Genomic DNA, 55805 nt, shown 5'->3' with positions numbered 1-55805 from the left:
CAACACTATTACCAGTCCTGCCCAACGCGTAAATGTCGGCTTGGACTCCCAGAGTCCGATTATGACGGTGTAGCCGAGTAGAAAGGCTAGGGTAATTGCGCCCATGAGGCACAGGAGGAAGATGCGCTGGAATGTCCGTGAGGCGCGCAGGTCGTCCTCAATTTCGTCAAACTCCTTGACGAGCCTCCGGTACTCTTCCTGTCGTTCCCTTTCTTCTTCCTCCGATAGTGCAGGTGTGCCGTTCGAATCCCCGGTCGGGGTGCTCCCCCGGCTGGCTCCTGAACCCTGCCCGCTGACCACAGCCACCCCCGTAAGCTATTCCGGTACTCGATCTCGGGAGGCTACGAACTGCCCGTAGTGGCCCACAATGGTGCGCTGGCGTGGCCGAGGCTGGGCTTAATCTTTGATTCTCTTGTGATGTAAGTTATCCGTCTGGCACTTGCTTTTCAGTCATGTCAAGTAGAAATTCCCTCAAGCCCTTGCTGCTCGGGAGTGCCGACTCCGGGCTTGCAGGCTGAAAGGTTCACCGCCAGCACAGCTGACGGACCAGCCGCACCGGCGAATGCATGACGGCCGGCGCCAACCGCAATGCCTCTGCCCCAGCTAGTTGGCGGATCGGCCGATACGGGGGAGCCGCCACCGGTGTCTTCCGTGATCGTGGACCCGTGGGGATCCTCGCAAGGCCCGCGTCGGTGTGCCGGGGACGGTCGGGCACGCGTGCATCAATCGGGGTCGCCGGGTGGCACGGGCGTTCGGGTGGTCGTGATGTGCGCAGGTGGGGAGGGGCCGCGGACCGGCCTCGAACGCGTCGCGGGCGCGCGGAATCCGGGTGAGTGGGGTAGGGGTGCATCAACTCCGCGAGGGCCCCGGATCCAGTGCCACCATGTGCCGACGGGCGCTTGCCGGCGCCCGGTTGGAGCAGCAGTCCGTGACGGTGCCGGGCGGCGAGACCCCGGGCACTTCGAGATCCAGAGGTACCTCATGCACACACATCGGCGTCTGACCCCTCCCGCTTCCGCTCCGGGACCGTCGGCCCGGCCGGACGGCCGCCGGACCGTCGTCGTCCTCGTGGTCCTGGTCCTGGGCGTCGTGCTGGCGCTCACCGGAACGCCCGTCGTCACCGTCGCGGAGGTCCTGGCGGCCTGCGGCCTGATCGGCGCCCGCCGGCTCCGCCGCGCCCCGCTCGCGGCCGCGGGACTGTGACCGGGGTGGATCATGGCACGCCCGGAACAGCCGGTCTCCACCGCCAACCCGGGACTGGTGAAGCTCGCGGAGTGGCTGCGCGCACAGCGCCGGGCCGCCGGCCTCACCCACCGGGAGATGGCGCAAAGGTCCGGTCACGCCTTCTCCGCCACCACGTACTCCCGTGCCACCAGCGGCGACCGGATCCCCCGGCTGCCGGTGGTGGAGGCGTACGCGCGGACCTGCGGGGCCCCGGTCGGCCAGGCGCGGCGGCTGTGGCAGGCCGCCCGGTACGCCGAGCACCGGCGGCGGAACCCCCGGGCGGGCGTGCCGAGGCCGGACCGCGTGTATGACCGCGCCGGGCTGAACCACGCGCTGCAGGAGCTCTATTACAAGGCCGGTGCGATCCCCGTCGACGAGATGGAGCGCAGGGCCGGCGCGCACGGGGAGCTGCCGCACAGCACGGTGCTCCGGATGCTGTCCGGCAGGTCCATGCTCGACCTCGCCCAGCTCGTGGCCTTCCTGCGGGTCTGCGACGTGACCGACGGCGTCGAGTGGGGGCGGTGGCAGGGCGCCTGGCACCGCGCCTGCCGCCACCAGGAGGTGGAACGCATGGCGGCCGGCCTGACGCGGATGCACGAGGCCTCGGCACGCAGCCGCCGCAGCGCCCGGGACCGGAGCGGGCCCGCCGCCGACACCGGCGCCGCGTCCCGGAACCTCCGTTATCCATCGGTGGGACTCGCCATGCGACGGAAGGGGCGTACGGAGGGGGCGGCGCCGCCCGAGGCCGCGTCGCCCCGCCCCTGAACGGCGGACGGCCGCACGACCGATCCGCTCACGGCTCACGGCTCACGGCTCACGACTCATGGCTCATGGCTCACGACTCACGGCTTGGGGACGATCGCCTCCCGCAGCGGCGTCGTCGCGCGTACCCGGTACTCCTGGATCGACCAGCCGTTGCCGTCCGGGTCCTTGAAGTACAGGAACGTGCCGCCGTCCTGCGGCGCGTGCCGGACCGGTCCGGAGACGTCCAGGCCGCGGGCGGTCAGTTCGGCGTGCGCGGCCTCGGCGTCGGCCACGCACAGCTGCAGGCCCTGGTAGGAGCCGGGGGGCGGCTTCGGTCCCGCCATCGTCTCCCAGAGCGCGTCGGCGAGGGCGATGGAACAGCCCGACCCCGGCGGGGTCAGCTGGACGATCCGCATGCCCGGCATGACCTCGGTGTCGATGTCTACGTGGAAACCCAGCTTGTCGCGGTAGAACTCCATCGACCGGTCGATGTCGCTGACCGGAAGCGGGATCACTTCGAGTGTGTATTCCATGCGCCGCAGTACACCAGGCGCCCACACCCCCTGTCAGCGCTCCCGACAGGGGTGTCCCGCCCCGCGGGCGCCGGGTCCGCCGGTCAGGCCGTAGGCTCGGGCCGAGGAGTGATCGAACGGAGGATCGGCATGACGGTGCCGCAAGGACGACGGAGCAGTACGTTCACCCGGCTGCTGCGGCACGGCTTCACCGACCCGTCCGCCGCGGAGCGGCTCCTCGACGACCCCGCGCTCAGCGCCGTGCGCAACGACCCGCTGCTCCTGGACGCGCTCGGCGCCACCGCCGACCCCGACCTGGCGCTGCTGGGCCTCGTCCGGCTCGTCGAGGGGCAGGAGGACGACCTCAGCCGCCGCGAGCTGCTCGACACGCTGGTCACGGCGAAGCCCCTGCGCGACCGGCTCCTCGGTGTCCTCGGCGCCTCCGAGGCCCTCGCCGACCACCTGGCCCGCCACCCCCGCGACTGGCGGGCCCTCGTCACCTACGAATCGGCCGACCTGCACCCGGGCGTCGCGGAGTTCGAGCAGGGGCTCGCCGACGCCGCCGACCCGGTCCAGCTGCGGGTCGCCTACCGCCGCTGCCTGCTCTCCATCGCCGCGCGCGACGTGTGCGGCACGACGGACGTCGCCGAGGCCGCGGCCGAGCTCGCCGACCTCGCCACGGCGACGCTGCGGGCGGCGCTCGCCATGGCGCGCGCCGAGGCCCCCGGCGACGCCGCGCAGTGCAGGCTCGCGGTCATCGCGATGGGCAAGTGCGGCGGCCACGAGCTCAATTACGTCTCCGACGTCGACGTCATCTTCGTCGGCGAGGCCGTCGAAGGCGCCGACGAGGACAAGGCCCTGCGGGCCGCCACCCGGCTCGCCTCGCACATGATGCGGATCTGCGCGGAGACGAACGTCGAGGGCACCATCTGGCCCGTCGACGCCAACCTCCGCCCCGAGGGCAGGAACGGCCCCCTGGTGCGCACGCTCTCCAGCCACCTCGCGTACTACCAGCGCTGGGCGAAGACCTGGGAGTTCCAGGCGCTGCTCAAGGCCCGCCCCGTCGCGGGCGACCTCGCGCTCGGCGAGGAGTACGTCGCCACGCTCGCCCCGCTCGTCTGGCACGCCGCCGAGCGCGAGAACTTCGTGCCCGACGTGCAGAAGATGCGCCGCAGGGTCGTCGAGAACATCCCGGCGGGCGAGGTCGACCGGGAGCTCAAGCTCGGACCCGGCGGACTGCGCGACGTCGAATTCGCCGTGCAGATGCTGCAGTTGGTGCACGGGCGCAGCGACCCCTCGATCCGGAGCGGCTCGACCCTCGAAGCCCTGCAGGCGCTCGGCGCGGGCGGTTACGTGGGGCGCGTGGACGCAGCCCAGCTCGACGACGCGTACCGCTTCCTGCGCTCCCTCGAACACCGCATCCAGCTCCACAAGCTGCGCCGCACCCACCTCGTGCCGGAGGGCGACGCGGATCTGCGGCGCATCGGCCGCTCCCTGGGGATGCGCACCGAGCCGATCACCGAGCTCGGCCGGGCGTGGAAGCGGCACACCTCCGTGGTGCGCCGCCTGCACGAGAAGCTCTTCTACCGGCCGCTGCTCGACGCCGTCGCCCAACTCGCGCCCGGCGAGGCACGGTTGAGCACGGAGGCGGCGCGCGAGCGGCTCGTCGCGCTCGGCTACGCGGACCCGAGCGCCGCGCTCAGGCATCTGGAGGCGCTGGCGTCCGGGGTCTCCCGCAAGGCGGCGATCCAGCGCACGCTGCTGCCGGTGCTGCTCGGCTGGTTCGCGGACTCCGCCGACCCGGACGCGGGCCTCCTGGGCTTCCGCAAGGTGTCCGACGCGCTCGGCAAGACCCCCTGGTACCTGCGGCTGCTCAGGGACGAGGGGGCCGCGGCCGAGAACCTCGCCCGCGTCCTCTCCGCCGGCCGGCTCGCCCCCGACCTGCTGCTCCGCGCCCCCGAGGCAGTCGCCCTGCTCGGTGACGCCCGCGGTCTGGAGCCCCGCGGCCGTGCCGCGCTGGAGCAGGAGGTCATGGCCGCGGTGCGCCGCGCGGACGGCCCCGAGCAGGCCGTGACGGCGGCCCGCGGCGTGCGCCGCCGCGAGCTGTTCCGTACCGCCGCGGGCGACATCATCGGCTCCTACGGCACGGAGGAGAGCCCCGCCGAGGCCGACCCGGGCGCCCTCGTCGACCGGGTGGGCGACGCGGTCTCGGACCTGACGGCGGCGACGATCGCGGGCACGCTGCGCGCCGTCGTCCGCGCCGGCTGGGGCGACACGCTCCCCACCCGCTTCGCGGTCATCGGCATGGGCCGCTTCGGCGGTCACGAGATCGGCTACGGCTCGGACGCGGACGTCCTGTTCGTGCACGAGCCGCGCGAGGGCGCCGACGAGCAGGAGGCCGCCAAGGCGGCGGCCAAGGTCGTCGCCGAGATGAGCAGGCTGCTCCAACTGCCCTCCGCCGACCCGCCGTTGCTCATCGACACCGACCTGCGCCCGGAGGGCAGGAGCGGCCCCCTGGTGCGCACCCTCGGCTCGTACGAGGCGTACTACCGCCGCTGGTCCCTCGTCTGGGAGTCCCAGGCGCTGCTGCGGGCCGAACCGGTCGCGGGCGACGAGGAGCTCGGCCGCGCCTTCATCGACCTCATCGACCCCCTGCGCTATCCGGCGGAAGGCCTCGGGGACGACGCGATCCGCGAGATCCGCCGCCTCAAGGCCCGCATGGAGGCCGAGCGGATGCCGCGCGGCGCGGACCCCACGCTGCACGCCAAGCTCGGCCGCGGTGGCCTCTCCGACGTCGAGTGGACCGTCCAGCTCCTGCAGCTGGAGCACGGCTGGGCCGAGCCGGGGCTGCGCACGACCCGCACCCGCGAGGCGCTGGCGGCGGCCCGCGCGGCGGAGCTGATCCCGACGGAGGACGCGGCGATCCTCGACGAGGCCTGGGTCCTTGCCACGCGCGTCCGCAACGCGGTGATGCTGGTCCGCGGCCGTGCGGGCGACACGTTCCCCTCCGACGGGCGTGAACTGGCTGCCGTCGGACGGTACTTGGGGTACGACGCCGGACACGTCGGCGACATGCTGGACGACTACCGGCGGATCACGCGCCGGGCGCGGGCGGTCGTGGAGGAGCGGTTCTACGGGGCCTGAGGGAGGGCGGCGGTGCCCCATCGGGCACCACACCCTGCCCTCGCGCACCTGGCCCGGCCTAGCCCGCGTGACGTATCCAGGAAGAGTACGAATCCCTCTGCCTGGAGCTGCCTGGAGGCCCCATGCGCGCCCGCGACACCGCCCGACCCGCCGACGGGGAGAGGGCGGGCCGCACCCCGGCCAGGCCCACCGCGGCCCCGGCGCACGCGGGGGGCATGTCCGCGCGGGACCTGCTCGCGCTGCAGCGCACCGCGGGCAACGCCGCCGTCACCGAGGCCGTGCAGCGCTCCGCCGTCCACGACGTGCTGCGCGGCGGCGGCCGGCCCCTCGACGCCGCCACCCGCACCGACATGGAGGCCCGCCTCGGCGCGGACTTCTCCGACGTGCGCATCCACGACGACAGCGCGGCGAAGGACTCCGCGGCCGAGGTCGGCGCCCGCGCCTACACCTCCGGCAACCACGTCGTCATCGGCGACGGCGGCGCCGACCGCCACACCCTCGCCCACGAGCTGACCCACGTCATCCAGCAGCGCCAGGGTCCCGTCGCCGGCACCGACCACGGCGACGGGCTGAAGGTCTCGGACCCGTCCGACCGGTTCGAGCGCGAGGCGGAGGCCACTGCCCACCGGGTCCTCTCCGGGCCCGCGCCCGAGGTCCACGCGGAGGCCGGGCCGGTGCAGCGCGCCACCGCGACAGCGCACGCGCCGGTCCAGCGCGCGACCGCGGTCCAGCGCGTCAACGACACCCAGGCGGCGCCCCGGGTCGACTGGAACCAGCTCCTGGACATCATCGTCGGCCGGGACCGCACGCTCGCCGGATTCCAGTTCGGCCGGGAGTGCCGCAACAACGGCGGCAACAACCTCATCTCACGGCCCGTCCCGGTGGAGGTGCACGACGGCGGTACGACGGCCAGGCTGGCCGTCCACCTCAACGTGATGCTGACCAGCGGCGGCGAGGTCAGGAACCGCTCCACGGGCGAGTCCTCGGCGACGATCAAGGGCGCGCTCTTCCACCTGACGGCCCGGCCCGCGGCCGGCCAGGAGAACATCGACGAGAACGGCGCCTCCCAGCTCACCGCGGAGGAATCCATTCACGTGGGGCGCAACAACGCCAAGGGGTGGAACAACCGGTCCGACAACACCGCCCGGCTCGCGCGCGCCGTCGGCGTCTCGGCACCGGCGCTGCTCGCCGCGCTGGAGGCCAAGTACCCGCTCGCCGGCCTCCAGGGGCTGATCGACCGCTTCAAGAAGGACGTGGGCCGCGCCGTGGTCCACGGTCTGGCCCCCGAGGTCGTCCACGTGGTCTGGGACGGCGACGAGTCGTTCAACTAGCCCGTCCCCGCAGGGTTCTCGCGTGCGCCAGAAAGCCGTCAAGGGCCAGTTCGAAGGCGCGCTCCGCCCGCCCCCGCGGCACCGCGGCGAGCGCCTCGGCCAGGCGGGGCGTGGCCGTCTCGTCCGACAGCACCCACATCGTCCGCGGCGCCGCGAGGTCGAGCGCCGAGCCGAGGACGAGGTTCTCCAGGCCGGTGATCACCGGCATCACGTCGGGCAGGGCGAAGCCTGCGGAGAGCAGCAGCGTCACCGCGCGCTCGTACTGGTCGAGGACGCGCGGGGCGCGCACCGGTGAGGTCGTCAGGAGCGGGATGGCCTTCGGGTGGGCGGCGAAGGCCGCCCGGTAGGAACGGGCCCAGGCAAGCAGCGCCTCGTCCCACGCGCCCCGCTCCAGCGTCCCCGAGTCGATCGACTCGGAGACGCGCTCGCGCAGCAGCTCGACGATGCCGTCCCGGCCGTCCACATGGTGGTACACCGAGCCGGTCTGCACGCCGAGCCGGCGTGCGATCTGCGGAACGCTGAAGTCGCCGCTCTCGTCGACGAGTTCGAGCGCGGTCGTCGTGATGCGCGTCCTGTCCAGCAGTGCCGTGCGCGGCCGTCCCATGGTCTTGTTCCCTCCGTGTGGGTGTCGGAGTCTTCCCGAACCGCCCGGGGTGAGGCTACATTGCCGAAACCGAAAGCCTTTAGGTTTTCGGCCCCTCCGCACGTCCTCCGCACGTCCTTCCCGTGCTCCGCCCGCATGCCTCGCGCCCAGCTCCCATGCCCCGCTCCCCGCCCTGCCCCCTGCCGCAGAAGGGCCGCCTCCATGGCCGTCACGCTCCGCACCGGCTCCCTCGGCACCGCCGACATCGCCTTCTTCGTGGTCTCCGCCGCGGCCCCGCTCACCGTCATGGCGGGCGTCGCCCCCATCGCCATCTCCCTGGGCGGCATCGGCGCCCCCGTCGGCTACCTCCTCGCCGGCCTCACCCTCGCCGTCTTCGCCGTCGGCTTCACCACCATGAGCCGCCATGTCCGCAGCGGCGGCGCCTTCTACGCGTACATCACCCGGGGCCTCGGCCGCCCGGCGGGCATCGCCGCCGCGCTCCTCGCCATGCTCGGCTACAACGGCATGGAGATCGGCGTCTACGGCCTGCTCGGCAGCGCCACCCAGGACACCGCGCACGCCCTCTTCGGCGCCGACATCCCCTGGCTCCCGGTCTCCCTCGCCGGCCTGCTGCTCATCTGGTACGGCGGTTTCCGGTCCATCGACTTCGGCGCCCGGCTCCTCGGCGTCCTCCTCCTCGCCGAGACCGGCATCCTCGTCCTGCTCGCCGCCGGCGTCCTCGCCGAGGGCGGCGCCGACGGACTCGGGGTGCGCGGCCTCGCGCCCCACCACGTCCTCGTACCCGGCACCGCCGCCGTACTGGCCTTCGCCTTCGCCGCGTTCACCGGATTCGAGTCCACCGTCATCTACCGCCGCGAGGCCCGCGACCCCGACCGCACCGTGCCCCGCGCCACCTACATCGCCGTCGCCTTCCTCGGCCTCTTCTACGCCTTCGTCGTCTGGACCGTCATCCAGGCCTTCGGCGAGACCAAGGTCGTCGCGGCGGCCGGCGACGACCCCGCCGGGCTCTTCTTCGCCGCCATCACCACCTACGTCGGCCCCTGGGCCGCCGACCTCATGCACGTCCTCATCGTCACCAGCGTCCTCGCCTCCCTGCTCGCCTTCCACAACGCCATCAACCGCTACGGCCTCTCCCTCGCCGAAGAGGGCGTCCTGCCCGCGGCGTTCGGCCGCGTCCACCCGCGCCACCGCTCGCCGCACCTCGCGGGCGCCGCGCAGACCGCGCTCGGCGCGGCGGTCGTGCTCGCCTTCGCCGCCGCCGGCGCGGACCCATACCAACAGCTGCTCCTATGGGTCAACACCCCCGGAATGATCGGCCTGTTGGCGCTCCAGCTGCTCGCCGCGGTCGCCGTCCCCTGCTACTTCCGCCGGATCAGCCACCAGGAGGGCGCACTGCGCACCGTCGTCGCGCCGCTCGCCGCGACCGTGCTGCTCACCGCCGCCCTCGTCCTTGTCGTCACCCACCTCGACCTGTTCACCGGCGCATCGCCGCTCGTGAACACCGTCCTCGCCGCGATCGTCCCCGCGGTCCTCCTCCTCGGTCTCGCGCTCGCACGGCGCCTGCGCACGAGCAGACCCGAGGTGTACGAGAACTTCGCCGCGGAACCGGAACCGGAACCGGAACCGGAACCAGACCCGGCCCCGGCGCTCCCGTCCTCGTCCACCGGACGGGCCTGAACCCCCGCCCCGGCGGACCGGCCCCCTCGCCCCCCCACCCGAACGGAGTCCCCCCATGCCCGCAGCCGACCTCGTCCTCACCGGCGCCGACATCCGCACCCTCGACCCCGGCCGGCCCCGCGCCCGCGCCCTCGCCGTCCGTGACGGCCTGATCGTCGCCGTGGGCGACCACGCCGACGTACGCGAGCTGCGCGGACCCGGCACCGAGCTGATCGACCTCGCCGGCGCCACCCTCACCCCGGGCCTCGTCGACGCGCACAGCCACCCGGTGTGGGGCCTGGAGATGGCCACCGGCACCGACCTCTCCGCCGTCGGCGACCTGGACGCCCTGCGGGCCGCCCTGCGCGGCGCCGAACGGACCGACGGATGGGTCCTGGCCTGGGGGCTCGACCACAACGCGTTCGGCGGGCGGCCCGTCGACCGGGCGCTCGTCGAGGACGCGCTGGACGGCGCGCCCGCCTTCATCCGCCTCTACGACGGGCACTCCGCCCTGGTCAGCGGGGCCGCGCTGCGCGCCGCCGGGGTCGAGGGGCCGCGCGAGTTCCCCCAGCGGTCCACCGTCGTGTGCGACGCCGACGGGCGCCCCACCGGCCACCTCGTCGAACACGCCGCCATGGACCTCGTCCAGGCCGTGGCGCCCCGGCCCTCGTACGCCGAGCGCCGCGCCCGCCTGGTCCGGCTGCTCTCCGACATGGCGGCCACCGGCCTGACCGGCGCCCACGTCATGGACCTCGGCGACGGGGACGTACCGCGGCTGCTCGCCTCGGTCGAGGAGGAGGGCGACCTGCCGATGCGGCTGCGGCTCGCGCCCTGGTGCATGCCCGGCGTCGGGTCCGAAGGGATCGACGCGATCATCGCCCTGCAGGCCGAGGCGGGCCGCCTGTGGCGGGTCGGCGGCGCCAAGTTCTTCATGGACGGCACCGTCGAGGGCGGCACGGCCTGGCTGGAACACGCGGACTGCCACGGCCAGGGCACGGACGCCTTCTGGCCGGACCCCGCGGCGTACGCGGACGCCGTGCGGCTGCTGCACGCCGCGGGGGTGCGCACGGCGACCCACGCCATCGGCGACGCGGCCGTGCGGCATGTGCTGGACACCGTGGCCTCCCTGGGCCCGGACGGCCGCCTCGCGCACCGGATCGAGCACATCGAGACCGTGCCGGACGACACGATCCCGCGCTTCGCCGAGCTGGGCGTCATCGCCTCGATGCAGCCGCCGCACACCGCCTACACGCGGGCCGACCACAGCGACGAGTGGTCGAAGCGGCTGGGCGCGGAGCGGGCCGCGCGGGCGTGGCGGATGCGGGACCTCAGGGACGCCGGCGCCGTCGTGGCCCTCGGCTCGGACTGGCCGATCGCCCCCTACGACGCCCGCCAGGTGCTGGCCACCGCCCGCGTCCCCCGGGGCGCGGCGGGCCCGGCGCAGGGCCTGACGGGGCTCATGGCGCTGGAGGGCTGCACGTCGCACGCGGCCGTGGCGGCGGGGGAGAGCCGGGTGGCGGGACGGATCGCGCCGGGGTTCCGGGCCGACCTCACCGCCTTCGGCCTCGATCCGGTGACCGCGGCCCCGGACGAGGTGGCGCAGGCACCGGTGCGGCTGACGGTGACCGGCGGACACATCACGTACCGCGACGCCTGAATCCGGCGGACACGCCCTACGGCGTGTCCGGGACCTCGCGCGGCAGCGCGTACGGCAGCGCGCCGTACCAGAGCCGGACCACCAGGAAGCCGAAGGCCAGGCAGATCATGCCGCCGACCGCGTCCAGCCAGAAGTGGTTGGCCGTGGCCACGATCACGACGAGCGTCGCCGTGGGGTAGAGCAGGCCGAGCACCCGCACCCACGGCACCGACGCCAGCGCGAAGATCGTGAGGCCGCACCAGAGCGACCAGCCGATGTGCATCGACGGCATCGCCGCGTACTGGTTCGACATGTTCTTCAGGTCGCCGGAGGCCATGGAGCCCCACGTGTGGTGGACGACCACGGTGTCGATGAAGGTGGAGCCGTTCATCAGGCGCGGGGGCGCCAGCGGATACAGGTAGTAGCCGACCAGGGCCACCGCCGTCGTCGCGAACAGGGCCAGGCGCGTGGCCGCGTACCGGCCGGGATGGCTACGGAAAAGCCACACCAGGACGCCGAGCGTCACCACGAAATGCAGCGTGGCGTAGTAGTAGTTCATGCCGACGATGAGCCATGTCACGGAGTCCACGGCGTGGTTGACGCTCCGCTCGACCGCTATCCCCAGGTCGTGTTCGAGGCGCCAGATCCAGTCCGCGTTGCTCAGCGCCTGGGACTTCTGTTCCGGCACGGCGTTGCGGATCAGCGAGTACGTCCAGTAACTCACCGCGATCAGCAGGATCTCGAACCAGAGCCGGGGGCGGCGCGGGGTTCGGAAACGGTCGAGACGACGTGCGGAATTCCGCCCACTGCGGTCGTCCTGCTCGCCCGCACTGGGTGATGAAGCGGGCCTCTGCCGGCCCTCAAGTGTCGTCACGGTCGTCTCACCCATAGGGACAGAGTCTGCCAGATCCCCACCCTTCGACCGATCATCCCCTGGTCGGGTTCGGCCCGCATTCTCTACGCCAGAGGAACGAGACCGCGATCCGGGTGTGGCCCTAGGGGCGCCTGGGCAAGAAACCGGTTGAACCGCGAACCGCTCAGGCCGACCACCAGACCGCGGAATCCGCCGGAAGCACCACCCGCGCGGCGTCGGCGCCATCCGCAAGGTCGGTGCTGGCGAGCAGCGGCGTGCCGGGGGCGGGCAGCGGCACGGGCGCTCCGGTGAGGTTCACCGTACAGACGAACGCGCCGCCGGGGGCCGTACGGCTAAAGGCGAGCACGCCCTCGGGGGACGGCAGCCACGCGATGTCCCGGCCCGCGCCGAGGGCCGGGTGGGCCCGCCGCACGGCGAGCGCCCGCCGGTAGAACTCCAGCGTCGACGCCGGGTCACCGGTCTGCGCCGCCACCGACAGGCTCCGCCAGGAGTCCGGCTGCGGCAGCCAGCTCGGTCCGCCTTCCTCGGGCCCGAAACCGAACGGCGGCCGCAGCCCGGACCAGGGCAGCGGCACCCGGCAGCCGTCACGGGTGCCGTCCTGCCCGGTGCCGCGGAAGAACGCCGGGTCCTGGCGCACCTCGTCCGGCAGGTCGGTGACCTCGGGGAGGCCGAGCTCCTCGCCCTGGTAGAGGTAGGCGGAACCGGGCAGCGCCAGCATCAGCAGCGTGGCGGCCCGGGCCCGGCGCAGGCCGCGGGCCCCGTCGCCGTCGGCGAGGCGCGTGGCGTGCCGTACGACGTCGTGGTTGGAGAGCACCCAGGTGGCGGGCGCGTCCACGGCGTTCATCGCCGCCAGGGAGCGGTCGATGACGGCGCGCAGCGCGGCCGCGTCCCACTCCGTCGTCAGATACTCGAAGTTGAAGGCCTGGTGCAGCTCGTCGCGGCGCAGGTACCGGGCGCTGCGCTCCACCGTCGGGGTCCACGCCTCGGCGACGGCGATCCGCTCGGTGCCGCCGTACTCGTCGAGGATCCGGCGCCAGTCCCGGTAGATGGCGTGCACGCCGTCCTGGTCGAAGTACGGCACGGCCTGCTTGCCGAGCAGCTTGACCTGCTCGCCGTGGCCGATGTCCGGCAGACCCGACGCCTTGACCAGGCCGTGCGCGACGTCGATGCGGAAGCCGTCGACGCCCAGGTCGAGCCAGAAGCGCAGGACGGAGCGGAACTCCTCGTGGACGTCCGGATCGTCCCAGTTGAAGTCCGGCTGCTCGGGCGCGAAGAGGTGGAGGTACCACTCGCCGTCCTCGACGCGGGTCCAGGCCGGGCCGCCGAACACCGACTCCCAGTCGTTCGGCGGGAGTTCACCGTCCACGCCCTTGCCGGGCCGGAAGTGGAAGCGGCCGCGCGCCGCCGATCCCGGGCCCGCGCGCAACGCCTCGCGGAACCACGCGTGGCGGTCGGAACAGTGGTTCGGCACGATGTCGAAGATGACGCGCAGACCGAGCGCGTGCGCCTCGCGGATGAGGTCGTCGGCGTCGGTGAGGGTGCCGAACATGGGGTCCACGGCGCGGTAGTCGGCCACGTCGTAGCCCGCGTCGGCCTGCGGCGAGGCGTAGAAGGGGGAGAGCCAGACGGCGTCCACGCCCAGGTCGCGCAGGTACGGCAGACGGGCCGTGATGCCGCGCAGGTCCCCCATGCCGTCGCCGTTGCCGTCGGCGAAGCTGCGCGGGTAGACCTGGTAGATGACCGCGTCACGCCACCAGTGACGGGCGGACGCGGAGTCGGTGGCGGGCGCGGCGGTGACGTTCTGGGTCATGAAGTCCCTCGGCGTTGCGGCGAGTTGCGTGGGGCACCGGGCCGGCGTTCGGTTCCGGTGGGCGGCGCCGGTGACGGGTCGGTCACCTCGGTGAACGGCGCGCACGAGGCGAAGGTCACGACGGTGCCCGCCGCGGCGGGCACATGCCGTACGCCTATCCGCAGACGCGCGGGACCACACCCGGCGACCGGCAGGTCCGGGCGGGCGGCCCCACCGGGCCCCCACCGCGTCCCCGCTCCGGCCCCCGGTCACGACCCTGCCCCGAGGGGCCGCAGATCCTATCGGCAAAACCGCGTCGCACGAGGGAAGTCGCGGGATCTTCACCGGTCCCGGTCGTAGCCGCGTCATCATCTCCCGGATCGCCGCCCGGAGCGCTAATTTGGTCGGGCAGGCCCGAGGGAGGTCTGCCCCACCAGCCCCAAAGGGCCCCGCGTGAGCGTCAACGGCAAAGCAGGCACCATGATTCTGGTGGTCGACGACGTCGCCGCCAGCCGATACGCGCTGGGCGCGGTGCTGCGCAGGGACGGCCACCGGGTCGTCCTCGCCGCCAGCGCGGCCGAGGCACTCATCGAGCTCGACCTGCGCCGGCGCAGCGGAGACCTGCCGGACGTGGCCCTCGTCGACGTCGGCCTGCCCGACATGAGCGGCTTCGAACTCTGCCGCCGCCTCAAGGAGTCGCCGCCCTTCGCCGCCCTGCCCGTCGTGCACTTCTCCGCGGCGAGGACCGCCCCCGCCGACCGGTGCCGCGGCCTCGACGCGGGCGGCGAGGCCTATCTGACGGTGCCCGCCGAACCGGAGGAGATCCAGGCCGTCGTGCGCGCCGCCGCCCGCGGCGCACGCCACCGCAGCGACGCCGAGGCGCAGGCCGGACACCTCACCCGGCTCGCCGAGACCATCCTCGACGTGCAGTCCGCCCGCTGTCCGCGCGAGCTGGCCGAGGCCGCCGCGTCCGGCACGGCCCGCCTCACCCACGGCCCGGCCGCCGCCTTCGTCCTCGGCGACGACGGGGAGCTCCACCGGGGCCTGTCCCGGCGCAGGGCCACCGCCTCGCTGCCCGACGACGGGGCGCACGCCGCGGTCGCCCGCCTCATCCAGCGCGACATGTCGGGCCGGGTGGGGGTGCGCGACACCGTCGTCCCCGCGCCCCTGTGGCCGGCCGGCTTCTTCCACGTCGAGCCGTCCGCGGGCCGCGTCCTGCCCGACGGCGCCCGGCTCGCCCTGGCCCGCGCCCGCGAGGGGTGCGCGCCCGTCTGCCTCGCCACCCCCGCGTACACCCAGGGACTGCTCCCCGACACCGGGCGGCTCGTGGGCCGGCTCGCCCACGCCACCGCCGTCGCCGCGGAACGCCTGCTCATGTACGAGGTGGAGCGCCACATCGCCCTCACCCTCCAGCGCAGCTTCCTGCCGGCGCACGTGCCGCAGATCCCCGGCACCGAAGTCGTCGTCCGCTACGAACCGGCCTCCCGCGACACGGAGATCGGCGGCGACTTCTACGCCTCGCTCGGCACCCCGCAGGGCCTGCTCACCGGCATCGGCGACGTCGTCGGCCACTCCCTGGAGGCCGCCACGGTGATGGTCGAGATCCGGCACGCGCTGCGCGCCTACTGCGTCGAGGACGCCGACCCCGGCACGCTCGCCCGCCGCCTCGACAGAATGCTGCAGCGCTACCACCCCGAGGTGACGGCCACCCTCTGCCTGGCCCTCGTCGACCCGGCCACCGGACGCACCCGCATCGCCAACGCCGGACACATCCCGCCGCTCGTCGTCGGCGACGACGGCACCGCCACCTATATCCGGGCGAAGGGCCCGCTGCTCGGCCTCGGCCTCGACAGGCCGCCCACCACCGAGACGGTCCTGCGCCCCACCGACCGGCTCCTCATGGTCACCGACGGCCTCATCGAGACCCGCGGCATCGACCTCGCGGTCTGCATGGAGCACCTGCGCACCGTCGCCGCCGACGCGCCGCAGGGCGTCGCCGCCCTCTGCGACACGCTCCTCGCCTGCCTGGGCCACGACCGCGAGGACGACATCGCGCTCCTCGCGATGCGCCTGTGTCCGGAGACGCGGGAGGACGGGGGTTAGCCGAGCGGCTTCTCCAGGAGCAGTACGCCGTACCGGCTGCCGTCCGCGGCGCGTTTGTCCGCGAGCTCGCCGACGACGGTGTAGCCGGCCTCCTCGTAGTACGCGCGCAGCCGGGTACTGGACGTCACGCAGTCCAGGCGGGCCAGGGTGCGCCCCGCCGCGGCGATCCGCCGCTCGGCGTCCGCGAGCAGCTCGCGGCCGGTGCCCGCGGGCGCGCCCCGGCGCGTCATCAGTCGGTGCACATATCCCGCCACCGGCGGCTGCACGCCCCAGGCCTGCTCGTCGGACCACCACAGCTCGTACGCCCCGAGCGCCGTGCCGTCGTCCCCGCCGCCGGCGAGCCACACCTGCGTCTCCGCGGACCCGATCAGCCGGTGGAAGTGGTGCTCGTCCTTGGCGCCGGGCTGCCACTGGACGATGCCGCGGTCCAGCATCCAGCGGGCCGCGCCCTCGTAGAGGGAGACGAGCGTGCCGACGTCGTCGGCCGTCGCGGGCCGGACGGAGAGATGTGTGGTGGTCACGGGGCGAGCGTAACCAACCGGCCGATCAGCTCGGCGAACGGGCCGTCGGACGGCTCCGAGGCGAGGATGGAGCGCAGCAGCTCCGCCATCTCGGCGTCGTACGCGGCGCTCACCGCGGCCAGCGCCGCGAAGTCGTGCACCAGCTGCAACTCCAGCTCCGCGCGCGGGATGCGGCGGCCGTCCAGCCAGATCAGCGCCGTCGACTCGGCCAGCGAGATCCAGGAGCGCACGACGAGTTCGAGCCGGGCGGGCGGATCGGTGATCCCCAGATGCGCGAGGATCTGGTCGTACGCCGCCTGCCGCACCGAATCGATCAGCGCGTTCGTCGTCGAGACGGCCTCCCGGGCATAGGCGCCGCCCGCCGAGACCGCGGGCCCGCCCCGCATCAGCGCGGAGAAACCGGGGCCGTGCTCGTCGACGAAGGAGAGGAAGCGGCCCATCACCCGCAGCAGCCGGGCGCCGAGGGGCCCTTCGCGCGGCTCCACGAACCGGTCGGCCAGATCCTCCGCGGCCCGGCGCAACGCCGCCTCGTACAGGCTGAGTTTGCCGGGGAAGTAGTGGTAGACCAGCGGGCGCGAGATGCCCGCGGCCGCTGCTATCTCGTCGATGGAGACGTCGTCCGGCGAGCGGTGGCTGAACAGTTCGAGCGCGACCCCGATCAACTGCTCCCGCCGCTCCTCGACACCCATCCTGCGGCGCACCCCGGTTGTCATACGAACACCTTACCGAGCGGAACCGGCCCTTTGCCGGACCGGCCCGTCTCCGCCCGCCCGCTCGACTCACATGTCGAGCACGAGCCGTTCGCCGCGCGCCCGCGAGACGCAGATGAGCATGGAACCGGCGCGCTCGCCGTCCGTGAGGAGCTCGTCGCGGTGGTCGATCTCCCCTTCCACGACGCGCTGTTGGCACGTACCGCAGAAACCCTGCTCGCAGCTGTAGGCGGTGTCGGGCAGCTCGGCGCGGACGGCGGCGAGCACCGTGGTGTCCGCGGCGACCGCCACCGTACGGCCGCTGCGCCGCAGTTCGACCTCGAAGGCGGTGTCGCCGCCCTGCCCCGGCGAGGGCGCGACGGGTGAGAACCGCTCCAGGTGCAGCGAGCACCCCTCGGGCAGCGCCGCGCCGACCGCGTCCATCAGCGGCCCGGGACCACAGACATGGACGGCGGCGCCCCGCGGCGTCCCGTCGAGGAAGGCGGCCAGGTCCGGCAGCCCGTCCTCGTCGTCGGCGACGACGGTGACCCGCTGCCGTCCGGCGCCGCCCAGCTTCTCGACCTCTTCGAGGAACGGCATCGAGGCACGCGACCGGCCCCCGTAGAGCAGCCGCCACGGCGCCCCGGAGGCCTCGACGGCCCGCACCATCGGCAGGACCGGCGTGATCCCGATGCCGCCCGCCACGAAGACGTACGAGGGGGCGTCGGCGAGCGGGAAGCGGTTGCGCGGCCCGCGCACCTCCACCTCCATGCCCTCCCGCAGCTGCTCGTGGACCTCGCGCGAGCCGCCCCTGCCGCCCTGTCCGGCGGCGATCAGGCGCGTCGCCACGGTGTACGAGGAGGAGTCCTCGGGGTCGCCGCAGAGCGAGTACTGCCGTACGAGCCCCGACGGCAGGACGAGGTCGACGTGGGCGCCGGGCTCCCACGCGGGCAGACCGGGCCCCTCCAGGCGGAGTTGGACGACGCCGTCGGCGACCGTCTCGTGCCGGGTGACGAGGAGCCGGCGCGCCCGGGAGCGCGGCCGGCCGGAGACGGGCTCCTCTAGGGCGGGCAGCGGCCACAGCGGGGACGCCTCGATGCGGCGGCGCATCGCCCGCCTGGCGACCAGGGCGGCGCCCGCGACGAGGGCGACGGTGCGGATGCGGGGCATGTCAGGCGCTCCCCTTCTCGGCGGCGCCGGCGGCCACGGCTGCGGGCGAGGTGGCGAGATAGGCGACGGCCTGCTCCGTGCTGCCCTCCTGGGAGGGGTGGTAGCTCCGGCTGAGGTAGCGGGGGATGGAGCGGAACATGGCGCCCGCGGTGGGCAGCGTCCCCGCCTTCCCGCTGCGGTGGAAGTCTTTGAAGGTCGCCTTGCCGTCGACGAGCGTCGGATCGTTCTCCATGAAGAACCGCGCCCCGCGCTGCCAGAGGAAGACCAGGGCGCTGAACGCGGTCGCCCAGGTCCTGGCCCGGCGCCGGTAGCCGCCGTCGACGTGCATGAACAGCTCGAAGGCGACGGAGCGGTGCTCGACCTCCTCCGCGCCGTGCCAGCGCAGCAGGTCGAGCATGGTGGGGTCGGCGCCCCTGCGGTCCAGCTCCTCGGCGTTGAGCACCCAGTTGCCGAGGAACGCGGTGTAGTGCTCGATGGCCGCGATCATCGCGACGCGCTCCATCAGCCACCACTCGCGCGCCTTGCCCGGCGGCAGCGTCCGGTCGCCGAGCAGCTTCTCGAAGAGCCAGTCGACCTGCGCGGTGTACGGCGTCGGGTCGAGCCCCTGCTCCTTGAGGTGCGGGAGCACCTCGTCGTGGGCCTGCGCGTGCATGGCCTCCTGGCCGATAAACCCGATGACGTCCTCGCGCAGCCTCTCGTCGCGGATGAGCGGCAGCACCTGCTTGTAGACGTGCACGAACCAGCGTTCACCCGCGGGCAGCAGCAGGTGCAGCACGTTGATCATGTGCGTGGTGAACGGGTCGTCCGGCAGCCAGTGGAGCGGGGTCTTCTCCCAGGAGAAGGAGACGTTGCGTGCCTTGAGCGGTATGCGCTCGGACGCGACGGGCTCGGGCGCCCTGCTCTGCGTATTAGACATGGCGTCAATGTACTGAGCGGTAGTTCGGCGGTACAGGGGTCTGCGCCCGGAACTTCCGCCGCGTCCGTCGGCTCCTACCGCAGCGGGGTCAGCTTCCGGCCGTCCGGCAGGGTGCCGGTCAGGCTGAGCTGCGCGTCCCGCTCGGTCCGCGCCGCCAGGACGTTGCCCTGCCCGCGCGCGCCGCCCGTCGCGGAGATCGACGTCACCTCCTTGTTGCCGGCGGCCAGCAGGTACCAGTTGCCCGCGCGGGACTTCCAGCGGACCCCCGCGAGCACCCGGGGGTCGCGGCTGCCGCACGCGGGGGAGTCCTCGGCCTTGGCGGCGACGGCGCCCGCGGGCCCGTCGGCCGTCTCGAACTGGGCGAGGATCCGGGTCCCCGCGCCCCGCCAGGTCTCGGCGCGGGTGCAGACCCAGTCGGCGACGCCGTTGGCCTCGGGCAGCGGCTGACGGGCGTACGTCCAGGAGTTCACGGTCCGCACGCCGTGCGAGCGGACCGTCGCGAGGGAACAGGCGGACTTCGACCACTCGCCGGGCGTGGCCTCGCGCGGCGCCTCGGGCCGGCCCGCGGTCAGATGGGCGGGCACGAGCTCGCCGAGATCGGTCGACATGCGCACCGCGCCGGAGTGGTCGCGCAGCCGCAGCGCGTTCCACGACGTGCAGCGGCCACTCTGGGCGGGCCCCGCGAAGGGGTCGGTGACACCGCCGGAACGGTGCAGGGCGACCGCCCGGGAGGCGGGCTTCAGCAGGTCCTGCACCGCCACCGACCTGATCCAGGGCGCGGTCAGATAGCGGATGTTCCCGTCGGCGCGGTCGACGACGACGGCGTTCGCCTCGGTGCCGGTGGCACCGTCCACGCGCGCGAAGTCCAGCGCGGCCCCGCCGGTGCCCTCGCGGGGCTCGGCGTACCGCACGATGCGCAGGCCGTCGTAGAGCAGCACCACGCGCGCGGAGTCGACGTCACCGGCGAAGAGCAGCTGGGCGGGTCCGGGCGGTGCCCCCGCCGGGGTGCCCGGGGTCGCGGAGACCTGCACGGACTCGCCGGGCCTCGCCCAGACGGCGAGCGCGCGGCGGAGCAGTTCCCGGTCGCCGATGAGGTTCCCGCGTGCGGGCCACACCGTGAAGTCGGTGCGCGAGGAACGTTTCCACGCCGACGCGGTCGCCACGGTCAACTGCCCCGGATCGAGGGCGGCCTGCCCCGCGGGGTTGCGCGCGTACGGGGGAGCGGCGGCGCCGTCGGGCCCCCAGCCGTCGCCCGGCAGCCCGAGCAGGGCCCCGCAGACCAGCGCGGCGGCGGCCGCGACACCCGCGGCCTTCATGTGCTGCCTGCGCCTCATCAGATCCGTCGGCCTCGCCTGCAGCGAGCAGGGGTCGAACTCCGGGGAGGCGAGCAGGCCGTACCGGTCCTCGACCTCATCGGCCTCGTCGAGGGCGTCCTCGGGGTCGCCGCAACCCGCCGCGGCGAGGACGGCACAGGCACCGGCGTCGTCGAGCCCTTCGAGGCCCCGCAGGACGTAGGCGGCGCGGCCCGCGCCGGACAGGGCGGCGAGCTCCTGGTCCAGGGCGAGTTCGTCGGCCCCGCCCGAGCGCGGGAAGAGCCGCAGCCCGCGCACCTGGGGCAGCAGGGGCGGCAGCTGCGCCCGCTTGGGCCAGGCCGTCCACCGCAGGGGGAGCCCGGCGTCGAGGGCGCCGCGCAGCACCTGCAGCCGTACGTACGCGTATCCGGGGTCGCCCTGGGGGCCGGTGCCCCGCTGCGCCGGGACGACGGCCGCGTCACCCGTCTTGCGGTTGCGGGGCAGCGCGCGCTGGGTGAGGGCGTGGGCGGTCAGGACCCGGCGGTTGCGGCCGAGGCCCGGCGGCAGCACGAGGTAGGCGAGCCGGACCAGCCGCGGGTAGTGCTCGACGAGCGCGGCCTCGGCCTGCTCCACGTCGACGACGGGAGCGGGGCCGCTGGGCTTCGGGGACTTCGGGGGTGACTGCACATTCGACGACACGTTCAGCAAAACGAGCGAATCGTCGGATGGTCACCTCCCGGGCGGGACGTCCTCCATGAGCGCGCGGGCGTAATGGCCCATCGACCGCTGGTAGCGGGGCAGATGGGGCGCAAGGGCGCCGAGCACCAGGGAGAGTCCCTCGCGCTCGCGTCCGAGGCTCGCCAGGCACAGGGCGAGACAGGCGCGCACGGCGTCGTCCAACTCGTCCGACGGCGCGTCCAGTTCGGGGGTGAGCAGGGCGACGGCCTCCTCGGCGCGTCCCGTGTTGCGCAGCGAACTCGCCAGCTGAATGGCGGTGCGCCGCTTGCGGTATCCGGTCAGTCCGCGGTCCAGGGCCTCCTGGTAGAGGGGCACGGCGCGGTCGGAGTGACCGGTCGAATCGAAGGCGCAGGCCCGCTCGAAGAGGCCGACGGGGTCCCCTTCGGGCAGCTCGGCGACGAGCGCGTCGATCACGCGGCGGAACTCCGCCTCGTCGAGGTCGTCCAGCGTGTCCCAGGCCGCCCCGAGCCGCTTCTCCCAGTCATGATCCATGCGGTCACCCTGGCACCGCCGGTGCCCTCACGTCACCCCTTTTTCCCGGGCCCTTCGGCGCGGGGGCGAGGACGGCCCCGGCCCCGCGCCGATTGCGCCCCCTATGTCACCTTCCACCCGCTGAATTCCACGGTGCCGCGCTCCCCGTCGCCCCCGTTCGTGGCGCTCATGAAGAGCCCCGCGTCCTGGGAGCCGGCCGCCCCGGCCACCGTCACCCGCGCCACCGTCCGCCACGACGCCCCCTCGTCCGTGGAGCACGCCCCGGTGAAGGAGTCGCCCTCCCGGGAGAGCCGCAGGAGCACCGGCGCCTTGATCCCCGTCAGCCGCTTGTACGTGTCCAGCGTGCCGTCACCGTTCGTGTCGTACGACAGCACGACCCCGTTGGCGGGCGTCACCGCGAGGTCCACGAACCCGCGGGAGCCGGGGGTGCCCAGCGCCGCGCGGCTGATGATGCCCGCTCGCGCCCACGGCCCCGTGACCTCCTGCGCGTCGACCCGTACGGTCACGGACACCCCGTCCCGCAGTACGTCCTGCCGGTACAGCGTCCCGAACTCCGTCGTGCCCTTCCACAGGTCCGCACCGCCGCCGTTGATCGCGTACCGCCCGGCCAGCTCCCCGAAGACGGCACCGTTGTTCGTGTACGTCTTCCAGGCGCCGCTCAACGGCCCCGCCTCGAACAGGGTCCCGTCGTGGACGGTGCGCACACGCGGCTCGCCGGCCGGACCGTACTTCACGGCGATCTCGTACGGCATCGGGCGCAGCGGCCGGTCGAGCGGCGTGTCGGGGGTCGTGGCCCGCCACGCCACCTTGCCCGTCCCCGCGGGCGCGACCCGCGGCAGGGAGACCGTGCCGGACGGCTCCGCGTCGAGACCCGTCAACGTGAAGTCGACGCGCCCCGTGGCCCGCAACCCGTTGACGTTGCGGAAGACGGCCTCCAGGCGGGTGGAGCCGCCCGGCGGGATGGTGGACGGCTCGGCGGTGACGGTCAGAGTGCCCTGGTAGGGCGCCCGCGCCAGGACGTCCCGTACGCGCGCGGCGGTCCGGTACGCGGGGGCGACCGGCCGCAGCGGATAGTCCTTGCGCTCCCGGGTCCACGGCTCCTCGAACGCGAACCAGTCGACCGTCCGCGGCGCCCGCCCGGCGGCCAGCGCGTCGGTGAGCTCGTCGAGCCACTTCTGCCACCGGGGCACGTAGAAGTCGGCCATGAGGCCCTGCCACTCGCGGTTGGCGTAGTCGTGCAGCCTGCCGCCGTCGGACGTGGCGCGCCCTCCCCACACGGTGATCAGCACCTTGGCGGTCCGCTCGAACTCGGCGCGCTCGGCGTCGTTCGTCCCCATCCGCCGGGCGGCCGCCACCCAGGGGCCGAGCAGGAACGCCGGGTCGGTCCCGGTCACCTCGTCCGAGAGCCGCATCAGCCGCAGCCACAGCGTCGACAGCGTCCGGAAGGTCTCCTCGTCCTTTCGCGCGTACGCCGCCCGCAGCTGCGGCAGGAGCTGCCGGCTGCGGTGGGCGAGCGCCTGCCGGGCCACGTCGACCAGGTCGTACCGGTAGGCGGCGCTGGTGCGCAGCGCGCCGCCCACGCCGAGCAGCCCGGCGAGCGCGGCGTCGAACCGGCCGGGGTCGTAGGTGAGGGCGCGCGGCGCGTACTCGGCGGCGCGGGCGGCGGCGAGGTCGGGCCGCGCGGCGAACAGCGAGTCGTGCGCGTCGCTGCGCTCCACGGCGGTGTGCTGGTAGGCGGTGTCGTTCAGCGCCCGCCAGGCGGCCCGCGCGGACCGGTCGCGTGCGCCGTACCGGAAGTCGGCGTAGGAGGAGAACCAGGAGGCCCGGTCCACCGGGGCCTTCGTCCAGGCGAGCTCCGAGAAGAGCTCGAAGGCGGCGGGGTCACGGTCGGCGGCCTCGGGCATGTACGCGGTGCCGGCCAGGGCGCTGCCCGCCTTGTCGCGCCAGGCGAAGAACTTCTCGTTCCAGATGTGGGTGCGCGCCCCGATCGTGGTGCGTCCGCCGAAGTTGGGGATGGTCCCGAACGCGTACGGGGTGCCGCCCCAGTCCTTCTCCCGGTCCGTCACGCTGGCGTACCGGTCACAGACGCCGTCGACGATCAGTATCCGCCGCTTGTCGACGGCGTCGAGCAGCTCCGGAAGCGGATTGGCTTCCCAGCCGAGAATCACCCAGGTGGCTCCGGGCCGCGCCTTCTGGAGGGCGGCCTCGACCCCCCGGGCGGCGGCGGGCACGGGCACGTCGCCCGCGGTGCCGCCCTCGTGCAGCAGGTCCATCTTGAAGTGGTCGGCGGGCCCGAAGAGACGCTTCTGGTGCCGGTAGAAGGAGGCGGCGACCTTCGCGAACGCGTCCGTGCGCGGGTCGAGCCAGTCGGGCCGGTGGAACCCGTGCCAGGTGCCCTGCGGCACCACGCGCGCGTCGCCGCCGTTGCGCTCGACGAAGCCGTCCGGCACATGTCCGTAGTAGCCGGGGAAGACCGGCGCGATGCCCAGCTCGCGCAGCCGCCCGACGATGCGCCGGCCCAACTCGACCCGCTCGTCGATGAGTTCGTGCGAGAGGGGGCCGCCGTAGTCGGAGAGGTTCTGCAGCAGCCACCAGGGCTGGTGCGAGGGGGCGGGCAGCCAGGCCCTGGCCTCGGCGTCGGAGTAGCCGAACTCCTGCAACACCCGGTGGTACACGGCCTCGGCACCCGCGATGACCAGGACTTCGTTGCAGCCGTGCAGGGCGAGTACGTCGATCATCCGCTCCCAGTACGCCCAGTCGGCGTGCGGGGCGGTGTACCCGTCGTTGGTGTCGTTGAGGGCGAACCGGTGGGGGAGCGTGGTGGAACGTTCCAGCGGCCTGGCCGGCGCGGGCAGCCGGTGCGGCAGCTCCAACTGGCTGCCGTTCCAGGTGATATGGGCGCCGCACACGTACTTCAGGTACCAGTGGACGCCGGTGAGCAGCACGGCGGGCGTCGTGCCGGTGACCTGGATCCGCCCTGTGGTGCCGGTGACCCGGAAGCGGTCCTCGTGGCCGCGCGCCGGGACGAGTCTGAGACGGAGCTGCTCCGCGTGGCGCGGCAGAAGTCTGTTGAGTGCCGAGCGCGCGGAATCCGTATCGAAGGCGGGGCCCCCGGCGGACTCCGTGGGGCCATCGGCGGCGTGGGCCGGCAGCGGCATCCCGGTGGCGGCGGCGCCGAGGCCGAGCGCGCCGGCGGTGCCGAGCACGGAACGTCGGGACAGTTCGGACATGTGTACCCCCTGAGGGTGAAGGCTGCGGCGCACGGTAGCCGTGCCGCCCCCCGCGCTCAACGGTGGAGAGGGAGATGGCGTGTTCAAGTCGCCGGGAGAGGCTGGTGTGACGATGAGGGCAGCACGGAGCGCGCTTTCGGGCATGGCTGTGGGAGGTCTGCTGATGGTGCTGGGGTGCGGCTCGGGGGGTGACGGCACGCCGGACACGGCGAGCGGCAGCCTGGAGCAGCTGGCGGCCGAGGCGGGGTGCAGGCCCGAGATCCGGACGGACGCGGCCGAACTGCGCCAGGCCACCTGTGAGAACGGTGCCCGGCGCTACGTCCTCGTAACCTTTACGGACGCCCGTGGCCAGGCCGAATGGCTCGACGAGGCGGACGACTACGGGGGCACGTACCTCGTCGGCGGGTCCTGGGTGGCGGTCGGCGGCGCCCGGGACATCGCGGCCCTGCGCGGCCGGCTGGGCGGGACCGTGGTGGACGCCGCGGGGAGACACGGCGGCCACCACGATCACCGCATGGGCTGAACGATTGTCGGACGATCGGTCAGGTGCAGCGCTGCCCCGCGTTGACGCACTGCGCGACGCGCCGCATCAGACGCTCGTCGAAGACGTTGATGAAGTCGCCGTGGTCGGTGACCGGCTTGTGCAACTGCTCGGGGAACGAGTCGACGGCGAAGCCGGGGCCCGGCGGCACGTCGTACACGATGCGCTGCACGAGCTGCGGAATGGCGCGGAAGCCCTGTGGGCAGGCGCCGGTGCGCGGGTCGGTGAAGGCGACGTGGGTGCGGTGGTTGGCGCTGTCGGTGTTCCGCCCGTCCCAGCAGCTCTGGAAGCGGAACGTCCGTACGACCTTGCTGCCCTCGGGGCAGATCGGGTACTTGTCCTTCAGCTGCCGGTTCTCGAACCCGGTGCAGCTCCAGGAGGCGTTGGCGTTGGCGTCGCCGTTGGTGAAGGCCTTGGCGTCGCCGGTGATGATGCGCAGGAAGCGCGGCATCGGCACGACCTTGCTCCGCGGGTTGCCGACGAACTTCAGCGAGACCGCCGCCGGGGTCTGGATCTCGCCGACGTTCTGGTCCCGGCCGCCGCCGTCGGCCCCGGCGTCGTTCTCGTCCTTGCCGTTCTGCAGCCTCAGCACGGGCCAGTAGTAGGTCGACCTGTCGCCCCGGTTGCGGCAGCTCGTCCCGCCGTTCGCGAGATCGCCGTCGTCGGAGAAGGCGTCGGTGGCCTGGTTGCCCACGTAGTCGTGCATGTGGTGCGCGCCGTTGCTGACGCCGGGGGCCACGATGACGTTGTCCGGGTTGAACTTGCCGTTCTCGTTCCGGCCGCAGTCGGTGGTGAAGGTGCCCCGGGAGGCGCCGCGGCCGTCGCGGGGGCGGCCCGCGCCGGGCCGGACGGACTGGATCGGAACGAAGTCACCGGCCTCGGGGCCGTTGCCGCTCTGGCCCTGGCCCTGTCCGGGCTGCCGGTCGTCCGCGCGCAGGGTGCACGGCGCCATGCCGTCCAGGCCGTCGGGCCGGGCGCCGGAGTCGGCCAGCGCGTCGCCGATCCGGCCGAGCGTGCCGCGCCGTTCCTCCTCCAGCGGAGGCAGGACGGACTGCTTGTCCCGCACCCGGCCGAACCGGTCGTAGGCCCGGGTGATCTGGGTGTCCAGCTCGGCCAGGCCCCTGTCGACCTCGCCGCGCGCCCCGCGCGGGACCTCCGGTAGCCGGTTCCCCACGTCCGGACAGCTGATGGTCGACACCTGCTGGGCGGCGTTCTGGGGCGGCGGCCGGTCCGCGCCCTCTTCGGCGTTGGCGTAGACGTTCACGGCGACGAGACCTCCGCCGCCCAGCAGCAGCGCCGCGGACGCGGCGACCATGCGACCCGCGAGCCTTGATCGTTTTCGTGAAGTACGTCCCTTTGTGCGTCCCATGGGGCTACATACGCATCAAGGGCCCGGCGTGTTCAGCGCCCCTGGGCTTCAGCGCTCCTGGTCTTCAGCGCCCCTGGTCCAGGTAGGCGAGGACGGCTAGCACGCGCCGGTTGTCGTCGTCGGAGACCGCCAGATCCAGTTTGCCGAAGATGTTGGAGGTGTGTTTGGCGATGGCCCGCTCGGTGACGACCAGTTGCGCGGCGATCGCCGCGTTCGAGCGTCCCTGCGCCATGAGTTCGAGCACCTCGCGCTCACGCGGGGTGAGCGCGCCGAGCGGCTGGTCCGCCGAGCGCCGCGAGAGGAGCTGCTGGATGACCTGCGGGTCCATCGCGGTGCCGCCGGCCGCGACCCGGCGCACGGCGTCGATGAACTGCGCCGCGTCGAAGACCCGGTCCTTGAGGAGGTAGCCCACCCCGCCGTTGCCGTCGGCAAGCAGCTCGCGCGCGTACAACTGCTCCACGTGCTGCGAGAGGACCAGGACGGGCAGCCCCGGCCGGGCCCGGCGCGCGGCGAGCGCGCACTGCAGGCCCTCGTCGGTGTGGGACGGCGGAAGCCGGACGTCGACGACGGCGACGTCCGGCTGCAACTCCGCGAGGGCCTTGGTCAGTTCGGGCCCGCTCTCCACGGCCGCCGCGATCTCGAAGTCGAACGCCTCCAGCATCCGCACCAGGCCGTCGCGGAGCAGGAAGAGGTCTTCGGCTAGGACAACTCGCAAGGGATCTCCATGGTCACCATGGTCGGGCCGCCCGCGGGACTGCTGACGGCCAGTACGCCGTCGAATGTACCGAGCCGGCGTTCGACGCCGCTCAGCCCGGAGCCCGCCCCCACCACCGCCCCGCCCTTGCCGTTGTCGGTGACGGCGATGCGCAGCATGCCGTCGGCGTGGTGCATGTCCACCCAGATGCGGTCGGCGCCGGAGTGCTTGATCGCGTTGGTCAGGCTCTCGCTGACCGCGAAGTACGCGGCCGACTCGACCGGCGCCGGGGCGCGGCGCGCCAGCTCCACGTCGACCTCCGTGGCGACCGGCAGCCGCAGCGCGAGGGCCTTCACCGCGTCGCCGAGGCCGCGTTCGGCGAGGACCGGCGGATGGATGCCGCGGACCAGGTCGCGCAGCTCGGTCAGCGCCTCGCCGGAGTTCTGCCGGGCCTTGGCGAGCAGCTCCTTGGCCTTGGCGGGATCCGCGTCGATCAGCGCCTCGATGGTGCCGAGGTCCATGCCCATGGCGACAAGCCGGGCCTGCGCGCCGTCGTGCAGGTCGCGCTCGATGCGGCGCAGCTCGGCGGCGGAGTTGTCCACGGCGTCGTGCCGGGTCTCGGTCAACCGGTCGACGCGCAGGGCCAGTTCGCGCTCCCGCATGCTCGTGGTGGGCGCGAGCAGCGTACGGGCGAGGAGAAAGTGGCCGCGGATCAGGGACGGGTTGACGAAAACGCCGAGCACCAGCAGGGCCGTGCCGAGCGCCGCGGCCTGGTTCGCCGCGGACTGCGAGGTGACGTGGATGAACCCGTACCACTCGCCGCCGCCCGCTTCGTAGATCGGCTTCCAGACGCCGAGGGCGAGGACCCAGCCGTACAGCCAGTAGAGCAGCAGCGCGGGGGCGAAGATCGAGGTGAGCACTCCGCCGGTCATGTCGACCAGCAGCCACTGGAGGTCCCGCCAGGTCGCCGGGTCCTTGAGCATCAGGGAACAGCGCTCCACCTGCCCGGTGACGCCGGTGCGCAGGTCGGCGGGGAGCGCCCGGTACGGGACCGGGATGCGCACGCCCGCCCACCGGCCGGCCTGGTCGCGCCGCAGGGTCGCCCACCCCCGGACCGCCGTCAGGACGACGGGGGTGGTGAACACCCCGACCCCGAGCAGGATGAACGCGATCGACAGCACGGAGAGGACGAAGAGGGTGACCGAGCCCGCGAGCGAGAAGATCGCCAGATAGAGGCCCCGCCCTCCGGCGGCCACCGCGTTCCGTAGCCTCGTCATGGCCATGAGCCCCTCTCGTCGGATCGTCCCGCCGCCCGCTCCCGCGACCGGCACCCCCCCCATTCTGGCTGGTCGCGCCGGTGCGGGGCACTGGGTTCCGCACCCGTCCCGGGGTGTACCTGACGACACCCCCCGGCCTCGCCCTGCGCTCCGCGGAGAGGGGGCCTCGGCGGCTGGGGCGCGCACCCGCCGGTTCCTAGCGTGTGAGGCGTCATGTCCGGCGCATATACGCAGAGTTGATGGGGGCGGATCGCCATGAGGCAGAACCTCGCGGCACGAATCGGTGTGTGGAGCGCACACCACAGAAAGGCGGCCGTCCTCGGCTGGCTGGTCTTCGTGGTGCTCGCCACGGTGATCGGCGGGGGCTCCGGCATGGTCACCGCCTCCGACGACGAGATGGACGTCGGCGACTCGGCCAGGGCCGCGAAGATCCTCGAGGACGCCGGCATCGACGAGCCCGCGGCGGAGCTCGTCATGGTCAGCGCGCGGTCCGCCGACGGGTGGCGGGACGCGGCGGCCGACCTGTCCCGAGCCCTGACGGCGACCGGCGACGTACGCGGGCTGCGGGCGCCGCTGCCCTCGGACGACGGCAGGGACGCGCTGCTCCGCTTCGAGATCAAGGGCGCGTCGGACGACGCCGGCGACCGTGTGCAGCCGGTGCTCGACGCCGTCGCGAAGGCGGCGGAGGACGGGGCGGACCACGGCGTCACCGTCCACCAGTTCGGCGACGCCAGCGCCCAGAAGGCCCTCTCCGACCTGCTCTCCGACGACTTCAGGAAGGCCGAGCTGACGGCGGTGCCGCTGGCGCTCGGCATCCTCCTGATCGCCTTCGGCGCGGTGGTCGCGGCGCTGCTCCCGGTGGGGCTCGCGCTCACCGCGTGCCTTGCGGCCTTCGGACTGCTCTCGCTCGCGAGCCATCAGCTGCACCTCGCCGAGACGACGTACTCCGTGATGTTCCTGATGGGCCTCGCGGTCGGTGTCGACTACTGCCTGTTCTACCTGCGCCGCGAGCGCGACGAGCGGGCCGCCGGCCGGGACGCGGAGACGGCCCTGCGGATCGCGGCGGCCACCAGCGGACGTGCCGTCCTGGTCTCCGGCCTCACCGTGATGGTGGCGATGGCGGGCATGTTCTTCTCCGGGCTGCTCCTCTTCAAGGGCTTCGCCGTCGCCACGATCCTGGTGGTGTGCGTGGCGATGCTCGGCTCGGTCACGGTCCTGCCCGCGCTCCTCGCCTGGCTCGGCGACCGGATCGACGCCGGCCGCATCCCGTTCCTCAACCGCCGCGCCAAGAAGGGCGCGCACGCCGGCGGCGCCATCGCGGGCACCGTCCTGCGGCCCGTCCTCGCCCGCCCGAAGTTCTTCGCGGCCGGCGCCGCCGTCCTGCTGCTCGCCCTCGCCGCGCCGGCGCTCGGCATGAAGACCGAACAGCTGGGCCTGGAGAAGCAGTTCGGCTCGGACGCCCCGCTCTCCGTCTCGTACGAGAAGATCACCGAGAAGTTCCCCGGCGGGCCCGCCCCCGCCCGGGTGGTGGTGAAGGCCGACGACATCGACGCGGAGCCGGTGCGGGCCGCGCTCGGTTCGCTGACGCGGCAGGCCGGTGACGGTGCCGCGCTCACCGTGCACCGGGCGGCGGACGTCGCCGAGATCACGGTCCCGCTGCCGGGCAGCGGCACCGACGCCGAGGCGAAGAAGGCCCTCCACCGGCTGCGGGACGACACGGTCCCGGCCGCCTTCGACGGCGTGCCCGCGAAGGCGTACGTCGGTGGCGACCTGGCCTCCTCGGAGGACTTCGGCGATCAGCTGGGCAGCGGCATCCTGCCGGTCCTCGCCTTCATCACGGCGGTGACCTTCCTGCTGATGCTCCTCAGCTTCCGCTCGGTGGTGATCGCGGTGACGTCGATCGCGCTCAACCTGCTCTCGGTGGGCGCCGCCTACGGCGTGATGACCGCCGTCTTCCAGCACGGCTGGGGGGTGGAGCTGATCGGCTCGGAGAAGGCCGGCGCGATCGAGAACTGGATGCCGCTCTTCGTCCTCGTCGTCCTCTTCGGCCTGTCCATGGACTACCACGTGTTCGTGGTCTCCCGGATCCGCGAGTTCCGCGACCGGGGCATGGACAACCGCTCGGCGATCCGCGAGGGCATCACGCGCACGGCGGGCGCGGTGACCGGCGCGGCCGTGATCATGGTGGCCGTCTTCGCGGTCTTCGGCACGCTGTCCATGCAGGACATGCAGCAGATGGGCGTCGGCCTGGGAGTGGCGGTCCTGCTGGACGCCACGGTGGTCCGCATGGTCCTGCTGCCGTCCCTGATGACCCTGCTGGGCGAGCGCAACTGGCACACCCCGCGGTACCTGAGGTGGCTGCCGCAGCTCTCCCACGAGGAGGAGGCGCCGGACGCGCCGCCGCGGGCCGGGTGGCCCAACGCCCCGGTGGCGAGCGGTCGTTGACGCGGCCCTGAATGTCATGGAGCGGCCCCGGTGCCCATCGCGCACCGGGGCCGTCCCGCGCGCCTCAGAGGCCCAGCGCCTTCGCCTCCTTCTCGGGGGCGAGCCCCACCACCGGCCGGTCGGGCCGCTGCGGTGCCGTCCCGCCGATGGAGCGCAGCCACTCCCAGGTGTCGTCGACCGTGTCCGCGACGGGGCGGACCTGGAGCCCCGCCTCGATCGCCTTCCGCGAGGACGTCCGGTGCATCGTGTCGTGGAGTTCGCCGGGGGCCAGCCACACCGGCAGCTCCGTCCACTGCTCGATCCCCGCGCCGAGCACCACCTCCGGAGCCGTCCAGCGCAGCGACACGTCCGGAGCGCCGGCCGTCGCCACGCACGCGTCGAGCAGTTCGCCCATGGTGGTCAGCCCCTGCGGGCTGACCAGGTTGTACGGTCCGTGCAGCCCCGCGACGGCCGCGTCGAGGATCCACGCGGCGAGGTCGCGCACGTCGACGTACTGGATGTCCAGGTCACGCGGGCCGGGGGCGAGCACGGGGCCGCCGCGCGCGACGCGGTTCAGCCACCACGGCAGCCGCCCGATGTTCTCGTGGGGGCCGAGGATCAGCCCGGCGCGCGCGAGCACCGTCCGCCCGGCGCCGAACCCGGCGACCGCGGCCAGCTCACCGCCCCGCTTGTCCTGTGCGTACGCCGTCGCCTCCGCGTCCGGGTCGCCGTCCACCACCGGGAAGTCCTCGTCGGAGCCGGCCGCCCCGGGGTAGCGGTACACCGAACCGCTGGAGACGTACACGTACCGCTCGGCCCGCCCCGCGAGCAGCCGCGCCGATTCGCCCACCACCCGGGGCGCCGCCGACCAGGTGTCGACCACCGCGTCCCACTCGCCGTCGGCGAGTCCCGCGAGGCCGCCCTCGGCCGTGCGGTCGCCGTGCACGCTCCGGGCCCCTTCGGGCGCCGCGTGGTGACCGCGGTGGAAGACGGTCACCTCCCAGCCACGGGCGAGGGCCGCCTCGGTGACCGCGCGTCCCACGAACTCGGTACCACCCAGCATCAGAAGTCTCATGGGGGTGACTCTGCCCGCACGGGCCGCGCCGCGGAACCGGTTTCTGCTCCGGGCAGAGCCCGGCTCCGCGGCACTGCCGCAGGTCAGCGGGGTGTGGGCGGCGCGTACTTGTAGCCGACGCGGCGCACCGTCTGGATGGCCCTGCGGTGTTCCGCGCCGAGCTTGCGCCGCAGCCGCGCGACATGGACGTCGACGGTCCGGCCGTCGCCCACGTGCCCGTACCCCCACACCGTGGTGACCAACTGGTCGCGGGTGTGCACCCGGTGGGGGTGCGCGACGAGATGCGCGAGCAGCTCGAACTCCAGATAGGTGAGGTCGAGGATGCGGCCGTCGACCTCGGCGGCGCGCTGCGCGGCGTCGATCCTGATCGGTCCCGTGGCGTGCGCGGGCCGTTCCCGCGGCACCACCGGGTCGGCGGTGGGTTCCTGGCCTGCCGGTACGAGGACGAGGTAGCCGACCATCGGCGGCTGCCCCGGCAGGGTCGGCAGGGAGTGCTGCGGCGCGGGCAGCCAGGTGGCGCCCGGCGGCAGGAAGTCGGAGATCTGCGCCACCTCGTCGGGCGCGACGGCCCGCAGCCGGCCGCGGGCGGCGGGGGTGGGGACGGGGGCGACGCCGGCGGGAGCGGCGGCGGTGAAGGTACGGGAGTTCGCCATGGTGGGGTCAGCTCTTTCGCGCGAAGGAGTCGTCGAGAACGAGACGTACGTCGTGCGCGTCAGGCGAAGGCCGGTTGCGGCGGCATCAGGCCGGGTGCAACGGCTTTACAGGGCCCGCGCGTTCATCGCGCGGCAACACACCCGGTCGAAGTCGTGATGCTGCCGGGAGGGCCAGAAGGGCTCGAGGTCATGACGACCCGTCGAGGTGTTCCGGTGGCTGCCCATGGGGTCCATTGAATCAGATGGCGGCGGGGGCGCCCACCTCGGTCGGTGGACGCCCCCTTCGGTGCCGGGCGGTCCGGGATCAGACCTGGCCGGCCTTCTCCAGGGCCGTGCAGCAGGTGTCGACGAGCAGCCGCGTCACGACGTACGGGTCGACGTTGGCGTTCGGGCGGCGGTCCTCGATGTAGCCCTTCTGCTCCACCTCGACCTGCCAGGGGATGCGGACCGAGGCGCCGCGGTCGGAGACGCCGTACTTGTACTCGTCCCAGGGGGCGGTCTCGTGCAGGCCGGTGAGGCGGTCGTCGATGCCGGCGCCGTAGTTCTTGACGTGGTCCAGCGGCTTGGAGCCCTCGCCGAGGGCCTCGCAGGCGGTGATGATGGGGGCGTAACCCTCGCGCATTGCCTTGGTGGAGAAGTTGGTGTGCGCGCCGGCGCCGTTCCAGTCGCCCTTGACCGGCTTGGGGTCGAGGGTGGCGGAGACCTTGAAGTCCTCGGCGGTGCGGTAGAGCAGCCAGCGGGCGATCCACAGCTGGTCGGAGACCTCCAGCGGGGCCAGCGGGCCGACCTGGAACTCCCACTGGCCGGGCATGACCTCGGCGTTGATGCCGGAGATGCCGAGACCGGCCTTGAGGCAGTTCTCCAGGTGCGCCTCGACGACGTCACGGCCGAAGATCTCGTCCGAGCCGACGCCGCAGTAGTAGCCGCCCTGCGCGGCGGGGAAGCCGCCGACGGGGAAGCCGAGCGGCCGGTCGCCCTCGAAGAAGGTGTACTCCTGCTCGATGCCGAAGATCGGCTCCTGCCCGGCGAAACGGGCGGCCACCTCGGCCAGTTCGGCGCGGGTGTTGGACTCGTGCGGGGTCATGTCCGTGTTGAGGACCTCGCACAGGACGAGTACGTCGTCGCCGCCGCGGATCGGGTCCGGGCAGGTGAAGACGGGCTTGAGCACGCGGTCGGAGGCGTGACCCTTGGCCTGGTTCGTGCTGGATCCGTCGAAGCCCCACAGCGGAAGCTCGGCGCCCTTCGCGTCGTCCGCGAGGATCTTCGTCTTCGAACGGAGCTTGGCGGTGGGGGCGGTGCCGTCGATCCAGATGTACTCGGCCTTGAAGGTCACGGTTGCCTCATCCTTTAAACGCTCGGTACGGCGCAGAACGTGCGGGTGCTGCGGTGCCGTGGTGATGTGCGGCAGCCTGGCAACCGGCGATTTCCCGACCGTTGCTCTTGTGTGAACCCCGTGTTACCTGAAGCGCGTGTGGCCCACCTCACCGGCGCGGTCACTTGATGACGGCGTTGGCGGCCGCGATGACCAGGCCGATCGCCGCGTCGGCGGCGCCGATCAGGACGGCCGGGCGGCGCCGGTGGCCCACCCGCAGGGCGGCGAAGGTGCCCCAGCCGAAGAGGAGTCCGGCGTTGAGGAGCAGCCCGGTGTACGTGACCGGGGCCTCGGGCCAGCCGAAGGCGCCCGCGAGCACGAGCAGGAGCACGGTGGGCCAGCAGGCGATGACGACCGGCCACTCGTCGGCGAGCGCCCAGGCCAGCCGGCGCCAGCGGTGGAGGCCCGGGCCCGGCTGGTGGGAGGACATGTGGTGGGCGTATCCGTGGGCGAGGGCGGCGGTGCCCGCGGTGACCATGACCCAGGCCGCGTCGTAGTACGGCGTGTAGGGCGTGCCCTCCGACTGCAGTGCCGCGAGCAGCGCGCTCGCGAGGACCGTTCCGTATACGCCCCCGAACATCCAGCTCCGCACGGCGCGCTCCTTTCCGTGTGCCGGACGCTCGGTCCGGTCGTCGGCTCGTGGAGCTCCCCACGCTATGCAGGCCTATGTAACGGTTTGCCGTATCTGTTCCATCAGTCCGGAACCATCCATTCCCTTTATCCGTCCTGGTCGGCGGCCGTCGCGGCGGCCCGGTCGAGCACCCCGCCCAGGAACCCCTCCACCGCCGCGAGTTGCCGCTCGTCGTACCCCTCGAGGAGCTCCACCGCGCGCCCGATGAGCGGACCGAAGAAGGACTGCCCGAGCGCCACCGCCCGTTCGTCGAGCTCGATGAGGACCCGGCGCCGATCGCACTCGTCCCGTACGCGCCGGACGTGGCCGAGCCGTTCCAGGCGGTCGATGAGGCCGGTCGTGCCCGCCGAGTGCAGGCCGAGCTCCTCGCCGAGCCGGCCCGCCGTCAGGGGCGTGCCCGCGCGGCGCGCGTCCATCAGGCGGATCAGGGCGCGCACGTCGGTGGGGTGCATGCCGTGGCGCGCGGCGAAGACGGCGCTGCGCAGGCTCAGTTCGACGGTGACGGCGCGCAGGAGATGCACGATCTCCAGTTCGCGGCCGGGGCTGTTCGGCATGGTCCACCTCGTCTATTCTCTCGCTGAGCGAGATAATACGGAGGCGGAGCGTGGACCGGAAGCGGCACAGACCCGACACCCTGCCCGGGGACGAGGCGTTCCGCGCCGCGTACGACGCGGTCCTCGCCAAGTGGCCCCCGGCGACCACGACCAGGACCGTGCCCACGCCCTACGGGGAGACCCACCTCACCGTCCACGGCCCGGCCGGCGCCACCCCGCTCGTCCTGCTGCCCGGCGGGGGCGCGACGGGCGTCACCTGGTTCGCCAACGCGGCCGGACTCGCCCGTACGCACCAGGTGTTCGCCGTCGACCTGGTCGGCGAACCCGGACGCAGCGTCCCCGCGGCCGGTCGGCCCCTGCGGACCGCCGCCGACCTCACGGCCTGGCTCGACGCCCTGCTCGACGGCCTCGGAGTCCCGGCCGCCGACCTCTGCGGACACTCGTACGGGGCCTGGATCGCCCTGCACCACGCCCTGCGCGCACCCGACCGGGTGCGGCGCCTGGTGCTCCTCGACCCCACACAGTGCTTCGCCGGGTTCCGCCCGGGCTACCTGCTGCGCGCCCTGCCGACCCTGCTGCGCCCCTCGGCGCGCGCCACCCGCGCCTTCCTCGCCTGGGAGACCGGCGGCGCCCCGCTCGACGCCGACTGGCTCACCCTCCAGGAGCGCGCCGCCGCATTCCCCTCCGCCCGGCCGGTCACCGGGCCGCGCCCGGACCCGGCGGCCCTGCGCGCCCTGCGGCCGCCCACGCTGGTGCTCCTCGCGGAGCGCGGCCGCGCCCACGACGCGCGGAAGGTCGCCTCGCGCGCCGCGGCGCTCCTCCCCGACGTGACGGTGGCGACCCTGCCCGGCGTCTCCCATCACGGGCTGCCCCTCGCCCGGCCCGCCGAACTCGACCGGGCGGTGGGGGAGTTCCTCACCCGTGCCTCAGCGTGAGAGCGCGTCCCGCACCGCCTCCTCCGAGCGGGCCACCACCGCCGTGCCGTCGTCGGCCGTGATGATCGGGCGCTGGATCAGCTTCGGGTGGTCGGCGAGCGCCTTGATCCAGCGGTCCCGGCCGGTCTCGTCGCGGGGCCAGGCCTCGCGGTCCTTGAGGCCGAGCTCCTTCGCGGCGTCCTCCTGGGTCCTCGTGATGTCCCAGGGCTCCAGGCCGAGACGGTCCAGCACGGCACGGATCTCGTCCTCGGTCGGAACGTCGTCGAGGTAGCGGCGCACCGTGTAGTCGGCGCCCTCCGCGTCGAGCAGGGTGAGGGCGCTGCGGCACTTCGAACAGGCGGGGTTGATCCAGATCTCCATGCCTCACACGCTACCTGCGAACCACCCGTTCCAGGGTGTGCGACAGGTCTCTGTTCGAATACCTCAAAGCGCGTCTGGCCAGCGGCGATTGTCAGTGCCCCGCAGTAGAATCACAGTAGTGTTCGAGGGCGCCCGACGGGGGGTCCCGACCGCGACAGGAGGATGCCCGTGCCCGCTGCCGCACTCACGTCGAAGCGTGTGTCCAAGACCGTCCCGAAGACCGTCCTGATCGACCTGCCGTACGCACCGCGCGCGAAGAAGGCGCTGCCCGCCGGCCGCCCGCGCGAGTGGTACATCAACCACAACCGCCGCCTCAAGGCGATGCGCCTGGCCATCGCCCTGCTCGACTCCGGCGTCTACCTGCCGAACCAGGCGACGAACAGCACCATACGGAGCATGGCCGAGGAGGTCGGGATCCACCCGCCGTCCGACATCACCTGCCACATGGTGCGGGCGCTGATGCGGTACAGCCGCTGAGCGCCTGGTGAACACCTGCTGAGCGAGTGCTGAGCGGTGACCCGATCAAGTACGGGGCCGGTGGCGGGAGTTGACCGCCTCGGCCCCGTTTTCGTACGAGCCCGTGCGGTCACCTGTGCGATGGGACATGCTGTGCTCCATGACCCAGCCGGACCCCATCGGCGAACTGCCGCTCCTGACGACCGCCGAACTCCCGGACGGCACCCGCCTTCCGGTGCATGCGCTGCGCGCCCCCGCACCGGACCGCTTCCTGCCGTCCGGCTCGGGCCCGGCGCCGGGGCCGCCCCCGGCCCCCGCGGTGCTGATCCTGCCCGCGATGGGCACCGCCGCCCGCTACTACCGCCGCTTCGCGCGCCAACTGCACGACGAAGGCCTGACGGTGCTCACCGTCGACCTGCGCGGCCAGGGCGAGGCGACACCGGCCGCCACCGGGCCCGGCGCCCCCGACCACGGCTACCGCGCCATCGTCGAGGAGGACCTTCCCGCGGTCGTCGCGGCGATCCGCGCCGAACTCGGCCCCGAACCACCGCTGCACCTCCTGGGCCACAGCCTGGGCGGCCAACTGGCCCTTATTTACGCGGCGTTGCGTCAGACACCCCGGGGAGGAAGCCGCCCCGGTTCCAGGGGCTGCGGCGTCGACGGGGTGGCGATCGTCGCGACGGGCTCGGTCTGGTTCCGCGCGTTCGGCCTGCCGCGCGCCGCGGGTCTGCTCCTGGTCCAGCTCCTGATCACCGTCACCGCGACCGTGCTCGGCCGCTGGCCCGGCACCCGGCTCGGCTTCGGCGGCGACCAGCCCAAGGGCGTCATGCGCGACTGGGCACGCCAGATCCGCACCGGCCGCTACAGCGCGAAGGGTTCCGCGCTCGACTACGAGGCGGCACTCGCCGGCCTGACGCTGCCGGTGCTCGCGATCTCCGTCGACCAGGACACGTACGCACCGGTCTCCGCCCTCGACCACCTCCTCGCCAAGGTCCCGAGGGCCCGGCTCACCCGCCGCCACTACACGACACAGGAGGCGGGCCGCCGCCTGGACCACTTCGCCTGGACCCGAGCGGGCGGCGGCCTCGCCAAGCGGATAGCAGCATGGGTAACGGACGAGGAACCGTCGGGTCCGCCTGGGGGCGGCGCGGGGTGACTTGGTCATACGCCGCTGGCTGACCCGGTTTTACGCCGACGGCTCCCGGACGGCCGAGGGGGCGAGCGCCGCGGCTGAGCGGCCCGCCCGCAGGCTCCGCAAGATGCCCTAGTTGTACGTCGACGGCGCCGCGCGCCCCGCGGAGGGGGCGGGCGGCTGGCGCATCCCCCAAGGCGCAGTCGGCGTAGGGCGTTTCGGTCGGTTGAACCGGGTGCGGGTGGCGATTGCCGCGCTGACGGTCGCGGTGACCTCCAAGGAAGAAGAGCTCGGCGCGGTGGGTGAGTCGTCGGTCATGGCGCCTATCCTCGGTCCGGCTCCGGGACCGCGAGGCACATGCAGGGAAGATGAGGCGTATGGCGACGACCGTGTCCGTGTTCACCCTCGGCGGCACCATCTCCGCACGGGGCGGCGGCGGTTCGGCCCGCCTCTCCGGCGCCGAGGTCCTCGCGGACGCGGCCCCGCCCGGCGTCGACGTGCGGGTCCACGACGTCCGCAGGCTCCCCAGCTCCTCCCTGGCCTTCGAGGACGTCGCCGACCTCGCCGAGCGGGTCGACGCGGCGACGGCGGCGGGTCACGGCGTCGTCGTGGTCCAGGGCACCGACACCCTGGAGGAGACCGCCTTCCTCCTCGATCTCGCCTGCGCGCCCCGCACCCCCGTCGTGGTCACCGGCGCGATGCGCCGCCCGGACCTGCCGGGCGCCGACGGGCCGGCCAACCTGGCCGCGGCCCTCGCCGTCGCCGCGGACCCGGGCTGCGCGGGCCTCGGCGTCGTCGTGGTCCTCGCCGACGAGATCCACGCGGCCCGGCACGTGCGCAAGACCCACACCACGTCCCTGACAGCCCTCGCCTCCCCGGGCGCGGGCCCGCTCGGCCGCGTCGTGGAGGGCAGGCCGCACGTCCTGCTCCGCCCGGCGCGGCCCACCGTCGCCCGCCCGCTCCGGCTGCGCGGCCCGGCCCGCGTCGCCCTGGTCACGCTCACGCTCGGCGACCGCGGCGAACTCCTCGACGCCGTCGACGAACGCTTCGGCGGACTCGTCGTGGCGGCCTTCGGCGCCGGCCACGTCCCGGCCTGGCTCGTCGAACCGCTGACCGCGCTCGCCGCCCGCATCCCCGTCGTCCTCGCCTCCCGCACGGGCGCGGGCCCGCTGCTCGGCGAGACGTACAAGGGCCCGGGTTCCGAGTACGACATGCTCGGGCGCGGGCTGATGTCCGCGGGCCCGCTGGACGCCCCGAAGGCCAGACTCCTGCTGCACGCGCTGCTGGCGGACGGCGCCGACCGGGACCGAGTGGCCGACGCCTTCGCCGAGTCGGCGTCAGCGCCGGCATCGGCGTCCTAGCTGATCTGGTCCGGGGTGACGGTCAGCCATCGCTTGTCGGCGGTCACCTTCTGGCCCAGCTCGCGCTGGCGCTCGGCGTTCTTCTTCTTCATCCCGTCGAGCTGCTTCATGTACGAGTCCTTGCGGTTGACCCAGACGCGCACGCCGCCGTGGTCCACGTCGGCGGAGTGGAACAGCATCGGGCCGTCGCTCGCCGGGGTGTCACCGGCGACGAGGATCGGCTTCTTCCACTCGTCGATGTAGGTGTTGATCGCCGCGGGCTTGCCCTCGTACCAGGTCAGCGGCGCCCACAGGTTCGGCGTCAGCTCCCGCTTCGCGAGTTCGGCGCGGTCCTTCTCGCCGAAGCGGCCCTCGGCGATCTCCTTGCGGGAGCTGGTCACCTGCCCGGTCCTGCGGTCCTTGAGCTGCGTGGAGACGCCGATGACGTTCTCCGGCTTCACGCCGTACCCGTACTTCGGGTCGGCGAGCACCATCCGCACCAGGTCCTCGCCGGCCGCGCTGACCACGTACACCTCGACGCCGTGGGCGCGCAGCGTCCGGTAGAGCTGCTGCATGCCGCGCGACAGTTCCGGCGGCTTCACCTCGGTCCTGGTGAGCACGCCGTCCTCGTAGTACTCGGCGGGGATCGGCTTCTCGTACGCGAGGAGCTCGTCGACGTACCCCTTGAGCTCCTTCAGCGTGAAGCCGGAGAAGATCTGCGCGGCCCACGGGTAGCAGACCTGGTCGTCCACCTCGCACAGCCGGTTGTAGTAGCTGTACAGGCTCTCCTTGTGGCCCGCCTTGTCCTTGAAGGGGATGACCTTCAGGGAGGGGTCCATGGTCTTGCGGGTCAGGACGCCCTTCATCTCCAGGAAGGGGAGCAGCGACTCCTCCAGGTCGTTGCGGTACGTCGTGTTGTCCGCGTCGAAGACCGCGTACGCGCCCTTGTGGTCATTGGCGGCGATGACCTTGCCGAGCCGCTTCGCCACGGGCTTCGGCCAGTGCGACAGCTCACGGGCGGTGGCCGCCGAGGTGTCGGCGGCGCTCGCCTGGTCCGTCGGCCACAGCGCGCCGCCCGCGAGGACGGCGGCGGCCAGCGCCGCCGTGGTGCCGATGACGGCCGGCTTGCTCAGCTTGCCCGGCTTGCCCTTTGCCCGTACTGCCATGTCGTTACGTCCCTGCCGTTCCCTGAGAGCGAGATGCGCCCCGTCCGGAGCGGCGCGCAATGCTATGGGGCGCGACGCCCATTTCCCATGATCGAAGTCACCGTGGCGGGGAGGTATGGGGGAGGTGAACACGGGTAGCGGAGGGGGACGCCGGGGCGGGTTGCGGCCTGCTCCGGCCGTTCGGCCGCGCGATACGAAGCGCGACGCGCCGCGCATACTGGGACGCATGGGCACCCGTGAGTTCGCCCGGGCCGTTCCCCGGCTCGACGGCATGGTCGTCTCCGCGGTCGGCTACCGCACCGCGGGGCAGCCTCCCGCCCTGCACAGGGGTCTGCCGTCGCCGTATCTGACGGTGATCTTCTCGCTCGACGGGCCCATCGCTACCGGCACCACCCCCGAAGAGGCCACCGGCCCGGCCGCGACGCGCACCGACATCGTCGTCGGCGGCCTGCACCAGAGCCCCGCGTACGTCGTCCAGCCCGAGCACGAGGCGGGCATCCAGCTCGCCGTGCACCCCCTCGCGGCCCGCGCCCTCCTCGGCCTGCCCGCCGCCGATCTGACCGGCCCGCTCGTCGTCGCCGGGACCGACGTCTTCGGGGACCGCGCCGCCGAGGTCCGCGAGCAACTGTGCGAACTGGACGGCTGGGAGGACCGCTTCGCCCACCTCTCCGCGTATCTGCGGCGGCGCGTGTACGACGAGCCTCGCCGGGGCACCGCCGGGTCCGTCCGTCCGGAGGTCGCCGAGGCCTGGGCATGGCTGGCCCGGTACCGCGGCGCGGGCACCCTGGGCGGCCTCTCCCGGCACGTGGCGCTCAGCGAGCGCCGGCTGACCGCGCTCTTCCGCGCCGAGACGGGACTGAGCCCCAAACAGGCGGCACGTCTGATGCGCTTCCAGCACGCCAAGGCCACCGTGGCCCGCGCGGTCGCGGCGGGCGCCGCGCCCGACCTCGCCCGGGTCGCGGCCGACGCCGGCTACTACGACCACTCGCACCTCGTCCGCGACTTCCGGCAGTACACGGGGGTGAGTCCCACCGCCTGGCTGGCCGAAGAGTGCCGGAATATCCAAGCCGGGGCGCACGGCAAGGGCGAAGACTCGACGGCATGAACACCACACCGAACCCCGCCTCAGACTCCTCCGAGAGCCCCGCCACGAATTCGGCCCAGAGCCCCGCCACGAACACCACCCCGGCCCCCACACCGGGCCCCATCCTGAACTCGCCCTCCGGCGCCCCGGAGCCGGAGCAGCCGCTCCGCACCCCTGCTCCCGCCATCTGGCCCGGCCTCCAGGCCAAGGACGCCCCCGCCCTGATCGACTTCCTGGTCGGCACCGTCGGCTTCCTGCGCACCGCCGTCTACGAGGACGAGGGCCGCGTCGCCCATGCCCAGCTCGACTGGCCCGAGGGCGGCGGCGTCATGCTCGGCTCCTACGACCCGGCCGCCGCCTCCACCTGCGGCAGGCCCGGCGCCGGATCCGCGTACGTCGTCACCGCGCGGGTGGACGACCTGTACCGCCGCCTCACCGCGGCCGGCGTGAAGGTCATCGCGGAGATCGAGGACAAGCCGTACGGCAGCCGCGAGTTCGGCATCGAGGACCCGGAGGGGAACCGCTGGTCCTTCGGCACCTACCGCGGCGAGCCGAGGCCCGACCCGGCCGAAGCCGTATGAGCGGGCCCGGGCGTGCGTGATAACTTGCGCAAGCCAGTCAAACCCACACCTGGGCCAGGGAATCCGGTGCGAATCCGGAACTGACGCGCAGCGGTGAGGGGGACGGGCGGGGCCACGGCCACTGGGTGTCACAGGACGCCCGGGAAGGCGCCCCGTCCGGTCGATCCCGAGTCCGAAGACCTGCTGGCGCCTCCGCTCGCACACCGGGCGGCGGAGGTCGAGACGCAGGCCAGGCTCCGCGTATGAGCCGCGAGACTCAAGGGACCAGGGAACACGTGTCCTCGACAGCCCGTATATCCGCCCTCCTCAGCTTCCTCTGCGCCGGCGCGCTCACGCTCACCGCGTGCGGCGACGGCTCCGCGCAGCGGCCGGCGGGCAAGAACGCCGACGGCTACCCCGTCACTGTCGCCTCCTGCGGCAAGGAGGCGACGGTGAAGGCGCCGCCCCGGCGGGCCGTCTCCCTCGACCAGGGGTCCACGGAGATCCTGCTCTCCCTCGGCCTCGCCGACCGGATGGCCGGCACCGGCACCTGGACCGACCCGGTCCTGAAGAACCTCCGGCAGGAGAACGCGAAGGTGAAGCGGCTCGCCGACCGCTACCCCTCGCTGGAGAAGGTCCTCGCCGAGGAACCCGACTTCGTCAGCGCCTCCTTCCTCTACACCGTCGGCAAGGGCGGCGTCGCCGACCGCACGAAGTTCACCGGACTCGGCGTCCCCGTCTACGTCTCGCCCACCGACTGCGCGGGCAAGGACAACGACGGCGGCGGCGACGGCAAGCGCGTCAAGACCCTCACCATGGACACCGTCTACGGCGAGGTGCGCGACCTGGCGAAGGTCTTCGGCGTCGAGAAGCGCGGCGAGAAGCTCATCGCCGACCTGAAGCGCCGGGTCACGAAGGCGACCGAGGACATCGACAGGGCCGCCGCATCCGACACGACGCTCCTGTACTGGTTCGCCAACTCCGACGCCCCGTACATGGCGGGCTGCTGCGGCGCCCCCGGCATCATCACCCGCGAACTCGGCGTGAAGAACGTCTTCGACGACACCCGCGAGGAGTGGCCCCAGATCAACTGGGAGACCGTCGCCGACCGCGACCCCGACGTCCTCGTCATCGGCGACCTCACGCGCAGGTCCCAGTCCGCGGAGAGCGCCCGGGAGAAGATCAGGTTCCTGGAGACCAACCCGGCGACGAAGAACCTGACCGCGGTGAAGAAGAAGCGGTACGTGCTGCTCAGCGGCCAGGCCATGAACCCCACGATCCGCACGGTCGACGGCATCGAACAAGTCGCGGCAGGACTGCGCAAGTTCGGCCTCGTCAAGTGAGCGAGGCGGTGGGGAACAGGGGTAACACCCGTACCCGTACCGGACAGCCGGGGCTCCGGCACGGCGCGAGGCTGGGGCTCCTGTGGGTGGCCGGCGTCGCCGCGCTCGTCCTGTCCGTCTCCGTGGCGGTGACCATCGGCCCGGCGGACATCTCCGTCTCCGACGTGTGGTCGACGGTCGCGGCCCACCTCGGCTGGGGCGACTCCCCGCTCACCCCCATCAGGGACGGCATCGTCTGGAACCTGCGGATGCCCCGCACGCTGCTCGCCGCGGTCTGCGGCGCGGGCCTCGCCGTCTGCGGCACGGTCATGCAGTCCCTCCTCCGCAACCCCCTCGCGGACCCCTTCGTCCTCGGGGTCTCGTCCGGGGCGTCCACCGGAGCGGTCGCCGTCGTCGTCCTCGGCGTCGGCGGGGGAGCGGTGTCGGTCTCGGCGGGCGCCTTCGCGGGCGCGCTGGTCTCCTTCGCGCTGGTGCTCCTCCTCAGCCACACCCTGGGCGACACCACGGACCGGGTCGTGCTGTCCGGCGTCGCGGCCATGCAGCTGTTCTCCGCGGTCACCTCGTTCGTGGTCCTCACGGCGGCCGACTCCGAGACGACCCGCGGAGTGCTGTTCTGGCTGCTCGGCTCGCTCAGCGGGATCGGCTGGACGGATGTGTGGCTGTGCGGCACGGTGCTCGCGGTGACGCTGCTCGTCTGCCTCGCCCACGCGCGTACGCTCGACGCGTTCGCGTTCGGCCAGGAGGCGGCCGCGGCGCTGGGCGTCCGGGTCGCGCGCACCCGGCTCATCCTGCTCTGCACGACCGCACTGCTCACCGCGGCCCTGGTCAGCTCGGCGGGCGCCATCGGCTTCGTCGGACTGGTACTGCCGCACGCGGCCCGCGCGTTCGCAGGTTCCGGCCACGCCCGGCTGCTCCCGGTGACGGCGCTCGCCGGCGCGGTCTTCCTGGTCTGGGTGGACACGCTGGCCCGCACGGCGCTCGACCCGCAGGAGGTCCCGGTCGGCGTGGTGACCTCACTCATCGGCGTACCGGCGTTCGTGGCGGTGCTGTACCGGACGCGGAGGGTGTCATGAGGTACGAGGCGAAGTCCCCGGCGACGGACCGAGCAGGGTCACCGCCGTCACCTGGCTCGTCCCCGGTGAACCCGCCGGAGGTGACCGCCAGTACCGGCCTGCGCGCCGACCGGGTCAGCCGGGAGGCCGGCGGCAGGCTGATCGTCGACGGGGTCAGCCTCGCACCGCCCGCCGGGGCCACCGTGGGTCTCCTCGGCCCCAACGGCTCGGGCAAGTCCACGCTCCTGCGCCTCCTCGCCGGCGTCCTCGCCCCGGCCTCCGGAGTGGTCACCCTGGACGGCCGCCCCCTGGCCGACACGGGCCGCCGCGCGGTGGCCCGCCGGGTCGCCGTGGTGGAGCAACACGCCTCGACCCAGGTCGAGTTGACCGTAGGAGACGTCGTACGACTCGGCCGCATCCCGCACCGCCGCGCGTGGTCGGCCCCCACCCCGCACGACGAGCGGGCCGTGCGTGACGCGCTGGCCCGCACCGGGCTCACCGAACGCGCCGGCCAGGCCTGGCACACCCTCTCCGGCGGCGAGCGCCAGCGCGTCCAGATCGCCCGCGCCCTCGCGCAGGAACCCCGCGAACTCCTGCTGGACGAGCCCACCAACCACCTCGACATCCAGCACCAGTTGGAGCTGCTCACCCTGGTGGCGGAGCTCCCGGTCACCAGCGTGATCGCGCTGCACGACCTCAACCTGGCGGCGATGTTCTGCGACCAGCTGCTCGTCCTGAAGGAGGGCGTGGCGCACGCCGCGGGCACGCCGGCCGAGGTGATCACCGAGGAGCTGATCGCCGAGGTGTACGGCGTGCGGGCGGTGGTGACACCGGGGGAGTGCGACGGCGGCCCTTCGGGCGGGCGGCCCTCGGTGCGTTTCCTGCGGAGCTGAACGAACGGCCCGCGGGACCGGGCCACTTGCGTACGAGTGGCCCTTACGGCGGACGCATGGCCCCCATAGATTCACCGAGGCCCCAGAGAACCAGAGGCCCCCCAGAGCCCCCGACCAAGGCCCGACAAGGCCCTCCGAGGGCCGGCGAGCCGAAGCCCCCCGGCGAGAAAGAAGGCCCACCCAGCGATGTCGGCCACGACCAAGACCAAGACCACGGCCAAGACCACGACCCAGACCATGACAGTCATAGCCCACCTGAGCGACACCCACATCGACACCCGTGACGAGGACGACGGCCGCAGCGTCGAGCGCACCCGGGCGGTCATGACGTACCTGAACGACCTCCCGTACGACCTGGACGCCGTCATCGCCACCGGCGACATCGCCGACCACGCCACGCCGTCCGAGTACGAGGCGGCCCGCAAGCTGCTCGCCTCCCGCCACCCGCTGCTGGCCTGCCCGGGCAACCACGACGAGCGCGCCGCGTTCCGTGCCCACCTGCTGGGCGAGGCGCCGAGCACTGCACCGGTCAACCGCGTCCACGCCACGGACCGTTTCGTCCTCGCCCTCTGCGACACGTCGGTCCCCGGCGAGGACCACGGCAGGCTGGAGGACGAGACCCTCGCCTGGCTGTCGGACACGCTGGCCGGCACCCGGCCCGAGGTACCGGTGCTGATCGCCTTCCACCACCCGCCGGTCCCGCTGAACACGCCGTACGTCGACGGCATCCGTCAGTTCGACGAGGAGCGCCTCGCGGAACTGACCGCCCGCCACCCGAACGTGACGGCGTTCCTGGCCGGCCACGCCCACACGCCCGCGGCGACGACGTTCGCCGGGCGCCCCCTCCTCGTGGCCCCGGGCGTGGTCTCCACGCTCCGCCTCCCCTGGGAGCGCCAGGAGGACCCGTCCCACCACGTCCACCGCGACCTGCCGCCGGCCGTGGCCTTCCACGTCCTGGACGACACGGGCCGCCTGACGACCCACATACGCCCGGTGCCGCTGGCAACGCCCTGAGAGAGCTGTCCGTCAGGGGGCGGTGGTGTCCCGCACGGCCGATATGTCGAACTGCAGCCGGACCTTCTCGCTGACCATGGTGCCGCCGGCCGCGAGCCGCTGGTTGTAGACGAGACCCCACTCGGTGCGGTCGATGGTGGTGGTGCCGTCGAAGCCGACCCGCTCGAAACCGAAGGGGTCCACGACCGAGCCGAGGTAGTCCAGCTGCAACTCGACGGGGCGCGTGACGTCGCGGATGGTCAGGTCGCCCGCCATCCGGAAGGTCTCACCGCCCTCGTGGACGGTGGCGGTGCTGCGGAACACCATTTCGGGGTAGCGGCGGGCGTCGAAGAAGTCCCCGCCGACGAGGTGCGCGTCCCGCTGCTCCACGCCGGTGTCGACGCTGGCGACCCGTATGACGAGCTCGGCCCGGGACGCGGAGGGCCGGACGCCGTCGAAGTACAAGGTGCTGTCGTAGTCGGCGAAGGCGCCCCGCACGGTCGTGACCATCGCGTGCCGCACGGAGAAGCCGATCCGGCTGTGCGGCCGGTCGATGGTCCACTGCCCGTCCAGCGCGCGCAGCGCGGGATCGAGCGCGGCACCGCCGTCCCCGGCCTGCCGGACGAGCGTACCGAGCCCGCCGCCGGACGCGGGCTCGGCGGTGGCGGTCTGACGGCGGCTGAAGATGCCCATGGGGCCCGTACCTTCCTTCGGAAGCAATCACTCCGTGTCATCACGACGGTCCCAGACACCACGGAGCGAGATGGGCGCCGGAGTCCGTCTTCCATCCCCCCGCCGACAAAACTGCACAGAATCAACAAACTGTGGATACACCCTCAGCCCCCCACCCACCACCCCACGTAACAACGCACCTGCCACTGCACGACAAAGCCGCCGACCGCGCCGCCCCCTAAGGGACCGGACACGACCGACGGCCGAGAACACCCACCCCCGGAACAACAAACACCGCTCCGGGACCGGACCGCTTTCTAGATGTCGAAGTAGAGGTTGGAAACGCCTCTGACCTGCATTGACGCGCCCTCCGTGAAAGGGTCGGTGCACAAGCGGTGCACATGATGACGGGGCGGCGGAGTTTCAGCGTTTCGGCTGGCGATCGGCTGCGCATCTTGTCCCTCATGGACACACCACAGGAACAGCTCGACGGTTTCGTGCAGGCAATCAATGACCTCCACATAGCCACGGTGCGCGACGAGGACGACCGCCTGGCCTCCGCGGCCGCTGCCAACCTGCACTCGGGTAGTGGCTACCTCGACGCACCGACGGAGGTCCTTGAGGTGTTCGCGCGAGCACTTGAGATCGGATATGCGGCGGCCCTCCAGGACGTACGGCGAGGCAGACTCGACGCGGAAATCAAGACGTGGCGGCCTGAGCTGCTCGAAGGCGAGTGACCCCGTCGGGCTCGTTTCACGCGGCGGACCGGTAGCGCCGGCCGATCGCCTTGCGGGCCTTCTCGACCGCCCCCGTCACGCGGTGGACGTAGCGGCGGAGGGTGAACGCAGGGTCCTCATGGCCGAGGAGGTCGGCGAGGGTGTAGACGTCAACGCCTTCGTTGATCGCCTCCGAGGCGAAGAGATGCCGTAGGGCGTGCATCATTTTGTCGCGGCACTCCTCCCACTTGCGGCCCTTGCCAACGGGCTTGTCGTTGAGGGCCGTTATCGCGCCGATCGCCTCCAGGGCACCCTTCCAGAGGTAGTTGAAGTAGTTCTTGTTCAGCGGCTTACGCTCCCGCGTCGTGAACACCAGGCGCACGGTGACGGGCTCACCGTCCTTGGTCATCCACGGCAAGGTGACCTCTACCGGTGGGTGCTTGCGCATGTGCTGGCTGAGCAACAAGGCCAGCGGATCGCCGACCGGTACGAAGCGGTCCTTGGGGTCGTCGTCTGTGCCGCCTTTGGGCGGGGCGAAGACCAGCGTGCCGCGGTCGTGGGTGATCTGGCGGCGGATGTGGACGACCTTGTCCTTCTGTAGCCAGTTGACGTCCTCGGGGCTGAAGCCGAAGATCTCGCCCTGCCGCATGCCCAGCCCTCGGGCGCAGTCGACCGTGGCCTGATAGCGCTCCGGTAGGTGCGGCCGCAGAGCATCTGTCTGCTCCCACGAGAGGGGTACGTCCTTCGCCGCCTTCTTCGATCGTCGCGGCTTCACGCGCTTCACCGACCCCGTCTCGCAAGGGTTCTTGGCGATCAGGTCGTCGTCCACGGCCATGGCCAGGATGGACGACAGGTGCGTGAAGACCAGCCCGACCGTCGTCTCGTCCAGTACCTGCAACCGGCGCTTGATCCAGGTCTGCACGGTGGACGCCTTGATCTGGCGCAGCTTGAGCGAGCCCATCGGCCCGACGATGTGGTTGCGGACGCGGGACTCGTATTGGGCGTAGGTCCGAGGGTTGTCGAAGGTCTGGTTCGCCAGCCACTGCTCGGCCACCGCCCTGAGCTGGGCCTCGCCCCTTCTCGGGTCGATGTACGTGCCGTCGTCGACGCTGCCCTGCATCTTGGTGAGGTGCTGCCGGGCGTCCTCGTACCGGTCGAAGCTCTCGCTTTGCTGCTGCCCGTCGGGATCGCGCCAGCGAGCCAACCACCGCTTGCCGCGACCGTGTTCGCGGGACGGGACCTTCTTGTGAGCCGTGCAGGTCTCGTCGTCGGCATGAGGTCGCTTCTTGTGCCAGCGGTCGTACGGCTCAGCCATGCTGCCCCGCAACGGAGGTTGCGAGCAGAGCACTCGGCGAGACGCAGAGTGCGGTGGCGATGGCGACGAGGTCGTCGATGTCGCAGCGGCGGCGAGCGCGTTCCGTGCGGCTGAGGGCGATGTTGGTCATGGGTCGGCCGAGGGCGGTGCACCGCTCGGCGAGGCTCTGCTGGGAGAGCCCGCGCAGCAGACGCAGGGTCTCGATATTGCGCGCGGCCTGGATTCCGGCCGGGCCTATTTCAATGGGTCGGGTTGCCATGACAGATAGCTGTAACTCGAATTCGGCAGTCATGGCAAGGGTTGCTCAAGGAGTTGTGAAAACTTGGCGGCGCTCGGCAATTCGGGCGGTTCGGTGAAGCCGGATTCTCGTGCTATGGTCCCGCGCCGTTGTCGCGGGGGTGCTCGGGTGAGCCGCTGACCTGTGGTCGGTCCTGGTGACATGGATGGATTGGGGCGACCGGGGCGTCTGCCGAAAATGCGGACAGAATCTCCCTGTCTCCGGTGCGATTTCGGCAACCGGGGATCCGGGTCTACGGTTTTTATCCCACCCGGCGACAGGCCGTTTGGGGTGGCCGTGGAATTCCCGCACAATGCCGCTGGACGCGGCAGGTAATTCTGTGGCTGTCTTGTCCACCCCCGCCACTTCCCTGAAGGAGCCCCTATGCCTCGAACCCCTCGTGCCGCAGCGCCCAGCGGTACTGGTCCTGTCCCTCTGGCCACGCCAGAGGAGGTCGCGGCCTACCTGGGAGTACCCGTGAAGACGCTCTACCAGTGGCGCCATCGCCGTATCGGCCCGACCGTGCACAAGGTCGGCCGGTACCTGCGCTACCGGTGGCGGGAGGTGGACGCGTGGCTGGATGCGCAGACCTCGTACGACCTCACGGTCTGACCCTGCAACACCCCACGGAGACAACGAAGCGGCCCCCGGCGAGCCACCGCCGAGGGCCGAGGATTCCCCAACTGATCGCCCATATCTGAAGGAACGAACGGGTGAGGGCGGGTCTTGCCGGACCTGCCCTCATCGGAGAGGAACGTCTATGGAGGACTCTACGTCCACCCCATCCGCTGGCGCATCCCCCAAACCTGCCTGGCCCACGGTCGCCGTCCCCGGCCAGGGAATCCCCAGGCTCGCCCGGGACCAGGAGGACACGCAGTCCGTGGATGCCGTCCCCGGACAGATGGCCATTGCGGTCGATGGGGACCACCACGGTCCCCAAAACGAGACCGGTACACGGGGACGGGATGTCGGGGACCGGATATCCACATTGCCGGTTGGGGACCGGTCCCCTGCCGTCGACCGAAGGTCTGAGTCTGCTGTTGATCTGCAGGTCAGTGCGATGGGGACCGAGTTCGGGGACCGCAGCGGGGACACGCCGGGACCGTCGGGGGACGCATCGCAGCGCCTTGGGGACGGGGGTTTCGGTCCCCGCCGGGAGCTGGGGACGGATGACCATTCGGGGACGGGGACGGGGACGGGGACGGCGGATGCGTCGACCTCCGGTGACCGATCGGGGACCGGGGACGGTGGGGACGCGACCGATCGTGAGGGGGCGGTGCTGCTCGACGAGTTGCGGTCGATGATCGGCAAGTACGTGGTGCTGCCGAGCGAGGAGGCGCTGACCGCGGTCACCCTGTGGGTGGCGGCCACGCATATCCAGACCGCTCTGCAGCACGCGCCCCGCTTGGCGGTGATGAGTCCGACCAAGGGGTGCGGCAAGTCCCGTGTGCTGGACGTGCTCTACGAGACCGTCCACGACCCGATGATGACGGTGAACACCTCTCCGGCGGTCATCTTCCGCACCATCGGCAAGATCCCGCCCACCTTGCTGGTCGACGAGGCCGACACCATCTTCAGCCCCAAGGCAGCGGGCGACAGCGAGATCCTGCGCGGCCTGCTGAACGCTGGACACCAGCGCAACCGACCGGCCTGGCGGATCTCCGGACCGGAACACAAGCCCACCCCGTTCCCCACCTTCGCGATGGCCGCCATCGCGGGGATCGGTGACCTGCCGGATACGATCACCGACCGGTCGGTCGTACTGCGGATGCAGAAGCGCAAGCCCGGCGAGAAGGTCGCCCCGTTCCGGACGCGATACGCAGCGCCTGAACTCAACGCTCTGCGTGACCGGTTGGCTGCTTGGCTTGGGCCGCTACGCGGCACGGCTGCCCGCATGGTTCCGGCGATGCCGGTGGAGGACCGGGCAGCGGACACTTGGGAGCCACTGGTCATCATCGCCGACCTGGCCGGCGGTCACTGGCCCGCCCAGGCCCGCGCCGCCTGCCTGGCCATGACCCGGCACGAGGCGGTGCAGGACGAACAGACCAGTCTGAAGACGCGCCTGCTACGAGACATCCATCGCATCTTCGAGCGGGCGAAGAACCCCGAGGCCGTGCCCACCCTGGACCTGGTGGCTGCCCTGATCCAGGACGCGGACGCTCCGTGGGCGGATCACGGCGCGAAGGGGCTGAACGCCTACCACTTGGGCAATCTGCTGCGGGACTTCGGCATCGGCCCGGTCAACTACCGCTTCGACCAGGGCAAGCAGGCCAAGGCGTATCTGCGTAACCGGTTCCTGGATGCCTGGGCTCGCCACTGTCCCGACCTGGTCCAGGCGGAGGCTTCGCCAGAGCCCGCATGCGGCACTTCCCCTGACCGCCCGACGCAATGCAAGCCGCCTACCGCACCGGCGTGTTCGCTCCCCGTCGGCCTGCCCGGAGGCCCTGCCGGGCCGAAGCGGATGCCCTGACCGCACCGGTCCGTATCACTGCGTCGCTTCCGTCCCCGCGCAGGTCAGCGCGGGGACGGACTCTTACACCGGGACGGACGTATCCGTACCTGCCCATCCGTCCGTACCTGCGCTGACCAGGCACGCGACGCATGCAACGGATGCGACAGCGTCCCGCCTATGCCACTGGAGCACCACGATGCCCAACACCGAAAACCACCGCACCCCTCGCCGTCGGGGATGGCTCGGCCTCGGCGCACGAACAGCAGCAAGCTGGAGCGTTCGAGCCCCTAACGGGGCTTCGTCCGCGCTTGCCCCCGCCCCTGGGGTGGCGGGGGAGGAGGCCGGGCGCCAGCGGGCACCCGAGCCGGGGGAGGGGGTGACCGAGCCCAACGCTACGTCCGCCGCCAACCCTTCCGCCGTACGCGACGAACTGCCCGCCGAGCTCGCCGTCCCGTCGTTCGAGTCATCTGCCCGCCCTCCGTTGCCTGTTGAGCAGCTCTCGTGGCGTGAGTCCGACACCCCCGTGCTGCCCGCGCGGTTGAACCGCAGGCGTACCACCGAGAAGCGAGACCAAGAGAAGAAGATCCGCTTCACCGCGACCGCAGTGCGCCTCATCGACGAGGCAGCCAAGCGGCGCCGACTGACATTCGCCGGGTTCGTCGGGGACGCCGCCCTCGCCGTCGCGCTTGGCAAGGCGAACATGACCGGTAGCCCGGAGGCCGATCCCGTCCGCCCGCTGGTGGAGGCCGTCGAGTCGCACATCAAGACGTTGAACCGGATCGGCACCAACCTCAACCAGATCACCATGGCCATCAACAGCGGAGCTGCTCCCGAGCAGACCGAGGTCGTACTCGACCACGTCGATCAGGCCGTCCAGCGCAGCTACGAGTTGGTGGACGAACTCGTGGCGGAAGGCGGGGCCGGCCATGGTGCCTGACGTCTCCACCGGCTCCAGCACCCTCGGGTTGATCAACTACCTCTTCGGCAAGGGCCGTCGGGACGAGCACACCGACCCGCACATCGTCGCGGCCTGGGACATGGCCGGCGCCCCCGACCCCGGCCGCGACCCCGAAGCCACGTACACCCAGCTCGCCCGCCGCCTCGACCATCACGTCGACCTGCGCACCCGTGAGCTGGGTGGGCAGAAGCCGCCGAAGCACGTGTGGCACTGCCCGGTTCGCACCGCGCCTGGCGACCGCTACCTGACCGACGCCGAGTGGGCCGAGGTCGCCCGCCGGGTCGTCGCCGCCACCGGCATCGCACCCGAAGGCGACGACCAGGCGTGCCGGTGGATCGCCGTGCGCCACGCGGACGACCACATTCACATCCTGGCCACCAGCCTCCGCGCCGACGGCCGTCGTCCGCGCACGAACCGGGATGGCTGGCGGGCACAGCAGGAGTGCCGCGAGATCGAGGCCGAGTTCGGTTTGCGCCGCCTCAAGTCCGGAGACCTGACCGCACCCAGGACGCCTACCGGGGCGGAGCGGGCCAAGGCCGAGCGGTTGGGCCAGAAGTCGACCACGCGCGAATGGCTGCGCGAGCACGCGTACGAGGTTGCTGCCGCTGTCCGCAGCATTGATGACTACTTCAGTGTGCTCGCGTCGCTGGGCATCCGGGTCAAGCCGCGCGTCAGCGCCAAGACCGGTGAGGTGGACGGCTACAGCCTGGCCGCCCCCGGCGACAGCACCTTCTTCGGCGGCTCCGCGCTCGCGCCCGACCTGTCGTACAACCGGCTGGCCGAACGCCTTTCCACTCAGGAGATAGCGGATCGACCGCAACGGATGGCGGATCCGGGTGAGCCGTGGCGTCGTACGGAATCCGCCGCGCGTACGGCTCTCGCGGTGCTCGATTCGAGCGACGATGCCGCCGCTCAGGGCCATCTGGATGCCTTCGCCGACACTCTGCACAACCTAGCCCGCAGGGCCCCCGGCCCTCATCAGGCTGAACTGCAAGCGGCAGCAAGGGCGTTCAACCGCGCACGCCGCTCGGCGATCCGGGCCGATCACCAGGCGGCCGCCGAACTCCGCCATGCAGCAAGGGAACTCACCCAGGCCGCCAACATTCCGGGCGGGCTCGGCATGGCCCTGATCTTCACCGTCCTGCACCTGGCCCGAGCCGCTGCCAAGTGGCACGAGCAGCGCGGCCACGAACAGCAGGCCGCCGCGGCCGAGGAAGCCTTCCGCCACCTTCAGGAGGTGTACCGCCAAACCGCCGAGCCTGTCCTGGCGGACCTCGCCCGTCGCGCCCCACGCCCCCAGACCGTGCAGCGCTTCGAAGCCGCAGTACGCCAGGCAATACCCGGCCATGCCGAGCGTGTCCTCGCCGACGCCGCCTGGCCGGCCTTGGCCACCACGCTCGCCCGAGCGGAAACTGCTGGCCACGACACCAGGCGCCTCCTCGCTGAAGTGGCAGCCAGCCGAGAGCTCGACACGGCTGAACGCCCGGCGGAAGTCCTCAACTGGCGCATCACCGCACAGCCGAACAAGCGCGCACAGGCGGCACGGACACCAAGCACTCGCGCCAGCACGGCGCCCGTGTCTACCGCGCCGAATACGACACGACCCGTGTCTTCCACGATGAGTACGAATACCGAAGAACGCGGCCGACATCGGTAGCAGCAGCGGCCGCTCGCAGTCGAGGCGGCCTTGCCTCAATCGGCAGTGCTGAGCCAGTACGGATGCCCTCGTCGCTTGTCGCGGCGAGGGCATCAACTTTGCCTGTGTGCCGGGTAGATCACGCGGCTTGGACCTTGCTCGTTGCTGTCGGCCCTCCGGTCGGCGTGGTGATCAGTTGTGCGGCCCACGCCCGTACGCATGCCAGGTGCTCGCCTCGGAGCCCGACGTGGGGGTCTGGCTGGACGAGCAGGGTCGCCGAGCCGCGGGTGGTGCGTTCTGCGGCCCAGGCGTGGTCGAGGTTGGTGAAGTCGTCGTCGATCCAAGCGACGGGCGTGTCGCCGAGCCAGGTCTCGACATGGTCGCGCTTCCAGAGGTAGCCGTCGGGGTGACTGGTGGTGATCTGCGGGCGGGGAAGGTCCACGTACGGCAGGGTCGGGAGGCCGAGGAGCGGGCCGATCAAGGTGGTGGCGTCCCTGCGCCAGCTGGTGCACCAGACCGGGCTGACCAGGCCGGTACGGAACACGTCCGTCAACAGAGGGCCATGGCCGGGGTTGAGCCAGACGGTGACGGAGTCCTCGGCGCTCCGGCCGGTAGGAACGACGTCATGCCGGACGTGGGTGGCCGGGGTGGCCCCGTCTTCGGCCGGGAACGGAATGAGGACGCCGTCGATGTCGAGGAGCAGGAAGGGTCGGCGCATCGGTACCTCCAAGGGAGCTGGAGCAGGGATCAGAGCTTGCGGGCAGTGATCAGCAAGGTGGTCGGCCAGCGACCGTGACGGGCGTCATGGAACTCCTGGGCCAAGGTGACCCAGAGGCCCGCGCGGTCGAGGTGTGTCTCCCAGCGGCCGGCGTCGAAGTCCCAGCGAGCGACGGGGAGTCGGGTGCGGTCAGGGAGCATGACGTGATCGCGGCGTGGCCGGTCGTCCGGTGACGGGCGGCGGCCTCCGCGCTCGGGGTGGGGCACTGTGAAGGCCAGAGTGCGGCCGGGTTTCAGGTGCTGGGCGATGGCAGGAAGCAGGAGCTCGGGGGCGACCAGGCCGACGGCGCCGAAGACCGAGTAGATGCCGTCGAACTGCTCGTCGCTGGCTTGCAGGTAGTGCAGGGCGTGGCCAGCGACGAAGGTGAGGTTGCTGAGCCGTCCGTAGTGGGTGCGGGCCCTGCGGATCTGAAGGCCCACGAGGTCGAGGCCG

The 55805-nt window shown here is 72.4% G+C and carries 51 protein-coding genes and 1 riboswitch (2 of these 52 cut by a window edge); of the genes, 24 read left to right on the top strand and 27 right to left on the bottom strand.

Going from position 1 to position 55805, the window contains the following annotated elements; all coding sequences use genetic code 11:
• Nucleotides 1-306, bottom strand: the start of a protein-coding gene (locus ACZ7DY_RS10440; protein ID WP_471132687.1) for a DUF4231 domain-containing protein. It extends 594 nt beyond the left edge of the window; the window shows 306 of its 900 coding nt (coding positions 1-306); the start codon lies at nt 304-306; its stop codon lies off the left edge, out of view.
• A 675-nt stretch (nt 307-981) separates the two neighbouring features.
• Here ACZ7DY_RS10440 and ACZ7DY_RS10435 point away from each other — a divergent pair.
• Together ACZ7DY_RS10435 and ACZ7DY_RS10430 are read left to right on the top strand one after the other, a co-directional pair.
• On the top strand, nt 982-1203 hold the full coding sequence (locus tag ACZ7DY_RS10435) for a hypothetical protein (protein WP_471132684.1): 222 nt from the start codon (nt 982-984) through the stop codon (nt 1201-1203).
• Nucleotides 1204-1215: 12 nt separating this feature from the next.
• Nucleotides 1216-1989 (top strand): helix-turn-helix domain-containing protein, encoded by a 774-nt coding sequence (locus ACZ7DY_RS10430; RefSeq protein ID WP_471132681.1) that lies wholly within the window; start codon nt 1216-1218, stop codon nt 1987-1989.
• Between the two features lie 77 nt (nt 1990-2066).
• On the opposite strand, the gene ACZ7DY_RS10425 is transcribed toward ACZ7DY_RS10430, so the two are convergent.
• On the bottom strand, nt 2067-2501 hold the full coding sequence (locus tag ACZ7DY_RS10425; protein WP_471132679.1) for a VOC family protein: 435 nt from the start codon (nt 2499-2501) through the stop codon (nt 2067-2069).
• A gap of 129 nt (nt 2502-2630) precedes the next feature.
• On the opposite strand from ACZ7DY_RS10425, the gene ACZ7DY_RS10420 reads away from it, so the two are divergent.
• Nucleotides 2631-5624, top strand: a complete 2994-nt coding sequence (locus tag ACZ7DY_RS10420) for a bifunctional [glutamine synthetase] adenylyltransferase/[glutamine synthetase]-adenylyl-L-tyrosine phosphorylase (RefSeq protein ID WP_471132676.1) — start codon at nt 2631-2633, stop codon at nt 5622-5624.
• A 122-nt stretch (nt 5625-5746) separates the two neighbouring features.
• A complete protein-coding gene (locus ACZ7DY_RS10415) occupies nt 5747-6955 on the top strand; it encodes an eCIS core domain-containing protein (RefSeq protein WP_471132674.1) in 1209 nt (402 codons plus the stop codon).
• On the opposite strand, the gene ACZ7DY_RS10410 is transcribed toward ACZ7DY_RS10415, so the two are convergent.
• A complete protein-coding gene (locus tag ACZ7DY_RS10410; RefSeq protein WP_471132671.1) occupies nt 6948-7559 on the bottom strand; it encodes a TetR/AcrR family transcriptional regulator C-terminal domain-containing protein in 612 nt (203 codons plus the stop codon). The genes ACZ7DY_RS10415 and ACZ7DY_RS10410 overlap by 8 nt on opposite strands.
• A 201-nt stretch (nt 7560-7760) precedes the next feature.
• Here ACZ7DY_RS10410 and ACZ7DY_RS10405 point away from each other — a divergent pair, with 201 nt between their 5' ends.
• Both ACZ7DY_RS10405 and ACZ7DY_RS10400 read left to right on the top strand, forming a co-directional pair.
• Nucleotides 7761-9236, top strand: a complete 1476-nt coding sequence (locus ACZ7DY_RS10405) for an APC family permease (protein WP_471132669.1) — start codon at nt 7761-7763, stop codon at nt 9234-9236.
• A 55-nt stretch (nt 9237-9291) separates the two neighbouring features.
• Nucleotides 9292-10872, top strand: coding sequence for an amidohydrolase (locus ACZ7DY_RS10400; RefSeq protein WP_471132666.1), 1581 nt, complete (start codon nt 9292-9294; stop codon nt 10870-10872).
• Nucleotides 10873-10888: 16 nt separating this feature from the next.
• On the opposite strand, the gene ACZ7DY_RS10395 is transcribed toward ACZ7DY_RS10400, so the two are convergent.
• A complete protein-coding gene (locus tag ACZ7DY_RS10395) occupies nt 10889-11740 on the bottom strand; it encodes a phosphatase PAP2 family protein (RefSeq protein ID WP_471132664.1) in 852 nt (283 codons plus the stop codon).
• Nucleotides 11741-11888: 148 nt separating this feature from the next.
• Nucleotides 11889-13535, bottom strand: a complete 1647-nt coding sequence (locus ACZ7DY_RS10390) for a glycoside hydrolase family 13 protein (protein ID WP_471132661.1) — start codon at nt 13533-13535, stop codon at nt 11889-11891.
• Between the two features lie 459 nt (nt 13536-13994).
• Between ACZ7DY_RS10390 and ACZ7DY_RS10385 the strand changes: the two genes are divergently transcribed.
• A complete protein-coding gene (locus ACZ7DY_RS10385; RefSeq protein ID WP_471132658.1) occupies nt 13995-15617 on the top strand; it encodes a SpoIIE family protein phosphatase in 1623 nt (540 codons plus the stop codon).
• On the opposite strand, the gene ACZ7DY_RS10380 is transcribed toward ACZ7DY_RS10385, so the two are convergent.
• The 7 genes from ACZ7DY_RS10380 to ACZ7DY_RS10350 form a co-directional block, all read right to left on the bottom strand.
• Nucleotides 15614-16138: a GNAT family N-acetyltransferase gene (locus ACZ7DY_RS10380; protein ID WP_471132655.1), complete on the bottom strand. Its 525-nt coding sequence runs from the start codon at nt 16136-16138 to the stop codon at nt 15614-15616. The genes ACZ7DY_RS10385 and ACZ7DY_RS10380 overlap by 4 nt on opposite strands.
• Nucleotides 16135-16851 carry a TetR/AcrR family transcriptional regulator gene (locus ACZ7DY_RS10375; RefSeq protein WP_471132654.1) on the bottom strand — a complete coding sequence of 239 codons (717 nt, stop codon included), beginning with the start codon at nt 16849-16851 and terminating at the stop codon, nt 16135-16137. The genes ACZ7DY_RS10380 and ACZ7DY_RS10375 overlap by 4 nt, the downstream gene beginning before the upstream one ends.
• A gap of 66 nt (nt 16852-16917) precedes the next feature.
• Nucleotides 16918-17997 (bottom strand): PDR/VanB family oxidoreductase, encoded by a 1080-nt coding sequence (locus ACZ7DY_RS10370; protein WP_471132651.1) that lies wholly within the window; start codon nt 17995-17997, stop codon nt 16918-16920.
• Nucleotide 17998: 1 nt separating this feature from the next.
• Nucleotides 17999-18913: a metal-dependent hydrolase gene (locus ACZ7DY_RS10365; RefSeq protein WP_471132649.1), complete on the bottom strand. Its 915-nt coding sequence runs from the start codon at nt 18911-18913 to the stop codon at nt 17999-18001.
• A 74-nt stretch (nt 18914-18987) separates the two neighbouring features.
• A complete protein-coding gene (locus ACZ7DY_RS10360) occupies nt 18988-20892 on the bottom strand; it encodes a hypothetical protein (protein WP_471132646.1) in 1905 nt (634 codons plus the stop codon).
• 42 nt (nt 20893-20934) lie between these two features.
• Nucleotides 20935-21435, bottom strand: a complete 501-nt coding sequence (locus tag ACZ7DY_RS10355; protein WP_471132643.1) for a tetratricopeptide repeat protein — start codon at nt 21433-21435, stop codon at nt 20935-20937.
• A gap of 101 nt (nt 21436-21536) precedes the next feature.
• Entirely contained in the window at nt 21537-24665 is a 3129-nt protein-coding gene (locus ACZ7DY_RS10350) for an alpha-N-acetylglucosaminidase (protein WP_471132640.1), read from the bottom strand.
• Nucleotides 24666-24807: 142 nt separating this feature from the next.
• Here ACZ7DY_RS10350 and ACZ7DY_RS10345 point away from each other — a divergent pair, with 142 nt between their 5' ends.
• Nucleotides 24808-25188, top strand: a complete 381-nt coding sequence (locus tag ACZ7DY_RS10345; RefSeq protein ID WP_471132637.1) for a hypothetical protein — start codon at nt 24808-24810, stop codon at nt 25186-25188.
• 19 nt (nt 25189-25207) lie between these two features.
• On the opposite strand, the gene ACZ7DY_RS10340 is transcribed toward ACZ7DY_RS10345, so the two are convergent.
• The 3 genes from ACZ7DY_RS10340 to ACZ7DY_RS10330 all read right to left on the bottom strand — a co-directional run bounded on the left by ACZ7DY_RS10340 (nt 25208) and on the right by ACZ7DY_RS10330 (nt 28552).
• The gene (locus ACZ7DY_RS10340) at nt 25208-26575 is read right to left on the bottom strand and encodes a DUF1996 domain-containing protein (protein WP_471132634.1); all 1368 of its coding nucleotides are present in this window, start codon (nt 26573-26575) and stop codon (nt 25208-25210) included.
• Between the two features lie 64 nt (nt 26576-26639).
• Nucleotides 26640-27290: a LuxR C-terminal-related transcriptional regulator gene (locus ACZ7DY_RS10335; RefSeq protein ID WP_471132632.1), complete on the bottom strand. Its 651-nt coding sequence runs from the start codon at nt 27288-27290 to the stop codon at nt 26640-26642.
• Complete coding sequence (locus ACZ7DY_RS10330) at nt 27275-28552, bottom strand: sensor histidine kinase (RefSeq protein WP_471132630.1); 1278 nt, start codon at nt 28550-28552, stop codon at nt 27275-27277. The genes ACZ7DY_RS10335 and ACZ7DY_RS10330 overlap by 16 nt, the downstream gene beginning before the upstream one ends.
• 249 nt (nt 28553-28801) lie before the next feature.
• Between ACZ7DY_RS10330 and ACZ7DY_RS10325 the strand changes: the two genes are divergently transcribed.
• Nucleotides 28802-30991: an MMPL family transporter gene (locus ACZ7DY_RS10325; protein WP_471132627.1), complete on the top strand. Its 2190-nt coding sequence runs from the start codon at nt 28802-28804 to the stop codon at nt 30989-30991.
• A gap of 64 nt (nt 30992-31055) precedes the next feature.
• Here ACZ7DY_RS10325 and ACZ7DY_RS10320 read toward each other — a convergent pair whose 3' ends face one another.
• The 5 genes from ACZ7DY_RS10320 to ACZ7DY_RS10300 all read right to left on the bottom strand — a co-directional run bounded on the left by ACZ7DY_RS10320 (nt 31056) and on the right by ACZ7DY_RS10300 (nt 35255).
• The gene (locus ACZ7DY_RS10320) at nt 31056-32045 is read right to left on the bottom strand and encodes an NAD-dependent epimerase/dehydratase family protein (protein WP_471132624.1); all 990 of its coding nucleotides are present in this window, start codon (nt 32043-32045) and stop codon (nt 31056-31058) included.
• A gap of 83 nt (nt 32046-32128) precedes the next feature.
• Nucleotides 32129-32698, bottom strand: a complete 570-nt coding sequence (locus tag ACZ7DY_RS10315) for a winged helix-turn-helix domain-containing protein (RefSeq protein WP_471132621.1) — start codon at nt 32696-32698, stop codon at nt 32129-32131.
• A gap of 304 nt (nt 32699-33002) precedes the next feature.
• Entirely contained in the window at nt 33003-34031 is a 1029-nt protein-coding gene (gene glnII, locus ACZ7DY_RS10310; protein ID WP_471132618.1) for a glutamine synthetase, read from the bottom strand.
• Between the two features lie 160 nt (nt 34032-34191).
• Nucleotides 34192-34662 carry a hypothetical protein gene (locus ACZ7DY_RS10305; protein WP_471132616.1) on the bottom strand — a complete coding sequence of 157 codons (471 nt, stop codon included), beginning with the start codon at nt 34660-34662 and terminating at the stop codon, nt 34192-34194.
• Between the two features lie 125 nt (nt 34663-34787).
• Nucleotides 34788-35255 carry a MarR family winged helix-turn-helix transcriptional regulator gene (locus ACZ7DY_RS10300; protein ID WP_471132613.1) on the bottom strand — a complete coding sequence of 156 codons (468 nt, stop codon included), beginning with the start codon at nt 35253-35255 and terminating at the stop codon, nt 34788-34790.
• Nucleotides 35256-35305: 50 nt separating this feature from the next.
• Between ACZ7DY_RS10300 and ACZ7DY_RS10295 the strand changes: the two genes are divergently transcribed.
• On the top strand, nt 35306-36190 hold the full coding sequence (locus tag ACZ7DY_RS10295; RefSeq protein ID WP_471132612.1) for an alpha/beta fold hydrolase: 885 nt from the start codon (nt 35306-35308) through the stop codon (nt 36188-36190).
• On the opposite strand, the gene ACZ7DY_RS10290 is transcribed toward ACZ7DY_RS10295, so the two are convergent.
• A complete protein-coding gene (locus tag ACZ7DY_RS10290) occupies nt 36182-36550 on the bottom strand; it encodes an arsenate reductase family protein (RefSeq protein WP_471132610.1) in 369 nt (122 codons plus the stop codon). The two genes, ACZ7DY_RS10295 and ACZ7DY_RS10290, sit on opposite strands and share 9 nt — an antisense overlap.
• 168 nt (nt 36551-36718) lie before the next feature.
• Between ACZ7DY_RS10290 and ACZ7DY_RS10285 the strand changes: the two genes are divergently transcribed.
• The 3 genes from ACZ7DY_RS10285 (at nt 36719) to ACZ7DY_RS10275 (ending at nt 39499) form a co-directional block, all read left to right on the top strand.
• Nucleotides 36719-37027, top strand: a complete 309-nt coding sequence (locus ACZ7DY_RS10285) for a hypothetical protein (protein WP_471132607.1) — start codon at nt 36719-36721, stop codon at nt 37025-37027.
• A 139-nt stretch (nt 37028-37166) separates the two neighbouring features.
• Entirely contained in the window at nt 37167-38162 is a 996-nt protein-coding gene (locus ACZ7DY_RS10280) for an alpha/beta hydrolase family protein (RefSeq protein ID WP_471132606.1), read from the top strand.
• A gap of 353 nt (nt 38163-38515) precedes the next feature.
• Entirely contained in the window at nt 38516-39499 is a 984-nt protein-coding gene (locus ACZ7DY_RS10275) for an asparaginase (RefSeq protein WP_471132604.1), read from the top strand.
• On the opposite strand, the gene ACZ7DY_RS10270 is transcribed toward ACZ7DY_RS10275, so the two are convergent.
• Nucleotides 39496-40644: an HAD family hydrolase gene (locus tag ACZ7DY_RS10270; RefSeq protein WP_471132602.1), complete on the bottom strand. Its 1149-nt coding sequence runs from the start codon at nt 40642-40644 to the stop codon at nt 39496-39498. The two genes, ACZ7DY_RS10275 and ACZ7DY_RS10270, sit on opposite strands and share 4 nt — an antisense overlap.
• Nucleotides 40645-40870: 226 nt before the next feature.
• Between ACZ7DY_RS10270 and ACZ7DY_RS10265 the strand changes: the two genes are divergently transcribed.
• The 6 genes from ACZ7DY_RS10265 (at nt 40871) to ACZ7DY_RS10240 (ending at nt 46590) form a co-directional block, all read left to right on the top strand.
• Nucleotides 40871-41749 carry a helix-turn-helix domain-containing protein gene (locus tag ACZ7DY_RS10265; protein WP_471132599.1) on the top strand — a complete coding sequence of 293 codons (879 nt, stop codon included), beginning with the start codon at nt 40871-40873 and terminating at the stop codon, nt 41747-41749.
• On the top strand, nt 41746-42309 hold the full coding sequence (locus tag ACZ7DY_RS10260; protein WP_471132596.1) for a VOC family protein: 564 nt from the start codon (nt 41746-41748) through the stop codon (nt 42307-42309). Before ACZ7DY_RS10265 ends, ACZ7DY_RS10260 begins: the two co-directional genes overlap by 4 nt.
• Before the next feature lie 17 nt (nt 42310-42326).
• A riboswitch (cobalamin riboswitch) is annotated at nt 42327-42511 on the top strand.
• A gap of 73 nt (nt 42512-42584) precedes the next feature.
• On the top strand, nt 42585-43631 hold the full coding sequence (locus tag ACZ7DY_RS10255; protein ID WP_471132593.1) for an ABC transporter substrate-binding protein: 1047 nt from the start codon (nt 42585-42587) through the stop codon (nt 43629-43631).
• A gap of 8 nt (nt 43632-43639) precedes the next feature.
• Nucleotides 43640-44704 carry a FecCD family ABC transporter permease gene (locus ACZ7DY_RS10250; RefSeq protein ID WP_471132590.1) on the top strand — a complete coding sequence of 355 codons (1065 nt, stop codon included), beginning with the start codon at nt 43640-43642 and terminating at the stop codon, nt 44702-44704.
• Between the two features lie 80 nt (nt 44705-44784).
• On the top strand, nt 44785-45576 hold the full coding sequence (locus ACZ7DY_RS10245; RefSeq protein WP_471132587.1) for an ABC transporter ATP-binding protein: 792 nt from the start codon (nt 44785-44787) through the stop codon (nt 45574-45576).
• A gap of 237 nt (nt 45577-45813) precedes the next feature.
• Nucleotides 45814-46590 carry a metallophosphoesterase gene (locus tag ACZ7DY_RS10240; protein ID WP_471134465.1) on the top strand — a complete coding sequence of 259 codons (777 nt, stop codon included), beginning with the start codon at nt 45814-45816 and terminating at the stop codon, nt 46588-46590.
• Nucleotides 46591-46602: 12 nt separating this feature from the next.
• On the opposite strand, the gene ACZ7DY_RS10235 is transcribed toward ACZ7DY_RS10240, so the two are convergent.
• A complete protein-coding gene (locus ACZ7DY_RS10235; protein WP_471132584.1) occupies nt 46603-47262 on the bottom strand; it encodes a YceI family protein in 660 nt (219 codons plus the stop codon).
• Nucleotides 47263-47705: 443 nt separating this feature from the next.
• Here ACZ7DY_RS10235 and ACZ7DY_RS10230 point away from each other — a divergent pair, with 443 nt between their 5' ends.
• Nucleotides 47706-47978, top strand: coding sequence for a hypothetical protein (locus tag ACZ7DY_RS10230; RefSeq protein WP_471132581.1), 273 nt, complete (start codon nt 47706-47708; stop codon nt 47976-47978).
• A gap of 16 nt (nt 47979-47994) precedes the next feature.
• Here the strand turns inward: ACZ7DY_RS10230 and ACZ7DY_RS10225 are convergent, their stop codons facing one another.
• The gene (locus ACZ7DY_RS10225) at nt 47995-49272 is read right to left on the bottom strand and encodes a tyrosine-type recombinase/integrase (RefSeq protein ID WP_471132579.1); all 1278 of its coding nucleotides are present in this window, start codon (nt 49270-49272) and stop codon (nt 47995-47997) included.
• Entirely contained in the window at nt 49265-49531 is a 267-nt protein-coding gene (locus ACZ7DY_RS10220; protein ID WP_471134464.1) for a helix-turn-helix domain-containing protein, read from the bottom strand. The genes ACZ7DY_RS10225 and ACZ7DY_RS10220 overlap by 8 nt, the downstream gene beginning before the upstream one ends.
• A gap of 402 nt (nt 49532-49933) precedes the next feature.
• On the opposite strand from ACZ7DY_RS10220, the gene ACZ7DY_RS10215 reads away from it, so the two are divergent.
• From ACZ7DY_RS10215 to ACZ7DY_RS10200, 4 genes are all read left to right on the top strand, one after another.
• Nucleotides 49934-50161, top strand: coding sequence for a helix-turn-helix transcriptional regulator (locus ACZ7DY_RS10215; protein WP_471132576.1), 228 nt, complete (start codon nt 49934-49936; stop codon nt 50159-50161).
• 679 nt (nt 50162-50840) lie between these two features.
• A complete protein-coding gene (locus ACZ7DY_RS10210; RefSeq protein ID WP_471134462.1) occupies nt 50841-52019 on the top strand; it encodes a DUF3631 domain-containing protein in 1179 nt (392 codons plus the stop codon).
• Between the two features lie 307 nt (nt 52020-52326).
• The gene (locus ACZ7DY_RS10205) at nt 52327-52938 is read left to right on the top strand and encodes a MobC domain-containing protein (protein WP_471134461.1); all 612 of its coding nucleotides are present in this window, start codon (nt 52327-52329) and stop codon (nt 52936-52938) included.
• Nucleotides 52928-54616: a relaxase/mobilization nuclease domain-containing protein gene (locus ACZ7DY_RS10200; protein ID WP_471132574.1), complete on the top strand. Its 1689-nt coding sequence runs from the start codon at nt 52928-52930 to the stop codon at nt 54614-54616. The genes ACZ7DY_RS10205 and ACZ7DY_RS10200 overlap by 11 nt, the downstream gene beginning before the upstream one ends.
• A 118-nt stretch (nt 54617-54734) precedes the next feature.
• On the opposite strand, the gene ACZ7DY_RS10195 is transcribed toward ACZ7DY_RS10200, so the two are convergent.
• Complete coding sequence (locus ACZ7DY_RS10195) at nt 54735-55313, bottom strand: HAD domain-containing protein (protein WP_471132572.1); 579 nt, start codon at nt 55311-55313, stop codon at nt 54735-54737.
• A gap of 29 nt (nt 55314-55342) precedes the next feature.
• Nucleotides 55343-55805, bottom strand: the 3' portion of a protein-coding gene (locus ACZ7DY_RS10190) for a class I SAM-dependent methyltransferase (RefSeq protein ID WP_471132570.1). 233 nt of this gene lie beyond the right edge of the window; the window shows 463 of its 696 coding nt (coding positions 234-696); the start codon falls outside the window, past its right edge; its stop codon occupies nt 55343-55345.

Source organism: Streptomyces sp. NPDC037013 (genome assembly GCF_055607265.1).
The sequence above is the reverse complement of the archived record's forward strand: the minus strand, read 5'-3'. Positions and strand labels throughout refer to the sequence as shown.

Excerpts from the sequence above, each read along its gene's own strand:
- ACZ7DY_RS10260 (WP_471132596.1), top strand. The coding sequence starts at position 41,746 with ATGAACACCACACCGAACCCCGCCTCAGACTCCTCCGAGAGCCCCGCC.
- ACZ7DY_RS10415 (WP_471132674.1), top strand. The coding sequence starts at position 5,747 with ATGCGCGCCCGCGACACCGCCCGACCCGCCGACGGGGAGAGGGCGGGC.
- ACZ7DY_RS10325 (WP_471132627.1), top strand. The coding sequence starts at position 28,802 with ATGAGGCAGAACCTCGCGGCACGAATCGGTGTGTGGAGCGCACACCAC.
- ACZ7DY_RS10300 (WP_471132613.1), bottom strand. The coding sequence starts at position 35,255 with ATGCCGAACAGCCCCGGCCGCGAACTGGAGATCGTGCATCTCCTGCGC.
- ACZ7DY_RS10275 (WP_471132604.1), top strand. The coding sequence starts at position 38,516 with ATGGCGACGACCGTGTCCGTGTTCACCCTCGGCGGCACCATCTCCGCA.
- ACZ7DY_RS10430 (WP_471132681.1), top strand. The coding sequence starts at position 1,216 with ATGGCACGCCCGGAACAGCCGGTCTCCACCGCCAACCCGGGACTGGTG.
- ACZ7DY_RS10365 (WP_471132649.1), bottom strand. The coding sequence starts at position 18,913 with ATGTCTAATACGCAGAGCAGGGCGCCCGAGCCCGTCGCGTCCGAGCGC.
- ACZ7DY_RS10355 (WP_471132643.1), bottom strand. The coding sequence starts at position 21,435 with ATGGATCATGACTGGGAGAAGCGGCTCGGGGCGGCCTGGGACACGCTG.
- ACZ7DY_RS10395 (WP_471132664.1), bottom strand. The coding sequence starts at position 11,740 with ATGGGTGAGACGACCGTGACGACACTTGAGGGCCGGCAGAGGCCCGCT.
- ACZ7DY_RS10345 (WP_471132637.1), top strand. The coding sequence starts at position 24,808 with ATGGCTGTGGGAGGTCTGCTGATGGTGCTGGGGTGCGGCTCGGGGGGT.
- ACZ7DY_RS10200 (WP_471132574.1), top strand. The coding sequence starts at position 52,928 with ATGGTGCCTGACGTCTCCACCGGCTCCAGCACCCTCGGGTTGATCAAC.
- ACZ7DY_RS10215 (WP_471132576.1), top strand. The coding sequence starts at position 49,934 with ATGCCTCGAACCCCTCGTGCCGCAGCGCCCAGCGGTACTGGTCCTGTC.
- ACZ7DY_RS10400 (WP_471132666.1), top strand. The coding sequence starts at position 9,292 with ATGCCCGCAGCCGACCTCGTCCTCACCGGCGCCGACATCCGCACCCTC.
- ACZ7DY_RS10375 (WP_471132654.1), bottom strand. The coding sequence starts at position 16,851 with ATGACAACCGGGGTGCGCCGCAGGATGGGTGTCGAGGAGCGGCGGGAG.
- ACZ7DY_RS10435 (WP_471132684.1), top strand. The coding sequence starts at position 982 with ATGCACACACATCGGCGTCTGACCCCTCCCGCTTCCGCTCCGGGACCG.
- ACZ7DY_RS10280 (WP_471132606.1), top strand. The coding sequence starts at position 37,167 with ATGACCCAGCCGGACCCCATCGGCGAACTGCCGCTCCTGACGACCGCC.
- ACZ7DY_RS10290 (WP_471132610.1), bottom strand. The coding sequence starts at position 36,550 with ATGGAGATCTGGATCAACCCCGCCTGTTCGAAGTGCCGCAGCGCCCTC.
- ACZ7DY_RS10225 (WP_471132579.1), bottom strand. The coding sequence starts at position 49,272 with ATGGCTGAGCCGTACGACCGCTGGCACAAGAAGCGACCTCATGCCGAC.
- ACZ7DY_RS10420 (WP_471132676.1), top strand. The coding sequence starts at position 2,631 with ATGACGGTGCCGCAAGGACGACGGAGCAGTACGTTCACCCGGCTGCTG.
- ACZ7DY_RS10350 (WP_471132640.1), bottom strand. The coding sequence starts at position 24,665 with ATGTCCGAACTGTCCCGACGTTCCGTGCTCGGCACCGCCGGCGCGCTC.
- ACZ7DY_RS10385 (WP_471132658.1), top strand. The coding sequence starts at position 13,995 with ATGATTCTGGTGGTCGACGACGTCGCCGCCAGCCGATACGCGCTGGGC.
- ACZ7DY_RS10410 (WP_471132671.1), bottom strand. The coding sequence starts at position 7,559 with ATGGGACGGCCGCGCACGGCACTGCTGGACAGGACGCGCATCACGACG.
- ACZ7DY_RS10270 (WP_471132602.1), bottom strand. The coding sequence starts at position 40,644 with ATGGCAGTACGGGCAAAGGGCAAGCCGGGCAAGCTGAGCAAGCCGGCC.
- ACZ7DY_RS10195 (WP_471132572.1), bottom strand. The coding sequence starts at position 55,313 with ATGCGCCGACCCTTCCTGCTCCTCGACATCGACGGCGTCCTCATTCCG.
- ACZ7DY_RS10330 (WP_471132630.1), bottom strand. The coding sequence starts at position 28,552 with ATGGCCATGACGAGGCTACGGAACGCGGTGGCCGCCGGAGGGCGGGGC.
- ACZ7DY_RS10370 (WP_471132651.1), bottom strand. The coding sequence starts at position 17,997 with ATGCCCCGCATCCGCACCGTCGCCCTCGTCGCGGGCGCCGCCCTGGTC.
- ACZ7DY_RS10315 (WP_471132621.1), bottom strand. The coding sequence starts at position 32,698 with ATGGCGAACTCCCGTACCTTCACCGCCGCCGCTCCCGCCGGCGTCGCC.
- ACZ7DY_RS10235 (WP_471132584.1), bottom strand. The coding sequence starts at position 47,262 with ATGGGCATCTTCAGCCGCCGTCAGACCGCCACCGCCGAGCCCGCGTCC.
- ACZ7DY_RS10320 (WP_471132624.1), bottom strand. The coding sequence starts at position 32,045 with ATGAGACTTCTGATGCTGGGTGGTACCGAGTTCGTGGGACGCGCGGTC.
- ACZ7DY_RS10230 (WP_471132581.1), top strand. The coding sequence starts at position 47,706 with ATGGACACACCACAGGAACAGCTCGACGGTTTCGTGCAGGCAATCAAT.
- ACZ7DY_RS10405 (WP_471132669.1), top strand. The coding sequence starts at position 7,761 with ATGGCCGTCACGCTCCGCACCGGCTCCCTCGGCACCGCCGACATCGCC.
- ACZ7DY_RS10265 (WP_471132599.1), top strand. The coding sequence starts at position 40,871 with ATGGGCACCCGTGAGTTCGCCCGGGCCGTTCCCCGGCTCGACGGCATG.
- ACZ7DY_RS10240 (WP_471134465.1), top strand. The coding sequence starts at position 45,814 with ATGACAGTCATAGCCCACCTGAGCGACACCCACATCGACACCCGTGAC.
- ACZ7DY_RS10425 (WP_471132679.1), bottom strand. The coding sequence starts at position 2,501 with ATGGAATACACACTCGAAGTGATCCCGCTTCCGGTCAGCGACATCGAC.
- ACZ7DY_RS10220 (WP_471134464.1), bottom strand. The coding sequence starts at position 49,531 with ATGGCAACCCGACCCATTGAAATAGGCCCGGCCGGAATCCAGGCCGCG.
- ACZ7DY_RS10390 (WP_471132661.1), bottom strand. The coding sequence starts at position 13,535 with ATGACCCAGAACGTCACCGCCGCGCCCGCCACCGACTCCGCGTCCGCC.
- ACZ7DY_RS10340 (WP_471132634.1), bottom strand. The coding sequence starts at position 26,575 with ATGGGACGCACAAAGGGACGTACTTCACGAAAACGATCAAGGCTCGCG.